At 49.5% G+C, this 57,671-nt stretch carries 48 protein-coding genes (1 of these 48 running past the window's edge); 23 read left to right on the forward strand and 25 right to left on the reverse strand.

The genetic code is table 11. The features are described from left to right. Positions 1–379 precede the first annotated feature (379 nt). The 7 genes from ACFQNF_RS13805 (at position 380) to ACFQNF_RS13835 (ending at position 9,986) form a co-directional block, all read left to right on the forward strand. Complete coding sequence (locus tag ACFQNF_RS13805) at positions 380–2,155, forward strand: zinc-ribbon domain-containing protein (RefSeq protein WP_380188523.1); 1,776 nt, start codon at positions 380–382, stop codon at positions 2,153–2,155. Between the two features lie 129 nt (positions 2,156–2,284). Continuing rightward, positions 2,285–4,942 carry a type VI secretion system tip protein TssI/VgrG gene (tssI, locus tag ACFQNF_RS13810; RefSeq protein ID WP_380188524.1) on the forward strand — a complete coding sequence of 886 codons (2,658 nt, stop codon included), beginning with the start codon at positions 2,285–2,287 and terminating at the stop codon, positions 4,940–4,942. Beyond that, complete coding sequence (locus tag ACFQNF_RS13815) at positions 4,939–5,712, forward strand: DUF4123 domain-containing protein (RefSeq protein WP_380188525.1); 774 nt, start codon at positions 4,939–4,941, stop codon at positions 5,710–5,712. The genes tssI and ACFQNF_RS13815 overlap by 4 nt, the downstream gene beginning before the upstream one ends. A gap of 200 nt (positions 5,713–5,912) precedes the next feature. After that, entirely contained in the window at positions 5,913–6,641 is a 729-nt protein-coding gene (locus ACFQNF_RS13820) for a DUF3304 domain-containing protein (protein WP_380188526.1), read from the forward strand. A gap of 2 nt (positions 6,642–6,643) precedes the next feature. Beyond that, a complete protein-coding gene (locus ACFQNF_RS13825; RefSeq protein WP_380188527.1) occupies positions 6,644–7,102 on the forward strand; it encodes a hypothetical protein in 459 nt (152 codons plus the stop codon). Between the two features lie 2 nt (positions 7,103–7,104). Next, positions 7,105–7,839: a DUF3304 domain-containing protein gene (locus tag ACFQNF_RS13830; RefSeq protein ID WP_380188528.1), complete on the forward strand. Its 735-nt coding sequence runs from the start codon at positions 7,105–7,107 to the stop codon at positions 7,837–7,839. Beyond that, positions 7,839–9,986, forward strand: coding sequence for a phospholipase effector Tle1 domain-containing protein (locus ACFQNF_RS13835; protein WP_380188529.1), 2,148 nt, complete (start codon positions 7,839–7,841; stop codon positions 9,984–9,986). Before ACFQNF_RS13830 ends, ACFQNF_RS13835 begins: the two co-directional genes overlap by 1 nt. A gap of 93 nt (positions 9,987–10,079) precedes the next feature. On the opposite strand, the gene ACFQNF_RS13840 is transcribed toward ACFQNF_RS13835, so the two are convergent. The 4 genes from ACFQNF_RS13840 to ACFQNF_RS13855 all read right to left on the reverse strand — a co-directional run bounded on the left by ACFQNF_RS13840 (position 10,080) and on the right by ACFQNF_RS13855 (position 15,325). Continuing rightward, positions 10,080–11,540, reverse strand: coding sequence for an NAD(P)H-hydrate dehydratase (locus tag ACFQNF_RS13840; RefSeq protein WP_380188530.1), 1,461 nt, complete (start codon positions 11,538–11,540; stop codon positions 10,080–10,082). Beyond that, a complete protein-coding gene (locus tag ACFQNF_RS13845; RefSeq protein WP_380188531.1) occupies positions 11,537–12,280 on the reverse strand; it encodes a flagellar brake protein in 744 nt (247 codons plus the stop codon). The genes ACFQNF_RS13840 and ACFQNF_RS13845 overlap by 4 nt, the downstream gene beginning before the upstream one ends. A gap of 121 nt (positions 12,281–12,401) precedes the next feature. Continuing rightward, a complete protein-coding gene (locus tag ACFQNF_RS13850; protein ID WP_380188532.1) occupies positions 12,402–13,007 on the reverse strand; it encodes a hypothetical protein in 606 nt (201 codons plus the stop codon). 14 nt (positions 13,008–13,021) lie between these two features. Then, positions 13,022–15,325 carry a penicillin-binding protein 1A gene (locus tag ACFQNF_RS13855; RefSeq protein WP_380188533.1) on the reverse strand — a complete coding sequence of 768 codons (2,304 nt, stop codon included), beginning with the start codon at positions 15,323–15,325 and terminating at the stop codon, positions 13,022–13,024. 228 nt (positions 15,326–15,553) lie between these two features. Between ACFQNF_RS13855 and ACFQNF_RS13860 the strand changes: the two genes are divergently transcribed. The 7 genes from ACFQNF_RS13860 (at position 15,554) to aroB (ending at position 22,440) form a co-directional block, all read left to right on the forward strand. Next, positions 15,554–16,627 (forward strand): pilus assembly protein PilM, encoded by a 1,074-nt coding sequence (locus ACFQNF_RS13860; RefSeq protein ID WP_046351752.1) that lies wholly within the window; start codon positions 15,554–15,556, stop codon positions 16,625–16,627. After that, a complete protein-coding gene (locus ACFQNF_RS13865) occupies positions 16,624–17,220 on the forward strand; it encodes a PilN domain-containing protein (RefSeq protein WP_380188534.1) in 597 nt (198 codons plus the stop codon). Before ACFQNF_RS13860 ends, ACFQNF_RS13865 begins: the two co-directional genes overlap by 4 nt. A 1-nt stretch (position 17,221) precedes the next feature. After that, positions 17,222–17,854, forward strand: coding sequence for a type IV pilus inner membrane component PilO (locus tag ACFQNF_RS13870; RefSeq protein WP_380188535.1), 633 nt, complete (start codon positions 17,222–17,224; stop codon positions 17,852–17,854). After that, positions 17,851–18,396, forward strand: a complete 546-nt coding sequence (locus tag ACFQNF_RS13875; protein ID WP_380188536.1) for a pilus assembly protein PilP — start codon at positions 17,851–17,853, stop codon at positions 18,394–18,396. Before ACFQNF_RS13870 ends, ACFQNF_RS13875 begins: the two co-directional genes overlap by 4 nt. Next, positions 18,393–20,501: a type IV pilus secretin PilQ gene (gene pilQ, locus ACFQNF_RS13880; protein WP_380188537.1), complete on the forward strand. Its 2,109-nt coding sequence runs from the start codon at positions 18,393–18,395 to the stop codon at positions 20,499–20,501. Before ACFQNF_RS13875 ends, pilQ begins: the two co-directional genes overlap by 4 nt. A 238-nt stretch (positions 20,502–20,739) precedes the next feature. After that, on the forward strand, positions 20,740–21,264 hold the full coding sequence (locus tag ACFQNF_RS13885; protein ID WP_082752855.1) for a shikimate kinase: 525 nt from the start codon (positions 20,740–20,742) through the stop codon (positions 21,262–21,264). Between the two features lie 90 nt (positions 21,265–21,354). Then, positions 21,355–22,440, forward strand: a complete 1,086-nt coding sequence (aroB, locus tag ACFQNF_RS13890) for a 3-dehydroquinate synthase (protein ID WP_380188538.1) — start codon at positions 21,355–21,357, stop codon at positions 22,438–22,440. A 38-nt stretch (positions 22,441–22,478) separates the two neighbouring features. Here the strand turns inward: aroB and ACFQNF_RS13895 are convergent, their stop codons facing one another. Then, positions 22,479–23,699, reverse strand: coding sequence for a YihY family inner membrane protein (locus ACFQNF_RS13895; RefSeq protein WP_380188539.1), 1,221 nt, complete (start codon positions 23,697–23,699; stop codon positions 22,479–22,481). Positions 23,700–23,762: 63 nt separating this feature from the next. On the opposite strand from ACFQNF_RS13895, the gene wrbA reads away from it, so the two are divergent. After that, on the forward strand, positions 23,763–24,359 hold the full coding sequence (gene wrbA / locus ACFQNF_RS13900) for an NAD(P)H:quinone oxidoreductase (protein ID WP_380188540.1): 597 nt from the start codon (positions 23,763–23,765) through the stop codon (positions 24,357–24,359). Beyond that, positions 24,356–24,727: a DUF2069 domain-containing protein gene (locus ACFQNF_RS13905; protein ID WP_380188541.1), complete on the forward strand. Its 372-nt coding sequence runs from the start codon at positions 24,356–24,358 to the stop codon at positions 24,725–24,727. The genes wrbA and ACFQNF_RS13905 overlap by 4 nt, the downstream gene beginning before the upstream one ends. Positions 24,728–24,932: 205 nt before the next feature. Here ACFQNF_RS13905 and ACFQNF_RS13910 read toward each other — a convergent pair whose 3' ends face one another. Continuing rightward, complete coding sequence (locus tag ACFQNF_RS13910) at positions 24,933–26,717, reverse strand: 2-isopropylmalate synthase (RefSeq protein WP_380188542.1); 1,785 nt, start codon at positions 26,715–26,717, stop codon at positions 24,933–24,935. A gap of 391 nt (positions 26,718–27,108) precedes the next feature. Then, positions 27,109–27,885, reverse strand: coding sequence for a CDP-diacylglycerol--serine O-phosphatidyltransferase (gene pssA / locus ACFQNF_RS13915; protein ID WP_380188543.1), 777 nt, complete (start codon positions 27,883–27,885; stop codon positions 27,109–27,111). Positions 27,886–27,995: 110 nt separating this feature from the next. On the opposite strand from pssA, the gene asd reads away from it, so the two are divergent. The 3 genes from asd (at position 27,996) to ACFQNF_RS13930 (ending at position 30,189) form a co-directional block, all read left to right on the forward strand. Next, positions 27,996–28,835, forward strand: a complete 840-nt coding sequence (gene asd / locus ACFQNF_RS13920; RefSeq protein ID WP_380188544.1) for an archaetidylserine decarboxylase — start codon at positions 27,996–27,998, stop codon at positions 28,833–28,835. Between the two features lie 192 nt (positions 28,836–29,027). Continuing rightward, the gene (locus ACFQNF_RS13925; protein ID WP_380188545.1) at positions 29,028–29,657 is read left to right on the forward strand and encodes a hypothetical protein; all 630 of its coding nucleotides are present in this window, start codon (positions 29,028–29,030) and stop codon (positions 29,655–29,657) included. 94 nt (positions 29,658–29,751) lie between these two features. Then, entirely contained in the window at positions 29,752–30,189 is a 438-nt protein-coding gene (locus ACFQNF_RS13930; protein WP_380188546.1) for a hypothetical protein, read from the forward strand. Between the two features lie 195 nt (positions 30,190–30,384). Here ACFQNF_RS13930 and ACFQNF_RS13935 read toward each other — a convergent pair whose 3' ends face one another. The 4 genes from ACFQNF_RS13935 to ilvB are packed head-to-tail and all read right to left on the reverse strand — an operon-like array spanning position 30,385 to position 34,345. Then, positions 30,385–30,942: a GNAT family N-acetyltransferase gene (locus ACFQNF_RS13935; protein WP_380188547.1), complete on the reverse strand. Its 558-nt coding sequence runs from the start codon at positions 30,940–30,942 to the stop codon at positions 30,385–30,387. A gap of 56 nt (positions 30,943–30,998) precedes the next feature. Next, entirely contained in the window at positions 30,999–32,015 is a 1,017-nt protein-coding gene (ilvC, locus tag ACFQNF_RS13940; RefSeq protein ID WP_046351916.1) for a ketol-acid reductoisomerase, read from the reverse strand. 59 nt (positions 32,016–32,074) lie between these two features. Continuing rightward, positions 32,075–32,566, reverse strand: coding sequence for an acetolactate synthase small subunit (gene ilvN, locus ACFQNF_RS13945; protein WP_046351917.1), 492 nt, complete (start codon positions 32,564–32,566; stop codon positions 32,075–32,077). 12 nt (positions 32,567–32,578) lie between these two features. Continuing rightward, on the reverse strand, positions 32,579–34,345 hold the full coding sequence (ilvB, locus tag ACFQNF_RS13950) for a biosynthetic-type acetolactate synthase large subunit (RefSeq protein WP_380188548.1): 1,767 nt from the start codon (positions 34,343–34,345) through the stop codon (positions 32,579–32,581). A gap of 485 nt (positions 34,346–34,830) precedes the next feature. Between ilvB and ACFQNF_RS13955 the strand changes: the two genes are divergently transcribed. Beyond that, a complete protein-coding gene (locus tag ACFQNF_RS13955; RefSeq protein ID WP_380188549.1) occupies positions 34,831–35,355 on the forward strand; it encodes an RDD family protein in 525 nt (174 codons plus the stop codon). 266 nt (positions 35,356–35,621) lie between these two features. Here the strand turns inward: ACFQNF_RS13955 and lnt are convergent, their stop codons facing one another. The 11 genes from lnt to ACFQNF_RS14010 all read right to left on the reverse strand — a co-directional run bounded on the left by lnt (position 35,622) and on the right by ACFQNF_RS14010 (position 48,832). After that, positions 35,622–37,094, reverse strand: coding sequence for an apolipoprotein N-acyltransferase (lnt, locus tag ACFQNF_RS13960; protein WP_380188550.1), 1,473 nt, complete (start codon positions 37,092–37,094; stop codon positions 35,622–35,624). Between the two features lie 333 nt (positions 37,095–37,427). Then, on the reverse strand, positions 37,428–38,231 hold the full coding sequence (locus tag ACFQNF_RS13965) for an HlyC/CorC family transporter (protein WP_465262216.1): 804 nt from the start codon (positions 38,229–38,231) through the stop codon (positions 37,428–37,430). A gap of 237 nt (positions 38,232–38,468) precedes the next feature. After that, on the reverse strand, positions 38,469–38,939 hold the full coding sequence (gene ybeY / locus ACFQNF_RS13970) for an rRNA maturation RNase YbeY (protein WP_380188552.1): 471 nt from the start codon (positions 38,937–38,939) through the stop codon (positions 38,469–38,471). Between the two features lie 104 nt (positions 38,940–39,043). Then, positions 39,044–39,874, reverse strand: a complete 831-nt coding sequence (locus ACFQNF_RS13975) for a hypothetical protein (RefSeq protein WP_380188553.1) — start codon at positions 39,872–39,874, stop codon at positions 39,044–39,046. A 611-nt stretch (positions 39,875–40,485) separates the two neighbouring features. Continuing rightward, a complete protein-coding gene (locus ACFQNF_RS13980; RefSeq protein WP_380188554.1) occupies positions 40,486–41,463 on the reverse strand; it encodes a PhoH family protein in 978 nt (325 codons plus the stop codon). A 155-nt stretch (positions 41,464–41,618) separates the two neighbouring features. Then, complete coding sequence (locus ACFQNF_RS13985; protein WP_380188555.1) at positions 41,619–42,236, reverse strand: UPF0149 family protein; 618 nt, start codon at positions 42,234–42,236, stop codon at positions 41,619–41,621. A 372-nt stretch (positions 42,237–42,608) separates the two neighbouring features. Beyond that, positions 42,609–43,952: a tRNA (N6-isopentenyl adenosine(37)-C2)-methylthiotransferase MiaB gene (gene miaB / locus ACFQNF_RS13990; protein WP_380188556.1), complete on the reverse strand. Its 1,344-nt coding sequence runs from the start codon at positions 43,950–43,952 to the stop codon at positions 42,609–42,611. A gap of 308 nt (positions 43,953–44,260) precedes the next feature. After that, positions 44,261–44,587, reverse strand: coding sequence for a hypothetical protein (locus ACFQNF_RS13995; protein ID WP_380188557.1), 327 nt, complete (start codon positions 44,585–44,587; stop codon positions 44,261–44,263). 395 nt (positions 44,588–44,982) lie between these two features. Next, a complete protein-coding gene (locus ACFQNF_RS14000; protein ID WP_380188558.1) occupies positions 44,983–46,128 on the reverse strand; it encodes a glycerate kinase in 1,146 nt (381 codons plus the stop codon). A 12-nt stretch (positions 46,129–46,140) separates the two neighbouring features. Beyond that, entirely contained in the window at positions 46,141–47,397 is a 1,257-nt protein-coding gene (locus tag ACFQNF_RS14005; protein ID WP_380188559.1) for a GntP family permease, read from the reverse strand. Between the two features lie 289 nt (positions 47,398–47,686). Next, positions 47,687–48,832 carry a sugar diacid recognition domain-containing protein gene (locus tag ACFQNF_RS14010; RefSeq protein ID WP_380188560.1) on the reverse strand — a complete coding sequence of 382 codons (1,146 nt, stop codon included), beginning with the start codon at positions 48,830–48,832 and terminating at the stop codon, positions 47,687–47,689. Positions 48,833–49,119: 287 nt separating this feature from the next. On the opposite strand from ACFQNF_RS14010, the gene macA reads away from it, so the two are divergent. Genes macA through ACFQNF_RS14025 form a run of 3 tightly spaced genes read left to right on the forward strand, consistent with a single transcriptional unit; the run spans position 49,120 to position 53,641 of the window. Next, positions 49,120–50,319: a macrolide transporter subunit MacA gene (gene macA, locus ACFQNF_RS14015; RefSeq protein WP_380188561.1), complete on the forward strand. Its 1,200-nt coding sequence runs from the start codon at positions 49,120–49,122 to the stop codon at positions 50,317–50,319. A gap of 2 nt (positions 50,320–50,321) precedes the next feature. After that, positions 50,322–52,274 (forward strand): macrolide ABC transporter ATP-binding protein/permease MacB, encoded by a 1,953-nt coding sequence (gene macB / locus ACFQNF_RS14020; protein ID WP_380188562.1) that lies wholly within the window; start codon positions 50,322–50,324, stop codon positions 52,272–52,274. A gap of 2 nt (positions 52,275–52,276) precedes the next feature. Beyond that, the gene (locus ACFQNF_RS14025) at positions 52,277–53,641 is read left to right on the forward strand and encodes an efflux transporter outer membrane subunit (protein ID WP_380188563.1); all 1,365 of its coding nucleotides are present in this window, start codon (positions 52,277–52,279) and stop codon (positions 53,639–53,641) included. Between the two features lie 239 nt (positions 53,642–53,880). Here ACFQNF_RS14025 and ACFQNF_RS14030 read toward each other — a convergent pair whose 3' ends face one another. From ACFQNF_RS14030 to ACFQNF_RS14040, 3 genes are all read right to left on the reverse strand, one after another. Continuing rightward, a complete protein-coding gene (locus ACFQNF_RS14030; protein WP_380188564.1) occupies positions 53,881–55,584 on the reverse strand; it encodes a methyl-accepting chemotaxis protein in 1,704 nt (567 codons plus the stop codon). A 436-nt stretch (positions 55,585–56,020) separates the two neighbouring features. Next, positions 56,021–57,250, reverse strand: a complete 1,230-nt coding sequence (locus tag ACFQNF_RS14035; RefSeq protein ID WP_380188565.1) for a TIGR03862 family flavoprotein — start codon at positions 57,248–57,250, stop codon at positions 56,021–56,023. A gap of 198 nt (positions 57,251–57,448) precedes the next feature. Beyond that, positions 57,449–57,671 carry the end of a flagellin N-terminal helical domain-containing protein gene (locus ACFQNF_RS14040; RefSeq protein ID WP_380188566.1) on the reverse strand. It continues 1,625 nt past the right edge of the window, so only the last 223 of its 1,848 coding nucleotides appear in the window; its start codon lies beyond the right edge, outside the window; it ends in the stop codon at positions 57,449–57,451.

The following is a 57,671-nucleotide window of genomic DNA, read 5'->3' on the forward strand; positions in this document are numbered from 1 at the left end:
TTTGATTTATGCGCCCTTATTCCCCGCATGCTGCATGCCTTACTCATTGCTAAGCCTTGCCCGCGAGGGCGATTAACTGAGTAAGAGACATAATCAGGTACTATTTTATATGGCGCTAATTACAGGCAAGATCAATAAATTAGAATGCATTTTATTGTTGTAAGTATTAAGTGGTGATGTGGTGCAATTAATTAAAGTTTGGTGCAATGTTATTGCATTATCCTCCTAACTCATTGATTTTTATGAATCCCAGTGATCTGTTTGCCTCATTTGCTGCTGCTTTTGATCAGGGGAGTTGTCTTATCTCACTTCAGCTTGGTGATGGTGCAGCACGGAGCGATCAGCTATTAACGCTTCATTGTGAGTTTTGATTACAAAAATGCAAAAAACAAAAATAGAATTAAATCCTTTGCAACAACAGACAATCTTGGCTCAGCTCAACGCAGTGGCTATGGCGCGTGGTGGAATTTGCTTAACAGAGCAATATAAAAACAGTGACACGATCATGGCTTGGCAATGCAGGGAAGGGCATAAGTGGCAAGCGAAAAGCTTTGATATTAAAGCGGGTGATTGGTGCCCTGTTTGTTATAAAGCAGACCGAGCCATTGCCATGACTGCATTGGCCACCAAGCATGGCGGTGAGTGCAAATCGAGCTATGTGGATGAAGCAACGTTTCTGGATTGGCGCTGTGCCGAGGGCCACTGCTGGAGCTCATTACCCCGTATGGTAGAAAAAGGGGTGTGGTGTCAGCATTGTGCATTGCAGAAAACGAACAATAAAATTGAAGTCCTGCATCAAATAGCCCAAAAGCTCGGTGAAGTTTGCTTATCGCATCGCTTTGTTAACGACAGGACCCGACTATTGTGGCGATGCAAAAATGGCCACAGTAAAGCAGCCGTCTATGCCAATGTGCTTAAGGGTCATAGCTGCATGCTATGTGATAGGCAGGACAGAAAAGATCGGCTGTTTGCTAGGCTAGTGGATTTGGCAAAGGAGCTGGGTGGGGATTGCCTGTCTGATAGGTATGAAAACTTGAAGGAAGATTTTCGTTGGCGCTGCGGGGAGGGGCATGAATGGGTGGCAACGGGGGCTTCAATCAAAAAGGGGCAATGGTGTGCTTTATGTGCTGGCTATACCTTGATTGAGGAGAAAGGAGGAAAGGCTGTTTTAAGCTCCCTCACTCGTAATGAGCGGCAGAAGTGGCTACACAAATTGCAAGCAATGGCAATAGAGCGGGGAGGTGCTTGCCTGAGCACCGACTATGTAAATAACGGTGCTCACCTTGCATGGAAGTGTGCTAATGGGCATGAATGGATGTCGAGTTCAGCGAATATCTTAGGGGGGGGGTGGTGCCCACATTGCCTTAGGACGAGCACAGAGGATGCGCAGGCATTGGCTGTAGAACGGGGTGGAGAATGCTTGTCGAAGTTTGTTGATCGTTTTACCCCTCTGCGTTGGCGCTGTGCTGAAGGGCATGAATGGAAAACGAACTATGCTGTGGTTGCTCAGGGGGCTTGGTGTCCGGCGTGCGCCCTAAAGAATAAAAGGCTGGGTATCGAGGTTATGCATGTTTTAGCGGCCAAGTATGGGGGAAAGTGCTTATCGCAGCGCTATACCAATAATTCAGTAAAGCTAAGATGGCAATGTAAAAAGGGGCATCGTTGGGAGGCTGCGCCTGTGCAGGTGCAAACTGGGTTCTGGTGCATAGTGTGTAATAAAATAGAAAGAAAAGCACAAGCGCTCAAGCGCTTAAAGGCGTTTGCCATCGCAAAAGGGGGCAAGTGCTTATCAACAAGCTATGTATCAGGTCAAGCCCCTATCGAATGGCGCTGTGCTAAGGGGCATCAATGGACTTCTAATGCGATTGCGGTGAATAAATACTGGTGTCCGGTTTGCTCGGGATCTCGTCTGACGATAGACAGCGCCCATGAGCAGGCTGCACACAGGGCTGGCAAGTGCCTGAGTACAGAATATATAGACAGTCATCATAAATTATCATGGCAGTGCGAATTTGGGCATACTTGGAGTGCGTCGCTGGCGTCGATTAAGCATGGCAAGACTTGGTGCCCAGAGTGCCATATTGTCGCCATGCTTAAATCACGCGCAGATAAGCGAAAAAAGAAGAAAAATAGGCGTGTCTCGATACTCCTTTAAGGGGAGTGGGTTTGTTTGTGTCAATAGTGTGATATGCTTATGCGTAATGTAAAGATGTGATAAATATATTGTTATATTTTAGTGATCTTTGTGTAATATATACGCCATTATCACAATGGCTGCCTCTGAATGAATCCTCAAGATCTCCTTGCCTCATTCGCGGCAGCTTTTGTTCAAAGTAATCGCCTTATCTCTCTTCTGCTTGGTGATGGCGCAGCTTGGGGCGAACCGCTACTCCCCCAGCACGTAACAGGCAGCGAGGGGATTAATCGGGTTTATTGCTATCAGATCAAATGTCTTTCCCCTTCTGGTGATTTAGAGCTTAAATCGCTATTAGGCTTGCCGGTGGTCTTGTCTATTGCAGATGCCAAGGGCGATTCGATCGAGCGTTGCGGGGTAATTAGTCAGGTACAGCTTTTAGGCTCAGATGGCGGCTTTGCTAAGTATTCGCTCACCGTAGAGCCGCCTTTTGCACTGCTCAGATATCGCCGCACTTCTCGCATATTCCAAGATTTAACCATTGTCGAAATGGTGAAGCAGATCTTGGCCGAGCATCAGGCCAAAAATCCGGTGTTTGCCGCGGTGCAAACCGTTGATTTCAAATTATCCGGCGAATATCCACCGCGCTCTTATTGCGTGCAATACCGAGAAGACGATCTTGCCTTTGTGTGCAGGCAGCTCAAAGAATGCGGCCTTTCTTGGCGTTTTGAGCATCTGGCTGGAGACAACCCACAAGTTCAACTTGTCGTTTTTGATGATGTATTTTCGATTCCCGAAGCTTTAGACCCCATCGCTCGCTTTCACCGCGCCTCGGCCACAGAAGAAAGTGATTCACTCACGACATGGCAGACGCAGCGGCAAGTTGGAAGTAGCTCGGTGGCTTTGGCTAGCTTCGATTACAAAGCCAGCAGTACCAATCATAGCCAGAGCGATAGCGCGGTTGATCAAGGCGATGGCGGCCAGCAAATCCAATCCAGCCTCGAATATTACGACCCACAAGCGCATTACTACGCCAGCGATTTAGACCAGCTGAACCACGATGCCAAGCTGCGCCAAGATGCTTTTGATGGGCAAAAGAAATCATTTACCGGCTCAGGTACTTTACGCAGCCTGCAAGCAGGCCAGTGGTTTAGATTAGAAGATCACCCTGCTCATGAATGGGATAGCGCAGAGCAAAGGGAATTCGCTGTTACCGAGCTTAACTTCACCGCAAATAATAATTTGCCAGTGGATCTTACTCAGCAACTTAGCCTTATTGCGCCCAGCTTACTCGTAGGAGCGGCTTTAGCCGCGAATAATCCCCCTTACCAAGTCCACTTCACCGCCCAAAGGCGCGGCCAGCCCCTGCTCAGCCATCTGGATCAGCAAGAATTTACTAAGCCCACCAGCCTAGGTCTGCAAACCGCCACCGTGGTTGGCCCCGCTGGTGCAGAAGTCCATACCGATGAGCTAGGCCGGATTAAGCTCCAAATGCACTGGACTAGAAGTGCTGAGCACCCTGAGTTTGGCGCAAACCTAGATGACAAGTCTTCTTGCTGGATACGTGTCGCCTATCCATCAGCAGGCTCAGGTTTCGGTCATCAATTTATCCCTAGGGTGGGGATGGAGGTGACTGTAAGCTTTATAGAGGGAGACATCGACCGCCCCATCGTCACCGGTGTTGTCTATAACGGCAGCCATTCAGTACCCGCGTTTAGCGGTGCTGGTGCCTTGCCCGCCAATAAAACGCTATCAGGCATCAAAACCAAAGAACATGAAGGCGGCCAGTATGGCGAGCTGCTGTTTGATGACAGCAAGGGTGAAGTCCGCACTAAATTATCCAGCGAGCACGGCAAAACCCAGCTTAACCTTGGCTATCTAATCCACCCAAGAACTGATGGAAAAGGTGAGCCGCGTGGCGAAGGCTTTGAGCTGCGCACTGATAAACAAGGCGCAATCCGCGCCAATGGCCTGCTGATCAGCACCGAAGCCAAAAACGGCGCAAGCGGTCAGCAGCTCGATCACAGCCCCGCCCAAAGCCAGCTCGAATCGGCCTTGGCGTTGGCGCAAAGCCTAGGCGAAACGGCGACCAACCAGCTAGCCGACAGCATCGAAACCGGCGAAGGCGATAAAACCGTCAAGCCAGACAACAGCGCAGGCAGCAAGGCCAGCACCGGTCATCTTTACCACCATGTGCACGCTAGCAAAAGCCTTGAAGCAGGCAGCAATACCGACAAAGACGGCAAGAGCAAATCCCAAGACCAAGCAGGCCAACAAAAAATCATTCTGTTACACGGTGAGGACGGCGTAGCCATCACCAGCCCACAAAGCCAAACCATCGCAGCTGGCACCAATCTAGATTTGATCGCCCAAAGAGACACAAATCAAACCTCCGGCCGCCGCTGGATACACAACGTAGGCCAACATATCAGCCTATTTGTAGCGGGGGTAAAAGATAAAGTTGCACTGAAAATCATCGCAGCCAAAGGCAAAATCCAGCTGCAAGCGCAGAGCGACGATATTGAAATTACCGGCGATAAAGACCTAAAAGTGACGGCTTGCAAGGGGCTGCTCAGTGTTTCGGCTAAAGATGAAATCTTAGTCACGGCAGGTGGCGGCTATATCCGGCTAAAGGGTGGCGATATCGAGATTCATTGCCCAGGGACGGTGACGATTAAGGGCGCGAATCATGATGTGAGCGGGCCTGCGCAAATGATGCCGCCTTTGCCGCAGTTTCCTAATTCAATTTGCAAATCCTGCATGCTAAAAGCAAAAGATGCGGGTAGCCCTTTTGCGAGCAAAACATGATGATTGATCTTTATCCGCAACAAACGGCCCAAGTTTTGATGCAGTGGCTAGAGCTGAGCTTAAATCCTGAAAATCACCTTTATGCATTATTGGATCACAGCTTTGATCCAAAACTACTTCGTAAAATGAAGGATCGCATTAGCTATACGGCTTTGTATCAGGATCAAGGAGGGGATGTGGAAATCTCGCCCTTGCTCTGCATGCTGGATACGCAAAGCGAGCTGCAGGCACAGATTGAGCTTTTACTGCAGATCACTGCAGGGCAGCCCATGTTGAGTTTCTGGCTTAGCCCGCTCGATAGAGAGGCCATTTTTAGCCATTTTGCCAACTATTTTGATGTCACTCTTTTACCTGAAAAAATAAGCATGGTTTTGCGTTATGCAGATACACGCATTTTGCCCAACCTGCTTTCTACTTTTAACCCAGAGCAAAGTGCCATGTTTTTACGCCCCTTTGTGCAGCTGGCTTATTTTGATCGCGCAGCTAAGCCGGTGTTTGTGAGCGGCCTTCATCAGCAGCAGATTGCGGATACGCCGCTGATATTAAATGAAGTTCAATTTAATCAAATGATGGATCACTCCCTGCCTGATCAGGTATTGCAGCAGATTTATCGCGATAAACTACAGGCGCTACTTCCCGAACAAGCGTCGCTGGCTTATGCCTGGGTAAGCAATGAGTGTGTGGCTGCACAGGCAGAAGGCTTGTGTGAGTTCGCCGAAGTAACATCCTATTGCACGGCGCGTTTACAAGAGAGCAGGCCTTTGTCTTAAAAAAACAAGGCATATCTAAGGCTGGTTTTGGAAATGCAGAAATCAAATGAAGCGTGTTTTTAAGCTCTGAATAAATCGGCATACCCAAAGCTTTTAGTCGGGAATTTATTGTAAATACTGGATTTTCATCTGTGAGGGAGTGCCGAAATGATGCGCAGATTGGTCCTCTAATAAGCTGAGTGCGGCAATAGGAAATAACCGTGTTTAAAAAGTATCTATGCATCTTGTTTGTGCCTTTATTATTTGCCTGCCAGAAAGAGATTTCATCTGATGAAGGAGCGCTAGCAGCGGCCAGTAAAGTGCCTGCTGATAGCGTGACGGTGTCGGTGGATCAGGTGAATTACAACGCCGATTTAGAGATTAAATACACGGCCTTTGATGTGTCTGGCGGCAGCCCCAAAGAAGCGGTTGCCGGTGGGATTGTTGTGCCGCTGGCGGCAGGCGGGGCAAAAAGCTGCTGCGTGAATCTGCCTAAAGTCTGGCGGCCGGGGATTAAAATCAAGGTGGAGTGGCAGGAGGCAGATAAGGAAATTCGCCCTGAAATCTACCGGCAAACACTGGAATTACCCCGCTATCAAAAGCCAGGTGATGTGTATCTGGTGTTTTACCCCGGGCATCAGCTGGAAGTGATTGCCTCGCCCGTGGAGCCATCGCACCCAGATTGGCCTGGAAAAATCAAAGCGCCTCCGCTGGAAGCTTGCATGCAAAAAAACACCAAGAAATTTTGTATGCAGTCGTTGCCGAAGTATCGATGGGGAACTCCAGACTGGATGGCGAGTGGTATGAGGGAGTCATGCCAAATAAGTAGCATCCAAACATCATCAGATCCCGCTGGCAATCAAGCTTCGTGCGAAAAGATGCATGAAGAATGTTTGAATAAATGGAAGGTAACAGACAAAAGAATGTGTTCTTTTGACTATAAGGATTAAAAATGTCATCTCGATTCGCGGAATTATTGGAACGAACAGACTATCTGGCGCTAGAAAACAAGGAGCGGCACATATTAAATATAAACTTAGACACCCACTCCTGCCTCACCTGCGAAGAAGACATTTTTCTCGGCTTTTTTTTCGATGGAACGAATAACAATAAATATCGGGATACACCTGAATACTGCCATAGCAATGTAGCCCGTTTATACGAGGCTTATCCGGGCAAGGGCACGGTGTCGCAGCTGGCTTTAACCAGCGGCGCAGCCAAAGCAGATGAGCCTTATCTAAAAGGGCCGGGAACGGATCCGTATTTGTATCGTAAAACCTATATTCCTGGCGTGGGTACGCCGTTTAAAAAGCTGGGGGATAGCGGTGAAGATATGAGGCTTCATTTGCTCAGCACCAAGCCACGGCTTACCTCAATATTCAATATGAGTGATGCAGCACAAAGGAAATAACCGTGTTTAAAAAGTATCTATGTATTTTGTTCGTGCCTTTATTATTTGCCTGCCAGAAAGAGGTTTCATCTGATGATGAAGCGCTAGCCGCGGCCAGTAAAGTGCCAGCCGATAGCGTGACGGTGTCGGTAGATCAGGTGAATTACAACGCCGATTTAGAAATTAAATACACGGCCTTTGATGTGTCTGGTGGCAACCCCAAAGAAGCCGTTGCCGGAGGGATTGTTGTGCCGCTGGCGGCGGGCGGGGCCAAAAGCTGCTGCGTGAATCTGCCTAAAGTCTGGCGGCCGGGGATTAAAATCAAGGTGGAGTGGCAGGAGGCAGATAAGGAAATTCGCCCTGAAATCTACCGGCAAACATTGGAATTACCCCGCTATCAAAAGCCTGGCGATGTGTATCTGGTGTTTTACCCCGAGCATCAGCTGGAAGTGCTTGCCTCGCCTGTGGAGCCTTCCCACCTGGATTGGCCTGGAAAAATCAAAGCGCCTCCGCTGGAAGCTTGCATGCAAAAAAACACCAAGAAATTTTGTATGCAATCGTTGCCGAAGTATGCCCCAAATTCTCAGCAACAAATTGCCGCTGAAATTCGCAGCAACTGCCAAAAGGAAAGTATAAAGTCTGATGGAGACGCATCTGGATGGGATAAAAAAGGCTGCGAAGAAATGAAATTATTCTGCAAAAAAGAAATGAACGTTGATAAACGAATGTGTGAACTTGACTATAAGGGGGATGAATAATGACTGCTCGTTTTGCAGAGGCATGCCGCCCAGAGCCCCTTAAGTTAGATAAAAATGAAACTGTTATTTCTGCTCGAAGCGCAGATACCCCTTCCTGCCTCACCTGCGAAGAAGACATTTTTCTCGGCTTTTTTTTCGATGGCACCAATAACAATAAATATCGGGATACGCCTGAATATTGCCATAGCAATGTGGCCCGTTTGTACGAGGCTTATCCGGGCAAGGGCACGATGTCGCAGCTGGCTTTAATAAGTGGCACAGTCAAAGCGGATGAGCCTTATCTAAAAGGGCCGGGAACGGATCCGTATTTGTATCGTAAAACCTATATTCCCGGCGTGGGTACGCCATTTAAAAAGCTGGGGGATAGCGGTGTAGATAGTGATAAAACAGGTGGGCTGGCGGCTGCCATGCATGCGGAAGTTAGGATGTGCTGGGCTCTGCTGCAAGTGACCAACCATATTTCTGCCGCTTTGCTTGGTGAAAACCTGACTGATCCGCTGGAGAATGACGGCAAGCTTGCGCAAAAGATGTTGGATCGATGGTACGGGGCACAAAAGCCGCTGCCGCCCACGCTGAAAATACGGCCTTATCAGTCAACGCCGGATCAGTGGTCTGAAATACCCAATCCGCAGGCGGATTTTAGCCGGGCGACGGTGCTGGCTAAACGCAGCCAGGCATTGCACGAAAAAATCAAAGTAAGGCTGGCCAATAAGCCTTCATTACGGCGGGTCAGAATTTCGGTGTTTGGCTTTTCTCGCGGAGCGGCAGAGGCCCGTGCGTTTTGCAATTGGCTGCTGAATGCCTACGGCGGCGGGGTAGGCGGTATCGCCCTTAGTATCGATTTTTTGGGCATATTTGATACGGTAGCATCGGTAGGGATTGCCCGAGCTACACCTGGGGCAGATGGTCATTATGCCTGGGCCACCGAGCAGAATTTAAGCGTTTCCTCCAGCATTAAACGTTGTGTACATCTGGTTGCTGCGCACGAGGTGAGGGCTTCGTTTCCGCTGGATTCGGTGGGAAGTGGCAGTCATCTGAAGGAGGTGGTTTACCCAGGAGTGCACTCCGATATTGGTGGCGGTTATTTGCCGGAAGATCAAGGGCGGGCGAGTGGTAAGGGCAGTGCGGGAGATCAGAAAAAAATCTCGCAAATTACGCTAGCGCAAATGTACCGTGAGGCGCTGATGGCGGGCGTGCCGATGACTAATCCAAGCGAGTGGAAAGGCTTTCGGGAGAGCAATTTTAAAATTGACAGCCAAACCATTAAAAAATTTAATGACTATGTACAAGCAACCAGCAAGCTCACCGCCCCAGCGAGCAGCCCGGTTAGTAAAGCCAGCTTGGCTGCGATTGATCCGATGTGGCCTGTTGAGCGCCAGCCTTCGATGCCCCTGCTAAAACTGATGCATCAGCACTATGGCTATTTTTTGCAATGGCGGCGCTCCATTCTGGGGCATGCCCATGAACAGGCCAGCCTGATTGCATCTACTGCCGTTTCTAAGGCACAAGATATTGTTGATTTTAAGGTGACAGATCAGCAGCTTAGGCAGGAGCTGGATTTTTTGCAGGATCAGTCATCTTTTAAGTTTTTAAATTCTGATGATCCGCTGATTGAAAAAATACTTGCAGGAGTAACTGCCGCTAGCAGTGTACTGGTGCCTGCCCCTGCGATCTTAACCCCAACTCTGAGTTTGCTTGCTCGCGGCAAAGTGGTAAATGTGATGAAAGATAAGCAAAAAGAATGGGACGGGGAAATTAAAACATTATGGGCAGGTAGCTGCCCGGCGGCGTGTGTGCCCTTTTTTGAAACATTAATGCATGATTCCAGAGCTTGGTTTAAGCCACTTGGGGGAGAAGCAGCAGACGAGGCTAAAGTAGAAATAGCCAAGCTTCAGCGTGAAAATCATGAGCTAAAGCAAAGGAATGAGGCGATTCTTACTCATCCAGATTTACTGCAGCGTTCGGGCGTTTCGGTCACAGAGGTGCAAAGACTCAAAGAAAAAAACACGGCCAAAATAGAAGAAAATAATAAAATAATCGAAGAATATAAAACAGGTCGCCGCGTTCGGCTTCTTTATGCTGGGCAGGAGCCTTATCGGATGTATGGTTATTTACGCTGGCGTCATGTTTTTGCTATAGCAGGCTAGAAGGGGCTGGTATTTTAATCTCAGCTCAGATTTTGAAGGCTGGTGCGCACCTTGGAGTAAGTGAGGTGGCCGCAAACTGCCTACCTGCAATATCTAACACTTCCCCAAAACCTGATTCAATGCCGCTCTGGCATAGCTAATCGTTTCGCTTGCCGTTAAACCAATTCCATTGGGATGCGCTTTGCGCCAATCGTCCGCGGCGCGGCCGTGTAGCCAGCTGCCGCTTTGTACGGCTTCTAGCGGACTAAGGCCTTGCGCCAGCAGGGCGGCGATGATGCCGGATAACACATCGCCTTGCCCTGCACTGGCAAGGGCTGCATTGCCGCTGGCGTTGATGCTCCAGCTTTGCTCGTTCGCACATACTGAGCCTGCTCCTTTGAGCAGTACGGTGGCTTCATAGCGCTGTGCGAGGGCTTGGGCGGATTCAATTCGATTGGCTTGCACGGCTTGAGTACTGGTGTGCAGCAGCCTTGCTGCTTCGGCAGGGTGGGGAGTGAGAATACTTGCGGCAGTGCGTTGCCGCATTGCGGCGGCTAGCTCTGCAGAGCTTGCCAGTAAATTAAGCGCATCTGCATCCAGCAGTAGGGGTAAGGAGCTGGCGATGCTTTGCCTGAGTAGCTCCAAGGCTTCGGTGCTCTGACCAAGGCCGGGGCCAACAGCAAGCAGGGTGAGTGCGGGGTGTTGCAGGGCTTCATGGGCGCTGTGCAGCATCAGTTCGGGTTGCACAGAGTCTACGCTCAGCGAGGTATCCAGCAAGCCAAGCACAACGCGTCCAGTACCCATATGCAAAGCCGCCCGGCCAGCCAGCAGCGCCGCACCAAGCATGCCCGTTGCACCGCCTATCACACCCACCGTGCCGTAACTGCCTTTATGACTATCTGGCTTGCGCTGAAGTTGCGCAATGCTGGATGGTGCTTGAGTTTGCAAATGGCCATCTGGGGCAAGAAACAGATCGCCCGGTATTTGTAAATCATGCAGGCTGATCTCTCCCGCCAGATCACAGCCTTTTCCGGTAAATAAGCCAGGCTTGTGAGCAATAAAGCTCAGCGTGTGCGTGGCATGAATGGTGGCTGTGGCATCACCGCTATCCGCCATTAATCCGCTGGGAATATCCAAAGCAATCACCGGGCAGGCCAGTGCCTGTAGTTCGGCAATGATTTGCTGGTCTGCATCACCCAGTTGGCGGTTTAAGCCGATGCCGTACAGGCCATCAATGGCTAAATCGGCCTGATTGGGCGTGCTGCTTAGTATTTGCCCGCCGTGCGCCAACCATGCGGCTAATGCTTTTTGGGCGGGCATGGGGCCAGATGGTGCGCTCAGGCGAAGTAAGACGGTTTTGCCAGCAAGATGGAGCAGGGTTGCGGTGACTAAGGCGTCCCCTCCATTATTGCCGGGGCCAGCCAGCACATAAATGGTTTGCGCCTCGGGGTGGTGTTTAATAATCCAGTCGGCACTGCATTGCCCCGCTCTCTGCATGAGTGGCAAGCCCGCTCGCGCAGCTGCAGCTTCAATTTGCTTGAGCTTGTTGCTCAGAAAAAGCGGGGGATTGATCATTCGCGGGAAATTCGCTGGCGTTCAATTTTATTGATAAAACGCTGAATCAGCGTTTGCATTTTTCCGGGCAAATCAAAGAAACGGCAACCGATGCGCTGTGTTTTAACACCATTACGCAGTGTCACATCAATCACAATGCACACTTGCATATCGATTTCGATCACGCCGACATCGAGTAGCTGAATTTGGCAATTGCGCAGGGTATTGCCAACGACCATTTGCAAATCGGGCGATATGCCGAGCAGGCTTAAGCCACCCAAGCTGATATCGGTGACTAATAGTTCTGTCTGCCTGCCATCGCCAAGCGGAATCATACAATCCACTTTTTGCGACATGGGAATATCTAGCCGATAAAAATCGCGTCTTTGCATGCGCAGTGTTTGAACTGGGCCGCTACTGCGGATTGCGGTGCGCCCTTCATAGGCGACCAGCGTGGCATTGGGTAGCTCGAATTGCACTTTAACTTTGTTGACCACGCCAACTAAGAGCATGCGGGCATCTTTGGTTAAGGCCGCATTGATGACAATATCGTTGCTGGCATCAAATAATAATTCATTGTCATTGATGCTAAGCAGGGTGCTGATTGCAAAAGGCTCACGTTTACCAGCAGGGTAGAGACAAATAATCTCACCCTTTTCCAGTAATTGCTTAAGCAAGTACTTGATTTCGATGCTGGCGCTGACGAGATAGGGCCCCGTATCTGATACAAAAACGGGCTCCAGCGTGGGAGGTTGTTGCATTGTGGTAATCAGTAAAAGAAAAGATAAGCCACTTTATATCATTGGCTGAGACTTAATCCTAGCTTGCGTTAATGTGTCGGCAAATGAATTTGAAATAGACCTTGGTGATTGTTTAGCATAATCAACTCCTTGGAATATTGAAGGGGTCATCGGCGATAGAGAGGAGTGCTTCCAGTTCATCCCGCCGCATCCGTTCTTCTTTTTGTCGCTCTGCATCCCTGGGCTTTACGTGCAGGCTGATTTGCGTGTCATCAAACCAAAAAGACAGCGAGGGAGAGTCGGCGAGCTGCCGGCCATTGGCAGCGGGCAGCAGCTCATAATCAATTTGCTGATTAAGCAAAAAAATCTCAGCTGATTTGGGGTCGTCTAAAAATAAAATTAAATTAATATCGGAGTTCGGTCCTGCTACACCAGAGAGTACCGATCCGCTTAAATAGGGATTAAAGTGCGCCAGAATACGCATTACTTTGAGGGCTTTGCGCCTGAGGTTATTCAGGCTATCGCTATGTTCGGGGTGGTAAACTGCCCGGTAGTTAGCCAAGGCGGCTTCTATTTCCTGATTGGAGGGCATCATTCGGCCCTCGCTAATTCCTAATTGTCTGGCTGCTTTTTTCTTAGCCAGTGCAAAATCGTGCAAATGATCTTCGGCAATTAAACGGGCCGCACGCTCGCTAATCTGAGCGCGCAAATGGGATGACTGGCGATCGAGAACATGCGGCTTGCTCATTGACGTAGATCTCCCTAAAAGAGTAGTTCCTTGATCTCATCCAGAGGCTGAGCACTTCCTACTCCGCCTCCCAAGCCTAATTCTGGATTGGTTTGCAAAAATTCGCTGAAGAAATATTCGGTATATGGGCCACGCTCTGTTTGTGTGGTCTGCGGGGTGATGCCTTCTGGTACCGGATAAGCCACATTATCCACGCCTTTAAGCGCTTTACTCATGTAGTTAATCCAGATGGGCAGGGCAGCCACACCACCGTATTCTCTTGCGCCTAAGGAGCGGGGCTGATCAAAGCCCACCCAGGAGATCGCCACAAGACCAGGTTGATAGCCGGCAAACCAAGCGTCATTGGCATCGTTGGTTGTACCGGTTTTACCCGCTAAATCAGTTCTGCCTAAGACATTGGTTTTGGCCCCCGTGCCTTGGGTTGCCACATCGTGCAGCAGGCTATTCATCACAAAGGCGTTTCTGGCATCCAGTGTGCGCTGTGCATTTTCACCGGCAACTTCAGGCTGTGTTTTCGCCAGAACCCGGCCACGGCTGTCTTCGATACGATCTACAAAGTAAGAACGAACCCGATAGCCGGTATTGGCAAATACCGCATAGGCCTCGGCCATTTGCAGTGGTGTAACGCTGCCTGCACCCAAGGCCATGGTCAGATAAGCCGGGTGTTGCTTAGGGTTAAAACCAAAGCGGCTGATATGGGATTGCGCGTAATCCACACCAATGGCTTGCAGTACCCGAATAGTGACCAAGTTTCTGGAGCGCGTTAGAGCATTGCGCACACTCATCATGCCTTCAAACTTACCATCACTATTTTTGGGCTCCCAACTTTGCCCGCCGACTTGCGCCGGATCAATGACGAGCGGTGCATCGTTGATCTGGGTAGCAGGGGTAACACCGCGCTCTAAAGCCGCTGAATAAATAAACGGTTTAAAGCTGGATCCGGGTTGACGCCAAGCCTGTGTAACGTGGTTAAAGCTGCTGCGATTAAAGTCAAAACCACCCGCCAGCGCCTTAATTGCGCCGTTTTGTGGATCTAACGCAACAAATGCACCTTCTACCTGAGGTAGTTGGGTCAGATTCCAGCCTTTTTCTGTTTGCTTAATTCTAACGATTGCGCCGGGACGGATTCGTGTGGCAGGGGCTATTTTTTCTGAAAGCATTGCCTTGGCAAAGCGTAAGCCTTCGCTATTAATTTCGATCTGTTCACCGCCTTTTTTGTAGACCGTGACAGATTGAGTGCTGGCTTTTAAAACAATTGCAGGTTGTAAATCACCCGAATCTTTCTGCTCGCTCAGTGCTTCGTCAAGGAGTTCTTCCTTGCCTGGCAAGATCACTTCAGGGGCGACAAAGCCTTCGGGGCCGCGGTAGCCATGGCGAATATCATAATCTACCAAGCCTTGGCGCAGCGATTGATATGCGCTTTCCTGACTGTCGCTGCGAAGGGTAGTGTAAACTTTGAACCCCTCTGTGTAAGTGGCCTCTTTATACTTTTCCACCATCATTTGCCTGACCATTTCAGCCAGATATTCGGCATGGACAGCGTACTCTTGTTGGGTGCGTTTAAGCACGAGCGGGGCAGTTTTTGCTGTTTCGTAATCGCTATCGTTAATAAACTTTAGCTCGTGCATACGTCGTAAAACGTATTGTTGTCTGAGTTGGGCTCGTTTAGGATTGACGACAGGGTTGTAAGCTGAGGGTGCTTTAGGTAAGCCAGCCAGCATTGCCATCTCTGCGGGGCTGAGTTGTTTTAGCTCTTTGCCGTAGTAGGTTTGTGCCGCGGAAGCAAAACCATAAGCACGTTGACCTAAGTAAATTTGATTAAAGTACAGCTCAAGAATTTGATCTTTAGATAAATTATGTTCGATTTTGAACGAAAGTAATGCCTCGTTAAATTTACGAGTAAACGTTTTTTCGTTAGACAGATAAAAGTTACGGGCAACTTGCATGGTGATTGTGCTGGCGCCGGATTTTGATTGTCCTGATGTGACATTGCTGATCATGGCCCTTAAAACGCCAAGGTAATCAATGCCGCCGTGTTCATAAAAACGTTCGTCTTCGGCAGCCAAAATGGCTTGTTTCATCAGCAAAGGAACTTGTTCTATTGAAGTAAACGCACGGCGTTCTTCTCCGAACTCACCAATCAGAACATTGTCGCTGGTGTAAATACGAAGCGGAATTTTAGGCCGATAGTCAGTGAGTGCTTCTAAGGATGGTAGGCGTGGATAAGTGATTATCAACGCAAATGCACCAAGACCTGCAGCAAGAATCATCAGGCTAATTAGAATGCCGAAAAAAATAAGTAGGAGGCGTTTGCTCATCGCTAAGGGAGGAAAATTGGAAGTGCTGCTAATTTACGCGAATATCAGTAGTTTTGTTTGGCATTTGTTTCCCCTCGCCAAATATTTAAAAAGCACTAATGTTAGTAATGCACTTGTATAACAATAGGAGCCGCTGTTCTTTCTTTACATGGATAAGTCGCGCTGCTACGATCTAAAGTAGATTCGTAACAGTTGTCTTTAAGTATTTTATTTAAAAAGGAAAATGAGTTGAATCTCGATTTCCTCAAGCCCAAAGCACCTGCGCTGATTGGGGTTGATATTAGCTCTTCGTCCGTAAAAATGGTCGAGCTGAGCCTATCAGGAACCACCTACAGCCTTGATCGCTATGTGATTGAGCTCTTGCCAAAAGATGCCGTAACCGACGGTAATATCGCCAATATGGATGTGGTGGTGGAGGCTGTGCGACGAGCATGGCGGCAAATGGGCTCCAAAATCAAGAATGTATCGATTGCTCTGCCTGCGGCAGCCGTGATTACCAAGAAGATTTTGGTGCCATCCGGTCTGACCGAGCGCGAGCTTGAGATGCAGGTTGAAACCGAAGCTAATCAGTACATTCCCTTTTCGCTTGATGAAGTGAATCTCGATTTTCAGGTGCTAGGTGTATCTCCTATCGCGCCTGATGAAGAAGAAGTACTGATTGCAGCGGCCAAAAAAGAGAAGGTTGATGAGCGGGTTGCTGCAATCGAAGCGGCCGGTTTACGTGCTGTAGTACTCGATGTGGAGTCCTATGCCACGCAAGCTGCGTTTGAGCTGATGCAGCCACAATTGCCCAATAATGGTGAGAACCAGATTGTGGCCGTGGTGGACATTGGCGCAACAGCCATGCATATGAACATCTTTAAAGATGGGCAATCAATTTATAGTCGCGATCAGGCGTATGCGGGCAATCAGCTTACGCAGGAAATTCAGCGCAAATTCAATATGTCGAGCGATGAAGCAGAGCAGGCTAAAAAGCACGGTGGCCTCCCGGAAAACTATGAGCCGGAAGTCTTGCAGCCTTTTATTGATACGCTGGCTTTAGAAATCTCGCGCTCTTTGCAGTTTTTCTATACCTCTAGTAACTACAATGCCGTCGACCATATTTTGCTTGCTGGTGGTTGTAGCGCTATTTATGGCTTGGATGATGCTGTTTCCAGCCGTACCAATGTGAGTAGTGCAATGCGCGCTAATCCATTTCAAGGTATGGCTACTGGCAAAGTACGTGGCAAGCAGGTACAGCTTGATGCGCCTTCTCTTTTAATTGCCTGCGGATTGGCGATGCGGAGGTTTGACCCTTCATGATTCGGATTAACCTGCTCCCCCACCGCGAGCAAAAACGTGCTGCGCGCCAGAGTCGCTACTTTGTTTTACTGGGTATGACATGCTTGGCTGCCATCGCCGTGATTGTTATGGGCTATCTTTTCTATAGTGCGCGTATCGAAATACAAAATGAGCGCAATCAATTTTTAACTGATGAAAATATCAAATTAGATCGCGAGATTTCTGAAATTGAGAAATTAAAAGCAGAAAAACAATCTTTATTAGATCGTAAAAAAATTGTTGAACGCTTGCAGTCAGGCCGCTCAGAAACCGTACTTGCCATGGATCAGCTGGTGCGGCAAACCCCAGAAGGGGTTTATTTGAAAGAGGCCAAAGCGCTGAATGATCAGCTTACCTTAATTGGTTATGCACAATCTAATGCACGCGTTTCTACTTTGATGCGTAATTTGAACGATTCAGAAATCTTTGAGCAGCCAGTACTCATTGAGGTAAAGGCGGCTCAGGTGGGTAATCAAAAACTATCAGAATTTATGCTGAACGTTAAAGTGACTCGAGCTTCAGAAGACACGGCCAATGCATCAGGGCCTGCAAAACGTAAACAGCAGGGTGGCTAAAATGACACTCGACGAACTTCGTAATTTAGATCCTAAAGATGTGGGCAATTGGCCCATGCCTGCCCAGATTGGCTTAATTGTCTTGGTGTTTTTCCTGCTGACGTTTGGTGGCTACTTTTATGTTTGGGGCAGCCAGATGGAAGAGCTTGATGCCGGGCGCGCTAAAGAAGAGCAGCTAAAGCAAGATTTTATTGAGAAGAAAAGCAAGGCCGTTAATTTAGAGGCCTATCGCCAGCAATTGCAAGAAATCCAACAGTCTTTTGGTGCTTTGCTGCGGCAACTACCGAATAAATCTGAAATGGAATCCTTGCTTACCGAGATTAATCAGGCAGGTGTTGGCCGGGGCTTGTTTTTTGAGCTATTTAAGCCCGGTACAGAAGTTAAAACATCTGAATTTGCTGAGCTACCGATTGATATTCGCATCTCTGGCAGCTATCACGATTTAGCTGCATTTGTGAGCGATGTGGCTCAACTCTCCCGTATTGTTACTTTGAGTAATCTTCAGCTAGCCACAACTAAAGACCCTGACGTACTTTCTATGCAGGCGGTTGCTAAAACGTATCGCTCGCTTGATGAGGCTGAATTACAAGCTATGCATCAAGCTGCTCTTGACGCTAAGAAGAAACAGAAATGAAAATCCGGCCTGGCTCAATCAAGCTAACTCTGCTTATTAGTATTGCTACATTCTCCTTAACCGCTTGTTTTGGTGAGGAAAATAGCGATTTAAAAAATTGGATGAAAGAAAGTAGCGAAGGCTTGCGCGGTAAAGTTGAAGCATTGCCCGAAGCTAAGCCCTATGTTTCTTTTGAATATAAAGCCTTTGATTTAAGCGACCCATTTCGCGCCGCTAAAATGGAATTAGCTAAAAAAGGTTCGGGAGGCGGGCTTGCCCCGAATACCAACCGTGCTAAAGAAATTTTGGAAAATTATGATTTAGAAAAGCTGCGTATGGTGGGAACGCTTACTCAGGGCAAAACGATGAATGGCTTGATCCATGCACCTGATGGCAATTTATATCGGGTGAAGATTGGTAGTTATATGGGACAAAACTTTGGCATGGTGACTGCGGTGAAGGATACCGAAGTTCAATTAAAAGAAATTGTTGAGGATAGCGGGGGCGATTGGGTAGAGCGCACTACCAGTTTATCCCTTGATGAAGCGGAGCAAAAAAAATGAAAATACTCAATGTCATCATGCCAGCCATCTTGTGTTTGGCTAGTTTTGCCTCATCTGCGGCCAGTAGTATTACGGCGGTGGATATTAGTAATATCTCGGCAGATAAACAGATAATTCGTCTGAGTTTTGCAGGCCCGGCTCCGGTTCCTACCAGCTTTTCTGTTAATACGCCGCCACGCGTTGCTTTTGATTTTGCTGATACAACGAATCAGGCAGGTAAAAGCTCGGTGCAGGTCAATGGCGCTGCACTCAGGCTGATTAGTCTGGCTGAAGGCTCAGGCCGCACTCGCGTTGTTTTGAATATGCAAAAGCAAGCGGCTTATCAAACCAGAACAGAAGGTAATGATTTTTATATTACCGTGGATGGCACCAGCAGTGCGGTGACGGCTCAAGCGCGCAATACGCATTTTGGCGAAAATAAAGCACCGGAAGCCAGCAGCAAAAACAAGCGCGATAGCATTGAAAACATTGACTTTCGCCGAGGTAAGGATGGCGAAGGCAAGGTGGTGATTGATCTTTCAAGCCCTAATGTAGGAATTGATATTCGCCAGCAGGGCAAAATGCTCTTGGTTGATTTTAATAAAGCGGCTCTGCCTAAAAAGCTAGAGCGCCGGATGGATGTCAGCGATTTTGGTACGCCAATTCAAAAGGTTGATTCATATACCCAAGGCGAAACAACCAAAATGATTATCGAGCCCAAAGGCAACTGGGAATACTCGGCTTATCAAACTGAAAATCGCTTTATTATTGAAGTACGTGAAGTCAATGATGAGCGTAATAAGCTAGCGGGAATTAAGCCTGCATTTAAAGGTGAGAAGCTCTCTCTGAATTTTCAGAACGTTGAAATTCGCACTGTTTTACAAGTGATTGCTGAATTTACCGGCCTGAATATCATTACTAGCGATACAGTGACCGGCAATTTAACCTTGCGGCTGAAAGACGTGCCTTGGGATCAGGCGCTGGATATGATTTTGCAAGCGAAGGGCTTGGATCAGCGCAAAAATGGTAGCGTGCTTTGGGTGGCCCCGCGTGAAGAGTTGGCCAGCAAGGAAAAGCAAGAGTTGGAATCCAGAAAGCAAATCGATGAGCTAGAGCCTACGCGTACTGAAGCGTTTCAATTACGCTATCAAAAGGCTGAAGACTTAAAGAAAATGCTGACTGATGATAAGCAGCAGATGCTATCTAAACGCGGCAGCATTGTGATTGATGCCCGAACCAATACTCTGTTTGTACAGGATATCTCCAGCAAATTAGAGCAAATTCGTGCTGTGATCGGCAAGATCGATGTGGCTGTTCGACAAGTACAAATTGAAGCGCGTATTGTTGAAGCCAATGATGGTTTTAGCCGTGAGCTGGGTATGAAGCTGGGTTGGGGCTCTAGAGGTCATTTAGGCAATACGGATTTAGGCTTGGGCAATAATTTGGATAATGCAGGTAAAGGCATTGGTGTTATTCCAAGCACTACGGCAGGAACAACCGCAACAACGCCCGTGAATAATATTCTAACGATGGGCAATAATGTGAACTTGCCAGCGATTGGCTCGGGCGTGGGTGCGCCAGGCACGTTTGCTTTGATTGCGGCTAATGCTAATTGGTTGCTGGGTTTAGAAATCAGTGCTTTGGCTGCGGACAATAAAGGTAAGATTATCTCTAGCCCGCGTCTAGTTACTGCTGACCAAGTAGAAGCTTCTATTGAAAGCGGGGAAGAGATTCCTTATCAAGAAAGCTCACAAAATGGTGCAACAACCATTTCCTTTAAGAAGGCGACACTGTCATTAAAGGTAACACCGCAGATTACGCCTGATGGCAATGTCATCATGAAGCTGAATGTGACTAAAGATAGCCGCGGTACGGTCACTCTGGGTATTCCATCGATCAACACTAAGCAGATTAATACAACTGTTTTGGTTGAAAATGGCGGCACGGTGGTGATTGGTGGTATTTATACTCAAGAAGCGGGCTCGGATATTACTAAAGTACCTTTGCTTGGCGATATTCCTTATCTGGGGCATTTGTTTAAAAACACCTTAGAAAAAGATATCCGTCGTGAGCTGTTGATTTTTATTTCACCTAAAGTCATTCAATCTGACTTGTCACTACGCTAATTTAGATAATTTATAGTCAGAAAAGCGGGGCGCAAATCGCGCCCCGCTCTGCTTTCCGCTACAATGTGGGCGGCCTTACTTTGTTTAAGGCTGTTCTGCTACGGGAAAGCCGGATTTGGCCAAATTTCACGTTGATCATTTGATAGATAACTACTTAGTCGCCTCAAAAAAACATGAAATCTGTTTCAGACTGGACTTCCCCTTGTAACGAATGCTTAAGCCCGACAGGCCGCTAGCCATGAAACTGCCAGGCAATTTTTTTCTGGTCGGCATGATGGGTGCCGGCAAAACCACCGTGGGACGAGCGCTTGCTAAAGTCAGCGGTAAGGTTTTCTATGATACGGATCACGAGATCGAATCACGCACTGGCGCGAAGATTCCTATCATCTTTGAGGTAGAAGGTGAGGCAGGGTTTCGTCGCCGTGAAGTGGCTATGATTAAAGAGCTTTCCGCGCAAAAGAATATTGTGCTGGCAACAGGTGGTGGGGCAGTGTTAAATCCTGCTAATCGCGCGATATTACGACGTGAAGGCTTTGTGATTTATCTGCGCGCCAGCGTGGATGAGCTGTATTTACGTACCTGCCATGATAAAAATCGCCCGCTATTGCAAACCGAAAATCCTAAGCAGCGATTGCAGGAATTCTACGAGATTCGCGATCCTCTTTATTGCGAAGTGGCCGATTTGGTCATCGATACTAGTCGGCAGACAGTCCATTCGCTGTTGCAACTATTAATGAAAGAGCTAGAGTTGCACGCGGATTGATAACGACTTGTACAAGATAAATTTAATGATGCCCGCGCAGGCATAGAAACGCGTGGGCATGCTTGCCCACCCGACAAAAGCTGGAGCGCCATGCAAACCGTTAAACTAGACCTTGCCCACGCCCCTTACGATATCCATATTGCCCGTGATTTATTGACCCAGGTTGAGCTGATTAAGCCTTTATTGCTTCAGCTACGGGTGGTGATTGTCAGTAATACAACGGTCGCTCCGCTCTATTTGAAATCGCTGCAAGAGGCTTTAGAAGCAGCAGATATTCAATGCCACAGCATTATCTTGCCTGATGGCGAAGTATATAAAACCTCCGAAACACTCAACCAAATCTTTGATGCACTGCTTACCGAGCGCTGTGAGCGTAAAACCACGCTGATTGCCTTGGGTGGCGGTGTGATTGGCGATATGACCGGTTTTGCCGCTGCGGTATATCAGCGTGGCGTGCCCTTTATTCAGATCCCGACGACTTTACTGGCGCAAGTTGATTCATCGGTCGGTGGTAAAACGGGGATTAATCATCCCCTAGGCAAAAACATGATCGGTGCGTTTTATCAGCCTAAATTAGTTTTGGCTGATCTGGCAACGCTAGATACCCTGCCCTTGCGTGAGTTATCTGCAGGCATGGCAGAGGTGATTAAATATGGTTTGATTGATGATCTGGCTTTCTTTGAATGGCTGGAAGCGAATATCGAGCGTCTGATGGCGCGTGAAACCGAAGTGCTTGCCTATGCTATTGAGCGCTGCTGCCAAAACAAAGCACGCATTGTGGCCGGGGATGAAAAAGAGCAGGGCCAGCGTGCACTATTAAATCTAGGCCACACTTTTGGCCATGCGATTGAATCAGGCCTTGGCTACGGTGCTTGGCTGCATGGTGAGGCGGTTGCTGCGGGAATGATGCTGGCGGCTTATGCATCGCGCGAGCTGGATCAGATCAGCGATGACGATATTGCCCGGATTGAATCTCTGCTTCAAAAAGCAGGCCTGCCGGTTAAAGCGCCCGTGTTAGGCAATGATCGCTATTTAGATTTAATGGCACAAGATAAAAAAGTAGACGCGGGCAAAATAAAATTTGTGCTGATGCGCTGCCTTGGCGAGTCTTATATGGGCGAGCTGAGTAGAGAAACGATTATTGCAGCTTTGGACGCAGGCTGTAGTCCTGTGTGATTTGAGGGCGGGATTTACCCGCCCTCAATTATTTTTAATCAAGACAATATTGTTTCTGCTTTTTTCTCCGCATATTCCGCCAGCGTCATTTCTAATACACCTTTTAGCTCTTCATGGATGGTACTTAAGCCTGCTTCCAACCTGGCGGAGAGGGGCGTGACCATGGTTTCAAATACATCACGCAATGTGATGCGTTGCAGGCCTACTGCTAATATCCATTCGCCGTCGCGAGTTGATTCCACCCAGTTTTTTAGCGCCATTTCTTCGAGTAAAGAGTAGCTGGCGTCTAAACCTAGCTGTGTTTTACGCCGAAGTTTATCGATATGCAGTATTTCGCCCCGGCTATGCGCTTCGGCTAGAACCAGTAGCAGGCGAATGGCTTGTTCAAGGCGGGTGCCTTGATTCCCTTCCCAGCGCCACGCCGAGGCATGCCAGTAGGAAAGGCAGGCAGAAAGCACCGCTCCGCCTAAAATAATCACCCAGCTTACATATAGCCACATCAAAAAGATGGGGAAGCTGGCGAATGCGCCGTAAATCAGCTTGAACGTACCAAATTGCTGGATATACAGGCCAAATCCACGTTTCATCAGCTCTAAAGCGGCAGCCACAACAAGAGCAGAGATCAGGGCATGGCTGCGCGGTACATAGCAATTGGGGACGGCCAGATAAAGCAGGGTGAGCGAGCCCAGCATCAAGAGCATGGGGCCAAGCTTGAGCAGCATCAGGTTGAGCAGGCTGGCATCGCTATGCAAGCCCGTTTGGGCGTAGAGCCAAGAGGTGAGCGAAATACTGATGCCGATAATCAAGGGCCCCAAGGTGAGTGCTGCCCAATAAATAATCGTTCTTTGCAGGAGTTTTCTGGGGCGTTTGATTCCCCATACTTCGTTAAATGTTTTTTCAATCGTAAAAATCAGCAGTAGCGCCGTCACCAAGAGGCCAATCATCCCCATCGCGGTAAGGCGCTCCGCATTGTCTGAAAATTGCCGCATATATACGCTAATGACTTTGCCCGATGCATCTGGCACTAAATTAGTCAGCAAGAAAATCTTAAATTTGCTGCTGTAGTCGCCAAACATGGGGAAAGCAGAAAATAGCGAGAGCGCAATCGTCAATAGGGGGATCAGTGCCAGCAGCGTGGTGTACGTCAGGCTGCCAGCCGTTTGCAAGCAGCGATCTGCCAGTAGCCTGCGGCCCACAAAACGGCAAAAGCCAAACAGACGTTGCAAAACACCGAGGTTAAATAGAGATCTAAGAGTCACGGTTGTGCGATTAAATGAAGGATGAGCTTTATAATACCGCAGCCCCACTATTTTGGAATTGTCATGCCAGAGATCCTTGTTCTTTATTACAGCACACATGGTGCTACACGCCAGATGGCGCAGCTGATTGCCCGCGGTATTGAATCGGAGGGCGCGACAGCCCGCTTACGCACCGTGCCGCGTATTTCCACGGTTTGCGAGGCGATCGAAGCCAGTGTGCCAGATGCTGGAGCGCCTTATGCGGAGCTTGTGGACTTGCAAGAATGTATTGCCGTGGCGCTGGGCAGCCCTACTCGTTTTGGTAATATGGCCGCGCCCATGAAGTATTTTTGGGATGGCACGGTAGGTGATTGGTTGAAAGGCTCTTTAATCGGCAAGCCAGCTTGTGTGTTTACCAGTACCGGCTCAATGCACGGCGGCAATGAATCTACCTTGCTGACCATGATGTTGCCGCTGCTTCACCACGGCATGTTGATTGTGGGTACGCCGTATTCTGAAACCATGCTGAGCAGTACCAGCAGTGGCGGTACGCCCTATGGCCCTAGTCATGTGGCGGGGAGCGAATCTAATCAACCTTTGTCTGCAGAAGAAAAACAGCTGTGCATTGCTCAAGGTAAACGGCTGGCAAATATTGCATTAAGACTGGCGGCAGCAGAATGAAAAATCAGCGTTTAATTACGTTTTCGCATTGGCTATCTGTAGCTAGTCTTGTGGCGCTGATTGCGCTGTGTATCTCTTGGGAGCTATGGCTTGCACCAGCGAAAGAGGGCGGCTCTTGGCTGGCTTTAAAGGCGGTGCTTTTATTGCCAATGTGGATGGGGGTTTTAAAAGGCCGTCGCTATACTTATCAATGGGGATCGATGTATATCCTGATCTGGTTTGTAGAAGGCGTGATGCGGGCTTGGGGAGATCAGGGCTTGTCGCAAATCTTGGCGGGAGTAGAAGTCGCTCTAGCTACTTTGTGTTTTGCTGGCTTTGTTGCCTTTGCGTGGCTAACGCGCCCTTCATTGGGCAATGCCACGGCATAAATACACAAAGGCCAAAAACCAGAGGCTTAACTTTAGCTCTGGTTTCTGGCCTTTTGTTTTGAGTGTCTGCCCATCACAAGACTCGTGGCCCTGCTGTAGCAGATTAGGGATGGCTTGAGTGAAGCGTCCCTGACGGCTGGGCTGATTGGCCTGCCGTATCTCGGTTTTGTATTGAATTCTTTTTAAGTCAGCGTTTTGCGCAGTATTAAACGGGGCCTTGTGCGTTAATACGCGTTTCTTTGTTGTGCAGCTTATTCAGCGCCGAGATATACGCTTTGGCGCTGGCGGCGATAATGTCGGTGTCTGCACCTTGTCCGTTGACGATGCGTCCCAGTTTTTCTAAACGCACGGTCACTTCACCTTGGCTATCCGTACCTTGGGTAATCGCATTCACCGAATAAAGCTGTAACTCTGCACCGCTATTGGCCATGATTTCGATGGCTTTGAATACCGCATCCACAGGGCCGGAGCCGCTCGATTCTGCGCTTTTTTCTGTGCCGTCTTCGCTCATTACTATATGTGCGGATGGCATTTCACCTGTTTCTGAAACCACTTTTAAGGAAGTGAGTTTAAAGTGCTCTTGCTCAATGACGACCATTTCGTCAGAAACCAGCGCATGTAAGTCTTCATCAAAAATTTCGCGCTTACGATCGGCCAATTCTTTAAAGCGGGCAAAGGCGGCATTGAGTGCTTCTTCGCTGGATAAATCGATGCCCAATTCGTGCAGTTTGGTTTTGAACGCATTGCGGCCAGACAATTTGCCCAAAGTCAGGCGATTGGTGCTCCAGCCTACCGATTCCGCACTCATGATTTCATAGGTTTCGCGGTTTTTAAGCATGCCATCTTGGTGGATGCCGGATTCGTGAGCAAAGGCATTCGCGCCCACAATCGCTTTATTGGGCTGCACTGGGTAGCCGGTAATGGTGGAAACCAGCTTAGAGGTCGGCACAATTTGCACCGGATCAATGCCGGTTTCTAAATTAAACAAATCTTTACGTGTGCGCACCGCCATCACTACTTCTTCTAAGCTGGCGTTACCCGCTCGCTCGCCAAGGCCGTTGATGGTGCATTCAACTTGGCGCGCACCGGCTTGCACTGCTGCCAAAGAGTTCGCCACCGCCATGCCCAAATCGTTATGGCAGTGAGTCGACCAAATCACCTTATTGGAATTCGGTACGCGGGCAATCAATTCACGCATTCGCTCCGCCCATACTGATGGAATGCTGTAGCCCACGGTATCTGGCACATTGATGGTTTTTGCACCGGCCTGAATCACCGCGTCAAAAATACGGATTAAGAAATCCATGTCCGAGCGCACGGCGTCTTCGGCTGAGAACTCCACATCATCAGTGTATTCCAGAGCAATTTTGACGGCCTTTACTGCGGCATCGACCACCTGATCGGGTGTCATGCGCAATTTGTGCTCCATATGAATGGGGCTGGTCGCAATAAAAGTATGGATCCGTCCATGTTTGGCGGGCTTGATGGCTTCACCTGCGGCACGCACATCTTTTTCATTTGCGCGTGCCAAAGAACAGACGGTGGAGTGCTCGATAATGCTGGCAATGGCCTTGATGGCGTCTGCATCGCCGGGGCTGGCTGCGGCAAAGCCTGCTTCGATAATGTCTACGCCGAGTTTTTCTAGCTGGCGGGCAATGCGGATTTTCTCTTCTTTAGTCATCGAAGCGCCGGGGGACTGCTCGCCGTCGCGCAAGGTGGTGTCGAAAATATACAAACGATCGCTCATGCCAGTTCTCTCAGATGTGGGTGCTGTAGCTGAAAAGTAATACTGAATATTGAAGCTTTTGCCTTGATGAGCCGCCAGTTGCGCCAGCTTATTGGTGGCACTGAGCGGAATACTGCCGCGTTCACGCCATTTGTAGATGGCAGCGCGTGAGATGACCTCATCCGGAAACAGATTATTGAGCGCCTCACTTAATACGCTTGGTCCACCAAAATCAGCGATTAGACGTTCAATGTCTAATTCCACGGCTATCTCCTCAAGGTTTATGTACTTAAGGTTAGCCATGGTGCGACAATGTGTCAAATAATTTGTGGGTGTTATTTGTTTTTAGCGAAAAATATGTGGTTTATTGTTGAAAATTAGACTTAATGTCTAATTGTTGAGTGCGGCGGTGTAGGGTGGGCAAGTTTTAATGCCCACGCGGGCAGCACGAAGAGTGTGAGTTGCTATTAAGTAGGGCGTTAATAAAGCCAAGCGTTTTTTGCTTGGCTTTATTACGCCGCATGGTGGCAGGGGAACGCGCGGCGCAATGCGTCTGGATAAAGTCTCAGACTTATTGCTCTCTACGGTTTGTGGCATAAGATCTTAGCTTGATGCCTATAGGCGTGGGCATCGGCTTTCATCTAAGCGTTGATCGTTATGCCTCAGGAAGAGTATCTGTTGAATCTGCAGGCTTTAGTGGCTTAATCCAGCGATAAAGCCAATACACATAACCCGAGATGCCGTAGCCAATAAACACGCAAAACAGCATGAGTGGTGGCTTAGCAACGATCACCAATAAAATCAGTGTGGTAATGAGCAGGGCAAAGAAGGGCACAGTTTTGCGCATATGCAGCTCTTTAAAGCTCCAGAAGCGCACATTAGAAACCATGGATAGCCCTGCGAACAGGGTGAAGACCAAAGCCAGATAGGGCAGTGCGCCGCTGATGGGGGTCAGCTCTTCTGCATATTCATGGCTAATCCACACCAAGCCCGCCACCATGGCCGCAGCAGCAGGCGATGGCAGGCCTTGAAACCAGCGCTTATCAACCACTTCAATATTGGCATTAAAGCGCGCCAGCCTCATTGCTGCGCCTGCACAATAGATAAATGCGGTGATCCAACCTAGCTTGCCAAAATCGCGCAACATCCATTCATAGGCGACCAGTGCCGGTGCCACACCAAAGCTCACCATATCGGACAGCGAATCAAACTGCGCACCAAATTCAGATTGCGTATGGGTTAGGCGGGCAACTCGTCCATCCAAGCCATCGAGCACCATAGCAATAAAAATAGCGACTGCGGCCTGATCAAAATTCTTATTCATCGCCTGCACAATGGCGTAAAAGCCAGCAAATAGCGCGGCAAGGGTGAATAGATTGGGCAGCAAATAGATGCCCTGACGGCGGAAGTTGATCGGGCGTTTAGCTTGCATAAATCCAGCCTTGAGACATATTGAGTTTGAATTGTAGCTGACACAGTAGCGGGTCGATAGTTCATGCGCCGTGTATAATCTGCGCTTTGATTTATGCTGGGGATACGCCTGTGTCAGAGCGCCTGTTCGTTCTATTGCAACACGTCCTACCTAAACTTGCACTCACGGCTTTGGCTGGGGCAGGTGCAAATTTAAAAGCGGGGGGTCTTAGCCAGTGGGTAATTCGTTGGTTTATTGGCAAATATAAAGTCAATATGAGCGAAGCCGCAGATGCCGATCCTGCCGCATTTGCCACCTTTAATGAATTCTTTACCCGTGCTTTAAAGCCCGGTGCACGCCCTATTCACGCCGCGCGTTTTGTCTGCCCGGTAGATGGCAAAATAAGCCAGCTTGGGCCGATTAAACTAGAGCAAATTTTCCAAGCCAAGGGTAAGGAATTTAGTGCAACGGCGCTGCTTGGTGGCGATAGTGCGTTGGCTAAGCCCTTTATCAATGGCAGCTTTGCCAATATCTACCTTAGCCCGCGTGATTACCACCGCATCCACATGCCTTGTGATGGCCGACTGACGCAAATGATTTACGTGCCGGGTGAGTTGTTCTCGGTAAACCCAGTGACCGCCCGTGGCGTAGATGGCTTATTCGCCCGCAATGAGCGCGTGGTCTGCATGTTTGAATCTGACTTTGGCCCCTTCGCCTTGGTACTGGTAGGGGCGACCATCGTCGGCAGCATGGCGACGGTTTGGCATGGCATTGTTAATCCGCCAAGAAGCAAGACCGTCAGAAAATGGGATTATGCTGGCCAGGATATCCAGCTGAAAAAAGGCGAAGAAATGGGCCGCTTCCTGCTTGGCTCCACCGTAGTGATGCTGTTCCCTGAAGGCACTTGCCAGCTCAATGCCGATTGGGCTGCAGAAAAAGCGGTGCAGATGGGGGAGAAGATGGGAGATTGATGCTTGCACTAGAAATAACAAACCCGCCTCGATGGCGGGTTTGTCTTGTATTAGGTGACCACCACGGATGGTGGTCAGAACTAACCTAGTGTCATTACCAGTATGGTGGCTGGAAGAGGACTTAGCCTAGGGCTGCATGCGTAGTATATCATTGAGATAGCTAATTATTCAAACATCACAAGATGATAAGCGATGAACTGGAGTGAATTAGAGCGTCATTTCTCAGCGGCAAGATTGGGCCGATATTACCGATTTTTTGGTCAAGATGCTGATAAAGCCGCTGAAGCTTATGCCCATAATTTACTTTTAGCCGAGGCGATGATACCTATGCTGAATGTGCTTGAGATTGCGCTAAGAAATGGCATCAATACCCGATTAAGCAAGCACTATGGTCGTATTGATTGGTGGGAAGCTTGGCTTGGAGCTGCGGAGTTTAATTGGCAGAATAAAGAAATTGCGAATACAAAGGCTAAATTAGCTAGAAAGAAGGACGTGCTTTCTGCCGATAAAATCGTCGCTGAATTAACGTTTGGTTTTTGGACCTCATTATTTAATACGACATTTCAAGCTATCCTCTGGAAAGATTTGCGTTTGGTGTTTCCTTGTTGCCCAAAGTCGATCCGTCAGCGTCACACTATTTCGTCCGCACTTAACCAAGCTCGAGATCTTAGGAATCGTGTATTTCATCATGAGCCACTTTTGTGGCTTGCCCCTGCACTCATTGAGCAGTACACCGCGAGTGAAGAGATTATTAGCTGGCTTGACCCTCAGCTCAGCGCTTGGGGCTGGCTAAACACGACCGAATGCGCATGGTGTGGTTAAGTGGTCCGCTTTATGGGTGAAACATGTGGGGAATTGTTGAATTAATATGTCCGTAAATTTTAAGTTATTGATTTATTTTAACTAGGGTTTTGTCATGAGTACTGATTGCTTAGAAAAGCCAAAAAAAGTTTTGAAACTGGAATGGCTGTGGTTTTTATTATTTGCTCCTCCGTTGGGTGGGGTTGTTTTTCTATTTATAATGAATGTTCATAAAATATTTGATGGGACCGGTTTTGGAGGATCATCTCTGCCACGGGAGGAGGCTACTTCTATAGCTTATGTCTATTTGGGCATATTGATGATGTTTTATTTTCTGGGGGGATTACCAGCTCTTCTTACGGGCATACTGGCAACCCGTTTACGCAAAGTTAAGGTAATTATCTATGTGCTTGCCCTTGGTTTTGCTGGAAGTATATTTGCTGTGGTTTGTGGCTTCTGGATTACAGACTTTCAGGGGGTGAAATTGACTATGATGACTGGTGCCATTACATCAGTTGTGATTTCGATATTTTTACGCTGGTATACCCGTTAATTTATGGGTATTTTTTTAGTTTAAGTATCTTGCGAATAATATAAAGTGTATTCCTCTGCTTTATTTATTCTGGCTTTAATTTGAAAAATAATTACTATTTCTATATTTTTTAGTAAGCCGCTTGGACTGGAGTAGAGTCTTATCAGTCCAGCGATATCATCGTTATGGAGTACTTTGTTGATAAAAATGCCTAAGTTATCGCACTGTTTGATTTATTTTCTGCCACTCCCCCCTTAAAATCCCTCTGCAAACCTTATCTTCTGGCTTGCCCCATTTAATCGCGTGTTGCCGTAATACACCTTCCTGCGTAAATCCTAGTTTTTCCATAACACGTCCGGATGCCGGGTTTCTGGCGAGGTGTTCGGCGTGGATGCGTGTGAGTTTTAGCTCGGTAAAGCCAAATTCTAGGATTGCGTGACCCGCCTCGCTGGCATAGCCCTTGCCCCAGAAGGGTCTGCCTATCCAGTAGCCTAGCTCGGCTCGGTGCTCGGGCAGGATGGCAAATAGGCTGATGGCACCTAGCAAGGCTCTATCTTCTTTGCGGCGTATGGCGAGGGCTAGCGTTTGTTGTACCAGCCACAGGCTGGCGGAGGATGCGATCCAGCTTTCGGCGGCGCCATCGGGGTAGGGGTGAGGAATGGTGGCGGTGGTATCGGCAATGGTAAAGTCACCAGCGAGCTTTTGCACTGCTGGCGCGTCGTCAAAGCTAAAGGGGCTGAGGGTGAGGCGAGGGGTTTCAAGTGTGGGCATCATTGTTCCAAAAAAAAGCCAGCTCGAAAGCTGGCTTTTGCGTCTTAAATCAAGGCCAATTAGTTCTTGGTTTGGTCAACAATCTTGTTCGCTTGAATCCAAGGCATCATGGCGCGCAGTTTGTTACCGACTACTTCAATGCCGTGCGCTGCGTTATTGCGGCGGTAAGCGGTCATGGATGGGTAGTTGGTTGCACCTTCAACGATGAATTTCTTCGCGTATTCGCCGTTTTGAATGTCTTTCAGTGCTTGGCGCATGGCTTTGCGGGATTCTTCGTTGATGACCTTAGGGCCAGTCACGTATTCGCCGTATTCTGCGTTGTTCGAGATCGAGTAGTTCATATTGGCGATACCGCCTTCGAACATCAGATCAACGATCAATTTCAGCTCGTGCAAGCACTCGAAGTAAGCCATTTCTGGCTCGTAGCCAGCTTCAACCAGTGTTTCAAAACCCATTTTAACCAGCTCAACCGCACCGCCACACAATACCGCTTGCTCACCAAATAAATCGGTTTCGGTTTCGTCTTTGAATGTGGTTTCGATAATCCCTGTGCGACCGCCACCCACGCCTGAAGCGTAAGACATCGCGATATCGCGGGCTTTGCCCGATGCGTCTTGGTAAATAGCGATCAAATCAGGTACGCCGCCGCCACGAACGAATTCGGAACGTACAGTATGGCCCGGTGCTTTTGGCGCGATCATGATCACGTCAAGGTCTTTGCGTGGCACAACTTGGTTGTAATGAATCGCAAAACCGTGAGCAAAAGCCAATGTTGCACCTTGCTTGATGTTCGGCTCGATTTCGTCTTTGTATAATTTTGACTGGAATTCATCGGGGGTCAGAATCATCACTACATCGGCAGAGGCAACAGCAGTCGCTACGTCAGTTACTTTTAAGCCATGTGCTTCAGCTTTAGCAACAGTTGCCGAGCCTTTACGTAGGCCAACCACGATATCAACGCCAGATTCTTGCAAGTTGCAAGCGTGGGCATGGCCTTGCGAGCCGTAACCGATGATGGCTACTTTTTTGGATTTGATGATGGAAAGATCACAGTCTTTATCGTAAAAAACTTTCATGGCTGAATTCCTGTCTAGGTGTTTGATTTTGATCTGAGAATGGCAACGGCCACACTCAATTAAACTTTTAAAATACGCTCGCCGCGACCGATGCCAGAGGCGCCGGTGCGTACGGTTTCCAGAATGGCGGCTGGATCAAGTGCCTTGATAAAGGCATCCAGCTTTTCGCCTGTTCCGGTTAGCTCTACGGTATAGGCTTTTTCTGTGACGTCGATAATGCGGCCACGGAAAATATCCGCCATCCGCTTCATCTCGTCTCTTTCCTTGCCGGTTGCCCGTACTTTAATCAACATCAGTTCACGCTCGATGTGATCAGCCTCGTTCAGGTCGATCACTTTCACCACTTCGACCAGCTTGTTGAGCTGTTTGGTGATTTGTTCGATGACGTCTTCAGAGCCATGGGTGACGATGGTCATCCGGCTCATCGTTGTGTCTTCAGTGGTTTGCACTGTTAACGAGTCGATGTTGTAGCCACGCGCTGAAAACAAGCCAGTCACACGGGATAGTGCACCTGCTTCGTTTTCGATCAGTACTGAAAGAATATGTCGCATTTTTATCTCCTCTCAGCACAGATTGCCGTAATCACGGTTATTTTCAAAGGGCACCAATTGCATATCACGCATATGCGGTGGTAAATCCATCTGGCTCAGGCCTTTCCCGTTTTGAATCATAGGGAAAACGTTGACTTCACGGTCAGTAATAAAGTCCATAAACACGAGGCGATCTTTTAGCTTGTCGCTAAATGCTTCGCGTAGTGCAGGCTCTACATCCGAAGGTTTTTCGATTTTCATACCAACGTGGCCATAGGCTTCGGCTAGTTTTACAAAGTCAGGCAGCGCATCCATATAGGACTCGGAATAGCGATTGCCGTAAAAGAACTGCTGCCACTGACGAACCATGCCTAGATAGCGGTTGTTCAGATTAATAATCTTGGTCGGAATATGGTATTGCTTACAGGTTGAAAGCTCTTGGATATTCATCTGGATCGAGCCTTCGCCGGTAATACAAGCGACGATCGCATCTGGGTTCGCCAGTTGAGCGCCCATCGCTGCAGGCAGGCCAAAGCCCATAGTGCCCAGCCCACCCGAGTTAATCCACTGACGTGGGCGTTTAAATGGGTAGTATTGTGCGGCAAACATCTGGTGCTGGCCCACGTCGGAAGTAATGATGGCGTCGCCACCGGTGACTTCCCACAGCTTTTGCACCACAAATTGCGGCTTGATGACGAGATCAGATTGCTCGTACCAAAGGCTTTGCGGCTTGCGCCATTCTTCGATCTGCTTCCACCAAGCGGCCAGAGCATCGGCCTGTGGCTTGATACCAGTTTCTTTCAAGATGGCGATCAGGTCGATCAATACATGTTTTACATCGCCAACGATAGGCACATCGACTTTTACGCGCTTGGCAATCGACGATGGGTCGATATCGATATGCACAATCTTTTTAGTTTGCGAAAGGAAGTGCTCTGGCGAGGAAATAACGCGGTCGTCAAAGCGTGCGCCAATCGCAATGATGACATCGCTGTACTGCATGGCCATATTGGCTTCATATGTGCCGTGCATGCCTAGCATGCCAACAAAGTGCGGGTCTGTACCATCTAGCGCACCTAGGCCCATCAGGGTGTTCGTGCATGGCAGATTGAGCAATTTAGCAAGCTCTGTCACCTCGGCACTGGCGTTGCTTAAGATGGCTCCACCGCCCACATACAGAAACGGGCGCTTGGCTTCACCAAGTAACTGCGCCGCTTTTTTAATCTGGCCAGGATGCCCTTTGGTAGGTGGGGAGTAGCTGCGAATCGCTACCGATGCTGGGTAGTTAAACTCAGTTTTATTCGCTGCAATATCCTTAGGCACATCGATCACTACGGGGCCAGGGCGGCCTGTGGTGGCGAGGTGAAAGGCTTTTTTAATGGTGGGTGCTAGATCACGAATGTCTTTTACCAAGAAGTTGTGTTTTACGATTGGGCGTGAGCAGCCAACCATATCTACTTCTTGGAAAGCATCTAGGCCAATCGCATCAGTTGCAACTTGGCCGGAAAACACCACCATAGGAATCGAATCCATATAGGCGGTGGCAATCCCGGTAATCGCATTGGTGGCACCTGGGCCGGATGTAACCAGCGCTACGCCCACCTTTTTACTAGAGCGGGAGTAAGCATCGGCAGCATGTACGGCGGCTTGTTCATGGCGAACCAGCACATGCTTAAAATAATCTTGTTTGAAGATTGCATCGTAAATAGATAAAACTGCGCCGCCAGGGTAGCCGAAAATAAATTCAACCCCTTCTTCTTGCAAGCAGCGCGTAATGATCTCTGCGCCCGAAATTTCCATGGGTATTCCCTAGGTCAGAACGATAGATAAATGGATGGAGCCGGTATAAGGCCATCCATTTGCAAATGATTTACCGGATCTTCCGCCGCTATAAACAGGTTTGTGACCCGTTTTGACGACCAGTGTGTGTCCGCTGGCGGTGATCTTTCGGCGCAGGCTGACTATGTAGAGTGCCGCCTGCATTGTTGGCTGGATATTGCCCTAGAAAGTTACCGCACTGCGGTATAAATGGCAAGTTCTTCTGGTTATTAACTTATTGACTTTGTTAGTATCGCAATCTTGCTTTTATTAAGTGTGAAAATAGATTCTAGTTCTATCAACTCATTTTATGAGTGTGCCTAAGCAATATATTTATAGTATGAAATCTTATGGATTGTTTGGCGTAAGTTAAATGTTTCGTATGTTTTAAAAAAACACATCTATTCAAATATGAGCGTTGGTTTATCTTGGCTCATAAAAATAACCATGCACCACAAGGATTTTTCGTGAAGATTACAAAGGGGCCGGCCGGCTGGTGGCGACGCATGTTCGCTTTTTTATACGAGCTTTTGCTTTTGATTGCCGTGGTTTTGCTGGCGGGAGGTTTGTCTCAAGGTGTGTTTCAACTGCTAACAGGCTTGCCTGTGACTGCACTGCCTGATCATCTTTTGGCAAGTGCGCTCCATTTTACTTGGGTGATGTCGGTGGCTTTTGTGTATTTCGCGTGGTGCTGGCGCGGCGGGCAAACGCTGGCAATGCGTACTTGGCATATTTGTGTGGTGAAAAACGATGGCAGCCCGCTAGGCTGGCGTGAAGTAGGCATTCGTTTTGCCGTCGTTGTGCTTTGTACCCTGCCTTGCGCCCCCTTTTGGATCTTTGCTCGCCACCATGCCGATTTACGCATCGTGGCTTGGCTGTTAACAGGCTTATTCTTTGTGCCTTTTTTATGGGCCTTGCTGGATAAAGAACGCCGGTTTTTGCATGACAGGCTGGCGGGAACGCAGCTATTGATTGCAGCGTCTAAGATTTAACCGTGTAGGGTGGGCAAGTTTTTATGCCCAGGGGATAGCGAGGAGTGGGCGCGAACGTCGTTATGCCTATATGCGCCAAATAGGACCTTTGTCATGGCGCATGTTTACAGGGATCGGGTTATTCGTAGGGCGGGTGAAACCCGCCGCTTTTGTAGCATTTCACGCCAAAGTCTGGCGGGTTTCACCCGCCCTACAAAAAATGCACCGAACGTCATTGGCTTAAAGCTTAAATTGATGCGTATAAGGATGACAATCAGTGCGCCTGTCTAGCGCCGCCTTAGCAAGCCCAATCCGAGTAATAAGGCCCCCAAAGCAATCAGCAGCGGGTAATCCCCTCCCCAAGCATAGGGCGGCATGCCTATGCGGTTTTGCGCGGTGCCTTCCAAAATGCCCGCTGTTCTTTCCGGCAAGACGCCTTTAAACCGACCCTTCTCATCAATAATCGCCGTCACCCCAGTATTGGTGGCCCGCAGCATATAGCGGCCGGTTTCTAATGCTCGGGTTTGGCTCATTTGAGCGTGTTGCGCTGCGGCCCAGGAGCCGTCAAACCATGCAAGGTTGGATAGATTAACCAGCATGGTGGCTTCGGGCAGGGCGTTGATGATCTCCCGGCCAAACACGTCTTCGTAGCAGATATTGGCGGCAATTTGGCCGGAAGCCAGAGAGAACGGGGCTTGCTTCACTGCGCCTCGGCTAAAGCCGGAGAGTGGCATATCCATAAACTGATAGATCCAGTTAAATAGCCACGGCAGTGGAATAAACTCGCCAAAGGGCACGAGGTGCTGTTTTTTATACAGCGGTAATGCTGGGTCAGACATCACCGTGACGGCGTTGTAATACTCCGCCTCATGCTTGCCTAAAATCGGAATGCCAAGGATTAAATCTGCTTTGCGCGGTGCTACCGCATCACGCAGCATTTGTGGATACCAATCTGGTACATCGCTGATAAAAGAAGGAATGGCCGTTTCGGGCAAGATCACCAATTGGCCGCGTGTTTTTTGCGTTAGCTCCAAATAGCTTTTCAGGCTATCTAAGTAAAAAGCACTGTCCCATTTGATCGCTTGCGAAATATTGCCTTGTACCAAGCTCACCCGCACCGGCGCGCCTACCTTTTTTGTCCATTCCAGCTGGTTCAATCCCCAGCCAGCCAGCCAGATGCTTGCCACAATGCCCCAGCCCTTCAGCCACTTAGGCTTGCTGACAATCAGTGCAATACTCAGGCACAGCAGCCAGCCGATCAGATATACGCCGCCGATGGGCGCGTAGCCTGCAAGCGGCGTCATCGGGCTTTGCGAATAGCCGACGCTCGCCCAGGGGAAGCCTGTAAACAGCCAGCCACGTAGCCATTCCGTCAGAATAAATACTGTGGGCAGGAGCAAAACGCGTAGTGAATCAGGGCAGGGCAGTTTTAGTGTTAGCCAGCCAGCCAATGCGGGAAACAGCGCCATATAAGCGGCTAACACTAGAATCCCAGCCGCAGCCATAGGCGCAGGCATGCCGCCGAAGGTATTTAGGCTGATAAAAATCCAATGGATATTGGCAAGAAAAAATCCCAACCCAAAACTAAAACCACGCCACCCAGCTGCTTTAGGGGAAGGAGATTTTTGGATAGCAAAGGTGAGTGCGGCTAATGACAACCACATGAGGGGGAGTAAATACAGCGGGGCAAAAGAAAAGACACTGATCGCGCCAAACAGGGCTAGCAGGAGATGAGGCAGGAGGAGTTTAAATTTTTGCATCTGCAACACGGCTTGTGAGCGTTCCTGTTTGGGGTGGGGGTGTTTCAAGGCATCAGTATCTACACACATTAGGTGGCATTTCAGTGCTATAGCTTCCCCCTTTATCAAAGGGGGATTGAGGGGGATTTGCTTTGGTGTAGCTTTGTTTGGTGCCTTTTGATCAAAATATGCAATTCTAAATCCCCCCTAGCCCCCCTTTTTCAAAGGGGGGAACAAGTACAAAGACTTGTGTAGTTACTATATGGTTTCAAGGAGAGTAAAACATGGTGCCTTAGGGCAGGTGCAACCCGCGTATTTTTCAGCATGGCTCGCGGGTTTTACCCGCCCTACGTCTTATTCTTCAGCAGGTGTATCTGCTAATTTCTCTATCAATACAGAATAAATCCGGCGGCTGTCTGCGCGCAGGATCTGGAAGCGATAGCCGTCGAAAGCCACAATCTCGCCGCGTTTTGGCAGATGGCCAAAGTGCTGAGTGATTAAGCCTGCCACGGTATCAAATTCTTGATCAGAGAACACGGAGCCGATTTCTTCGTTTAAATCGTCAATCTCGGTGAGGCCTTTTACGCGCCAATTGCCACGTCGATCTGGAATGATATTGTCTTCGGCTTCGTCGTAATCGAATTCGTCTTCGATATCGCCAACAATTTGCTCCATCACGTCTTCAATCGTCACCAAGCCCGCTACGCCGCCATATTCATCGACCACAATCGCCATATGATTACGATTATTACGGAAGTCTTTAAGCAACACATTCAGGCGTTTGGCTTCTGGGATATACACCGCAGGGCGCAGCATATCGCGCACGTCAAATTCCTCATCGCTGGCGTAATAGCGCAGCAGGTCTTTGGCTAGCAACACACCAAGCACTTTGTCTTTGCTGCCATCGACCACAGGAAAGCGCGAGTGGGCGGTTTCGATCACATAGGGAATAAATTTGGCGGGCGCATCATTGATATCGATGATGTCCATTTGGCTGCGAGGTACCATCACATCGCGCACCTGCATATCACCTACATTGAGCACGCCTTCGATCATACCTAAGGCATCAGCATCCAGCAGCTGGCGCTCAAAAGCAGAGTGGAGAATTTCTACAAGCTGGCCTCGATCTTCAGGCTCTCGTAATAAAAAGTGGGTCAAGCGTTCAAGCCATGATGACTTGGGGGAGTTCGAGTTCGGAGATACCGAAGGGGAATCATCCATTGTGGCGTAAAGATCCAATGATAAAGATGCCCGAATGATACCGGAAGATCGTGCTTTTTGGGTTACAGCGGTGTTGGTGATATTGGGATTGTTGTAGTGAGGCTCTTGCGTACACTCTTTTGGCAAGGGAAGGCGTGTACTTTCGCTTGGTAAACAAGCCTCCCTTTGTAAGCTTTACTTCTCTTCCGAATATGGATCGCTAATGCCTAAGCTTGCCAATAGCTGGGTTTCCAGCGTTTCCATGGCGATGGCCTCATCTTCTTCAAGATGATCATAGCCTTGCAAGTGCAGCACGCCGTGAATGGTGAGATGGGCATAGTGATCGATCAGGCTGATGTTTTGCTCCAGCGCTTCTTTTTCTACCACCTGCGCACAGAACACAATATCGCCAAGCAGCGGCAGGCCAGCAATATCGGGCATGTCTTCATCAAAGGTAAAAGTCAGCACATTGGTGGCGTAATCTTTGCCACGGTAATCGCGGTTTAGTTGCTGGCCTTCTTCTGTGTCGACAATTCTGAATGTGATTTCTGCTGTGGCCACATCAGGCAGCAGCGCGGCCTCCGCCCAAGCTTGGAATTGTTCTGTGCTAGGTAGGCCGGTGGCGGCGCTTTCTATTTGATGGCAGATTTCTAAACGTTGGTTCATAAGTGATCTTTGTAAATGTTGTTGCTTAAATATTTGGCGATGCTGGTTTGATTCGGATTTGTGAACAGCGGAAATCGGCTGATCCTGTTGCTTATTATTTCAGATCAGCCTTCGGGCAACACGATTTTACGGGTGGCACAACTTACGTATAGAGCCTCGGCTCCCTTGCCTGCAAAACCTTCTGTCGACAACTCGCCATTTTTGCGCAAACGGGCCACGCCACCATTTTTTTGCGGCTTGGATTTTTTGACCGCGGCTGTCAACGTCGTCTTGTCTGCGTCTACCAGCATGGCTAGAAAAGGTGTTTCACTTTCAAACAATATCGCAGATTGCACCGGCAAGCCTTGGAAGGTATAGCCCGCTGCTACTTTTAGTTCTTTGCCCCAAACCTGATTTAGCGGCAAATTGGCCATCTGTGCCAACCATTTGGCCACCCCAGCATCGTTAAATTCCACGCTTTGGCAATTGAGGGCTTTTGCTAAATCAGGATTGAGGAAATGTTTGGCGCTGGCTGCAGGCATTGATGTGGCGCTGCCATTGCCACTTTTATATTGATAGTGACCATTGAACATTACATCGCCCCATTTGCCTGCGCAACCCTCTACCCGCATCAATAAGCCATCTTTGGCCGGGCTCAAGTTCATCTGACAATTACCTTCACTGAAATGCCAGCCATCACTCACAACTTTGAGTTTGCCTTCGCCTGATCCAGAACGGCTACTGGTTTCGGCTGACTTGCCTAGAACTTCTAGCGAAAACTGGCCATTTTCTGAAATGACTAGGGTGCGCTCAAACAGCTTGTTGTTGGCATTGTATTGCCCCGCTTTGGGCAAGGCTGTGTTGTCGGCCCAAGCGGGCAAGCTCAGGGCTAGGCTGGCAAGAACGGCTAGTGAAAGTTGGCGAGGGGTGGCATGGTGCTGCTTAAACTTTTGCATTAGAAATATTCTCCAAATTAGGTTTTTGTTTAAATATTCTTGAGCGCGCAGTTTTACTCAACTCAAGCTGATTCCGAGAACGCGACGTTTTGCTTCGGATCAAGGTTTGCAAGGTCAGAGAGGGGGGATTGATCAGATTGTCTACAAGCTGACAAGAAACTTTGATCTTCTGTATTTAACAGCAAATCATCCTGTCATATTGTCTTGCTGTGCTTGTATCAAGCTAATTGTTGTAATTTATGCTTAATTTCCGCTATTTTGCCCAAGGTAATGCGTTATTAGGGTGGGCTAGCGGCTGATCGTGCTAAGTACTTGTAAGTATCGAATGGTCTTGTGGCGCGTGAAACCCCATCCTATCAACTTAAGTGAAATGTTTTTTGTAGGGCGGGTGCAACCCGTGAGCGATGCTGAAAAATACGCGGGTTGCACCCGCCCTACGATGATTCAATGCTTGTCATTGCGGGCGTGCCATGGCTTATTGCTAAGTTGATAATGCGCTAAGACGACGCGCATGGCATTGGCGTATTTACGCCAAAGGTTTTCTCCGTGTTCTACTTTTAAACTTAGTGTTCTCTGTGTCTACAGATCTTAGGTTTTGAGAAAACCAGATGCTATCTTTTGCGTGTTGCCGATGCCGCTTCACGTTCTTGTGTTTTCTTTGCGTAGGCGTTGACGATTTTTTGCACTAGCGGATGGCGAACCACGTCTTCGCTGGTGAAATGGTGCAGGGCGATGCCTTTGATATCGACGAGTACCTCTTGTGCGTCGTTCAAGCCTGATTTTTGATGCTTGGGCAGATCGATTTGCGTTGGGTCCCCGGTGACAACGGCCTTAGAGCCAAAGCCGATGCGGGTTAGAAACATCATCATTTGTTCTGGCGAGCTGTTTTGTGCTTCGTCCAGAATAATAAAGCTGTTGTTTAAGGTTCTGCCACGCATAAAGGCCAGCGGGGCGACTTCGATAATGCCTTTTTCAAACAGCTTGGTGACTTTATCAAAGCCCATTAAGTCATACAGTGCATCGTAGAGCGGCCGCAGATAAGGGTCGATTTTCTGTACTAAATCGCCAGGCAAAAAGCCGAGTTTTTCACCTGCTTCTACGGCGGGGCGAACCAAGACCAAGCGTTTAACCAGATCGCGCTCTAAAGAATCAACTGCACAGGCTACGGCCAGATAAGTTTTGCCTGTGCCTGCTGGGCCAATGCCAAAAGTAATATCGTGATCTTGAATTGCTTTGATATAGACAGTTTGGCGGGGCGTTCTGCCGCGCAAATCATGGCGCTTGGTGCGCAGCGGCGTGGTGTTTTCTTCGACATAAGCTGGTGCTGTGTTTTGCGTGTGTTCGATAATCGATAGCTGTAAATCATCCCGCTCTAGCGGCTGTTCGGCCATGGCGTAAAAGTGCTCCAGCAGGGTAATGCCTTGCTGCAAATTTTTGGCGCTGCCGCTCACACGAAACTGCTCATTGCGCCTGACGATGGTGATATCGAGCGCGGTTTCGATTTGCTTTAAGTTTTCGTCAAGAGCGCCACAAAGATTGGCAAGGCGACGATTATCAACAGGCGTGAAATGGATGATTTGGCTATTCAAAAGAGACTCTCAAAAGGACACAAATCTACAGAGACCAGTGAGAACACAGAGCACACAGAGAAAAACTTGAAAATCTAAGGGTTTCTCTGTGTGCTCCGCTTTTTTAGCTCTGTGTCTACAGATTTTAGGTTTTTATCTTGGAATCAGAACAAGGTTTAGTGCATATGCTTTGGCACTTCGCGGCGTTCTAGCCAGAAGGTGCGGATTTCCGGGATGATATCGACCAAGGACGCGGCGACTTCGTGCTCGAATTCGGCCATATCTTGTCCGTCGCTTTCCAGATTGGCACGGCCTTCGTCGTCGGCGCAAACCAGAATCGGGTAGACAAGCTGGGCGTATTCTTCGTCGTCCATCATTTCTTGCCAAGCATCTGGGTTCATCGATGTACCCAGCGTAAAGCCATAGCACCATTGCTGCGAGATATCTTGGCCGCTCTCTTCGTCCACATACACAATCGGGCTAAATGCGTTTTCAGCGTCAGCCAGCTCGTCCATCAGCTGGTTATATAGACGCAGAATCAGGCCTTCTATTTTCTCTTGCTCGGCTACAGAAGCAAATTTCGGGCGTTCGCCATTTTCGCCCCAAACTTGAGCAAACCATTTATCTGCAGCGATTTCTTCTGGGCCAATCAGTTGCGCAGTTAAAAAACCATGCAGCATAGATAAATCCATTGCTTGTTCCGGGGCCGCATCAGATTCTAAAAAATCGGCCAATAGGTCGAGGTCGTCGTCGCTTAGTACGGCAAAAAGTTCAGCATCTTTTGGCGATAGCATGGTGTTTTCCTTGGGTAATGCGTATTAGGGTAAGGCTTGTAGGACTACATCCTAATACTTTTGGCGGGCGCGTTGATGACACGCGGTAATTAATATCTGAAAAGTCATTGTAGGGCGGGTGAAGCCCAACCCTATCAAATTAAAGTCAAAAGTGGTCAAAGTCTGGTTTTGTATAGGGTGTGTAAGTGGTTTGTCTTGCGCACCGTTTTGCATAATTACAAGTATTAAATCATCGTAGGGCGGGTGAAACCCGCGTATTTTTCAGCATGGCTCGTGGGTTTTACTCGCCCTACGAAATACATTTCATCTAAGTTGATAGGATTGGGGTGAAACCCGCCGTATGTTTAAATAAGAAAAAATGGCGGGCAGGGCTTACTTCACAACAATCTCGCCCTTCAGACTATGCGGAAAGGTTTCAGTAATCAGCACTTCTACAAACTGATTGATCAGGCGTGGATTGCCGGCGAAGTTGACGATGCGGTTGTTATCCGTGCGGCCTGCTAGCTCTTGCAGCTCAGGATTTTTACGCGCCATGCCTTCTACCAGCACGCGTTGTACGCTGCCGATCATGTTTTTGTTTACGTTTAGCGCCAGCTCGTCGATACGCGTTTGCAGGCGTCTGAGGCGAGTGAGTTTTAGCTCTTCAGGCACATCGTCCGGTAAATCGGCAGCAGGCGTGCCGGGGCGACGGCTGTAAACAAAGCTGAACGAGGCATCAAAGCCCACATCGTTAATCAGCTTCATGGTGCGTTCAAAATCGTCTTCGGTTTCGCCAGGAAAACCCACAATAAAGTCAGAGCTAAGGCAAATATCGGGGCGGGCATCTTTAAGTTTGCGCACCAGCGATTTGAATTCCAGCGTGGTGTAACCGCGTTTCATATTCACCAGTACGCGGTCCGATCCAGCTTGCACCGGCAAATGTAGGTGTGAGACGAGTTTGGGCAGGGTGCGATAGCAATCCACAATTCGCTGCGTCATTTCACGCGGATGGCTAGTGGTATAGCGCATGCGCTCGATGCCGGGAATCTCGTGCACGTATTCGAGTAAGGTAGCAAAGTCGGCAATTTCGCCGTCTTCCCCTTCTTCAACAGCCCCGCGATAGGCGTTGACGTTTTGCCCCAGCAGGGTGATTTCTTTAACACCTTGCGCGGCAAGGCCAGCTACTTCGGCCAGCACTTCTTCAAACGGGCGGCTAAATTCGGTGCCGCGTGTATAAGGCACCACGCAGAACGAGCAATACTTGCTGCAACCTTCCATGATCGATACAAAAGCCGTGGCACCTTCGACGCGCGCTGGGGGCATATTGTCGAATTTTTCGATCTCAGGGAAAGAAATATCCACCTGAGAAATACCGCTGCTGCGGCGCTGAGCGATTAGCTCAGGCAGGCGGTGCAGAGTTTGCGGGCCAAATACCATATCTACATAGGGCGCACGTTTTACAATGGCCGCGCCTTCTTGCGAGGCCACACAGCCACCTACACCAATCAATAGATTAGGATTTTTAAGCTTGAGCTCTCGCACACGGCCAAGATCTGAGAAGACTTTTTCCTGCGCTTTTTCGCGCACGCTACAGGTGTTAAACAAAATCACATCGGCTTCTTCGACATTGTCGGTCTGAGTTAAGCCTTCGGATGCGTGCAGTACGTCAGCCATTTTGTCCGAATCGTATTCGTTCATCTGGCAACCGAAGGTCTTAATAAATACTTTCTTACTCATTATTGCGTGCTCTGCGTGTTAAGTTTTACATCAAGTTCACTGATACGAATCGTATTCTTTAGTGCTTTTTTGATTTTGTAGGTTGGGTTAGCTGGTTTATCCGCCGATTAGGGGGGGTATATCGCGTAACCCAACATTTAGGAGCAAAAGAATGTTGGGTTACGCGATATATCGCTGAACGAGGTAAACCTCGCACGCAGACCGCTAACCCAACCTACAAATTCCCTGTAAATTGATAGAACTGGGGCGAAACCCATGCACTTCTCCGTATTGCTCGCGGGTTTCACCCGCCCTACGAGTCATGCCAGTTATTCTGTAATGATCGCTTTCGGACGCGCTTTTAAAGTGGCTACTTCATCATTGCTTAGCAGCCAAATTCGCCAGATATTGCCGGAAGTGGCTTCGAACTGATACCAGATCGATGCTTTTTGTGGGGTTTGATTTTGCATAATCAAGGCATTATTGATGCCGTAGATTCTAAGTCCCGGTGCGGTGCGGTAGAGCTTGCCATCAATTTTGACTTCAGGCAGTGCAGCGGCTTCTAGATCTCCCAACAGGCCTTGGTTGGGTAGGCTACGAGCGGCATAACTATGGCTGCTGATTGCAAGCGCTAGCCAAAACAAGAACTTAGGCATGGGGATTCTCGCCAGTAAAAGCTGCAATGCTAACAAGCTAGCGGGCGTATTGAAAGCGCAGACTGATTTACGTGGGTGTGAAAACTGGATTTTTGTGCTGATTAAGGGTTTTTTGATAGTAATGACAAGAGATGTTACGCGGCAAAACCCAAATCTTGAAATATCAAATTCATTAAAAACATGGTGTTTCTACTGTAATGCCGTTCACTTAAGGTATTGGTTTTGCTTCCCCCTTAGAAAAAGGGGGATTGAGGGGGATTTGCCTTGAGTTTTTTGCTTATTTTAAGCCCAACATCAACTGCAAATCCCCCCTAGCCCCCCTTTACAAAGGGGGGAACTCAAACAAAACCGCTTAAGTGAACGGCATTAGTGTTTCTACTGGGTGTTGGTGGTGATCACTTAGGTAAACTTTGCGCCAGCTTAATGATGGCTGCGATGTTTCTGGCACAGAGCCTTACATTTTCTGCGGCATCAGCCAGTGCTTCTTCAATCGATACTGCGCGGTTAAGCACGCTGAATACGGCCTCAATGCCCTGCTGATGCACCACGCCTACATCGGGGCTGAGGCAGCCTGCAATTCCGATAACGGGGATATTAAATACCTTGGCCATTTGTGCCACGCCCATCGGCGTTTTGCCGTGGATAGTTTGGCTATCCATGCGGCCCTCGCCAGTAATCACTAAATCGGCGCCTTGCAACAGAGCGGCAAATTGCACGGATTCCAGTACGATTTCTACGCCGGGGCGCAGGCTGGCATTTAAAAAAGCCAGAGCCGCCGCGCCCATTCCACCTGCCGCACCAGCGCCCTTGGCGTGTGCCACTTCAATGCCTAAGTCCTGATTGATTTGCTTGGCGTAATGGGCAAGACCAGCATCGAGCAGGGCGACCATTTCAGGCGTGGCGCCTTTTTGCGGGCCAAAGATGGCGGCTGCACCTTGCTCGCCAATGAGCGGGTTATCTACATCGCAAGCCACTTCAAATTTGCAATCCTCAATGCGTTTATCAATGGCGCTAAGGTCAATGTGTGCGAGTTGGGTCAGATCTGCGCCGCCAAAAGCCAGCGGTTTACCTGCCGTGTTTAAAAATCGCCCGCCTAAAGCCTGGATCATGCCCACGCCGCCATCGACCGTCGCGCTGCCACCTATGCCCAGAATAATATGCCTTGCTCCATGGTCTAGCGCCGCCAGAATTAGTTCGCCGGTGCCGTAGCTGGTGGTGAGCAAGGGGTTGCGTAATGCGGGTGGCACGAGGCTTAAGCCGCTGGCCGCCGCCATTTCGATAATCGCCGTATGGCCGTCGCCAGATAGGCCAAAGAATGCCGGCACGCATTCACCCAGCGGGCCGGTGACGGTGTGCAGAATAATCCGCCCACCCGTGGCAGCGACCATCGCTTCCACCGTGCCTTCGCCGCCATCAGCCACCGGCACTTTTATATATTGCGCATCGGGCAGTACTTCTTTGAAACCCGCTTCAATTTGCGTGGCTACTTCAAGCGCGGAGAGGCTTTCTTTGTAGGAGTCGGGGGCAATTACGATTTTCATGATCAGTAAACCTTAAAATTTAAACACACCAAAAATCAGCGTAGAGACAATCGTAATCGACAAACCAACCGCTGTTTCGTAAGGAATGACTTTCAGCCGCTCGGTGATGCTCATATTGACCGCACCGCCCGTGGCGTGGAAGAAACTACCGTGTGGCATATGATCAAACACGGTAGAGCCTGCATGGATCATGGCGGCGCCGGCAAGGGCAGGTACGGCTAGCTCGAGCAGGGTGCTGTTGAATACTTGCGACGCAACCACAGTGCCTGCGGTGGTGGAGGCGGTGGCCAGCGACATCAGCGCACCAGATATCGGGGCCAGCATATAGGCAGGCAGGCCCGAGCTTTGCAGCGCCTCGATCAGCACCGTTTTAAGGCTGGACGCGCCGATAATCCCTGCCAAAGTACCGGTGCCCAGCAGCATAATCGCAACCGGAGCCATGCGGCCCAAGCCCGCTACGGCAAATTGATTGCTGTCTTTAAAGCGACCCATCGCCAGCGCACCGAGTAAGCCGCCGAGGGGTAGGGCGAGCAGAGGGTCGATCACTATGCCAAAGATAGGTCGAAGCGAGAGCAAAATAATCGCCACTAGTGGAGCAACAATGGCTGTGGCAAACGAAGGCAAGGTCTTGCGATCAAAAGCGACCACTTCGGCAGCCTCTACTTTGCTGCCTTTATTGACCAGCTTTTTAGCAATGAAATAGGCGACCACAAGGCCAACCAAGCCTGGCACTATCCCCGCTGCCATCACCGAGGTCAGCGGCACATGAAAAGCATCGGCCGCCGCAATCGCATTTGGGTTGGGCGACATCACATTGCCTGCTTTGCCGCCGCCTATCATCGCCAGTAAAATCGCCATTTTGGATAGATCGGCCTGCCGCGCAATCGCGAGGGCAATTGGGGCCACGGTAATCACCGCCACATCAATAAACACGCCAACGGCAGTTAAAATCATGGTGGCGATCGCTAAGGCCAAGAGCGCGCGGGTTTCGCCTACTTTTTTGACGATGGTATCGGCAATACTGGCCGCAGCGCCCGATTCGATCAGCACCCCCGCCAATACCCCTGCAGCCAGAATCCGCATGACGGCAGGGATAATTCCTTTTGCGCCGCCCATCATTAAATTGACGGTGCTGGATAAATCCACTCCCCCAACAATCCCGCCAACCAAAGCGCCGACAATCATGCCGTAGGCGGGGGGCACTTTTCGTAAAATCAGAAAAATGGCAACAACGAGCGCACTGAGCGCGCCTAAAGTGCTGACTTCCATCGCTTGAAACTCCTGTTCAGGCTGGGTATTGCGGATAGTGGATGTTGAACAGGATAAACGCTTGTCTATGTCATATCTTCGTGCGGATGCCTATAAATTAACGAGGTAATTGCGTTGTTTTAAGTGCTTTATCACAACGAATGGTTTTGTCCGAAATAACTTCCCTGTTTTCGTCATTCCCGCGAAGGCGGGAATCCAGTAGCACTGGGCTGGATCCCCGATAAAATCACTCGGGGATGACGGCTTTCAAACTCGGGAAGTCATTTCGAGCCGTAGTAAAATGCCGGCTTCAGCCTATTTGCAAAGCGGCATAGAGTAAAAATCGCTCGTCCGTTTTGTTGAGATTCAGGCCGGTAATGGCCTCAATCCGGCTTAGGCGGTAATCCAGCGTGTTGCGATGAATATGCAAAAACTGCGCTGTTTCTACGGGGCGGGTATCGCAGGCAAACCATGCCTGCAATGTTTTACGCAGCTGGCCATTGCTATCTTGGCGCTCAAGGTTTTTAAGCGGGATACGCAGCTGCGCGGCTTGCCAGCCTGAATTTAACCCGGCCAGCAGCACCGGTAAGCTTAAATCCTGATAAAAAAAGCAGGCCTGCTCCGGCTTGCGTGTTTTGCCTATTTGCAAAGTGGTGATCGCGCTTTGATAAGACAGGGCCACGGCATTGGCGGCGCTAAAATATTGCCCTAGCGCAATGCGTACCCCTAGCCTACTTTTGCTGGCGACCCGTGTAAGTAAATCGTGTACGCGCAGCCGGTGCTCTTGCGGATTCCAGCGGCCTTGATGATCTAGCGCTGGTTTGAGCACTACTAATTCGGTTAAAGAAACGGTGGCAACCAAGTTATCGCGCTCTGGCGTGCTCAGCAGGGTTTGCAGCTCTTGTAACTCAGCCAATGCCGCATCAATACCCAGCGTGCCGCTGTCTACTTCAATCACCGCCACCACGCGCGGGCGCTGGATATCTACGCCCAACTTCTGCGCCCAAGCTTCCAGGTCTGAATGCGGCGCGGCTTCGCCTTTGATTAGCTGCAAAACCAGCTCTTCGCGGTAGCGGGTGTCACGCCCTAGTGCCTGAATCAGCCTTGCTTGCTCTAAGCTCATTTCAGCCGTCATCCGCACCAGCTCGCCATAGTGGCGCACCGCATCGGGCTGGCCGGTGATACCGACCACGCCCACAATTTGCCCAGCAAGGCGCAAAGGTAAATTCACCCCGGGACGCACGCCATGCAACTGCTGCGCCATTGCATCGTCAATTTCTACCGTGCGCTGCTGAGATAACACCAGCAAAGCGCCTTCATGCTGCTCGCCCAGCCGCTCTGCATCGCCACTGCCAATCATCGTGCCCGAGGCATCGATTACATTTACGTTGCTACCGATAATCGCCATGGTGCGATTGACGATTTCTTGCGCAAGAGCGGCATTGAGTAGAGACATAGAGGGCCTAGAGGTAAGGGGTTTACACGGTGATGCCAAATAAATCTTTCATGGCGCTTTGTCCTGCACGGCTGATTTGCAGGCGGCGGCTATCTAAATCTTGTTCTACCCAGCCGCGTTTTTTTGCCAACTGCAGATTATCGCCTGCGCGTGGCAGCGGTGACGCGGGATTATGGCTTGAGTGCGCGCGATCAGGCCAGCTTGATCTTGCACGGCTGAATGGAGGTGTTTTGTCGTGAAAGTATGTAGCCGTGCTACTTTTTTACGACAAAGAATGATTGCATCGAATGTTATGCTTGCCGTCTTGTTTTATCTACTTGCTGGAAGAAAACGCGATGGCTTGGAAGTTTAAACGTTGGTCTTGGTTGCGGATTGCAATGGTTTTGCTGCTGCTGGCTTTGCTGGGCTGGGGAGTAAAAGCGATTTTCTTTCCAAGTAAGGCCGCTCCTCAGTACACCACGGCGAAGGTTGCAAAAGCTGATTTAGAAAGCGCGGTGCTGGCGACGGGCACTTTGCAGGCTTTTCGTAAAGTGGACGTGGGTGCGCAGGTTTCCGGACAGTTGCAAAAGCTGGACGTTGAGCTGGGGGACAGGGTAAAGAAAGGTCAACTGCTGGCAACGATTGATCCAGAGCTGGCGCAAAACGAAGCGCTCAATGCAGAGGCTTCTTTGGAAGGATTGCTCGCGCAGAGGCAATCGACGCTGCTGCAATTAGAGCAGGCCAAAATAGATTTGGCCCGCCAGCACGCCATGCTGAGCCGAGAAGCCACATCCAAGCAGGCGGTAGAAGATGCGAGCTTAAAGCAAAGAACGCTGCAATCAGATTTGGCACAGCGCGATGCCGATATCAAAAAAGCCAAGCTCACGCTTGATTCATTTAAAACCCGCCTTGGTTACACCCGTATTCTTGCTCCGATTGATGGCGAAGTAGCGGCGATTACTACGCTAGAGGGCCAGACCGTGATTGCGGCCCAGCAAGCGCCTAATCTTTTAACCTTGGCCGATTTAGACACCATTACCGTTAAAGCACAGATTTCTGAGGCGGATGTGATGAAAGTCCACGCCGGCCAAGCGGTGTATTTCACCACCTTGGGGCAGCCGGATAAGCGTTATTACGGAAAGCTGCGTGCGATTCAGCCAACCCCAGAGAAAGTAAATAATGCGATTTTTTATAATGCTCTGTTTGAAGTGCCCAATCCAACGCACGCGCTACGTCAGGATATGACGGCGCAGGTGGCGATTGTGCTGGAGCACGCAAAAAGTGTTTTAAGTATTCCCACCATTGCCTTAGGGGCCAAGGCTAAAGATGGCCGCTATACCGTGCGGGTGGTGGGTGTGGATGGCATTGCGGTCGATAGACAGGTCAAAACTGGCCTAAACAATAATGTGCAGGTGCAAGTGCTCGATGGCTTAAAAGAAGGCGATCTGGTGGTTACAGGCGATGCGGCCTTGGGCAAATCAGAAGCGTCTGTAACAGTTGGAGGCTAGCCGTGCGTAAGCCTCTTTTAGAGCTCGCCAATATTGTGCGCAGCTTTCCGGCTGGTGATGATGTGGCCGTGGTGCTGGATCAGGTGAATCTGTGTATTCATGCCGGTGAAATGGTGGCGATTGTGGGCGCTTCCGGCTCGGGAAAATCCACCTTAATGAATATCTTAGGCTGCTTGGATAAGCCGACTTCGGGCACTTATCTGGTGAATGGCCGTGATGTATCTGGCCTTGATAGTGACGAGCTGGCAGGGCTGCGGCGGGATCGTTTTGGTTTTATTTTTCAGCGCTACCATTTATTGCCGCATTTATCGGCGCAAGGCAATGTGGAAATGCCCGCGGTTTATTCGGGGCTGGCTAAGGATGCGCGGCAGGATAGAGCCAAAGCGTTGCTTAGCCGCCTTGGTTTGAGCGATAAATTTGAGCACCGCCCCAGCCAGCTGTCCGGTGGTCAGCAGCAGCGGGTAAGTATTGCCCGCGCTTTGATGAATGGCGGCGAAGTGATTCTGGCCGACGAGCCAACCGGCGCGCTCGATAGCCATAGCGGCGAAGAAGTGATGAATATCCTGCGCGAGCTGCACGCGCAGGGCCACACCGTGATTATTGTTACCCACGATCATAAAGTAGCCGATTGCGCCGAGCGCATTGTAGAGATTAGCGATGGCCGCATTATTAGCGATCGCAGTAAGCCGGTTGAAGTATTGGTGGAAGGCAAAATTGCGCCGCACGGGCGGGAAGTTAAGTCACTGCGAGTGATCTTTGATCGCTTCGGTGCCGCTTTAAATATGGCTTGGCGGGCAATGTCGGCAAACCGGATGCGTACCTTGCTTACTATGCTGGGCGTGGTGATTGGCATTACTTCTGTGGTGTCGATTGTGGCGATTGGCGAGGGGGCTAAGCGCAAGATTCTGCAAAATATTGGTGAAATTGGCAGCAATACGATGAATATTTTCCCCGGTAAAGACTGGGGAGACGATAGGGCGGGCAGTTTGCGCTCCTTGCTGCCGGGGGATATTACCGCGTTGCAAGCCATGCCTTTTATTGATAGCGTAACCCCAAGCACCAGTGCCAGTTTGCGCTTGCGCCATCGCGCCTTGGATATCGGGGCCAGCGTGAGTGGGGTGGGCGAGTATTATTTTCGGGTCAGTGGCTTGAAGCCTGCGCTGGGGCGGTTTTTTAATAGTGAGGATGTGGCCGCCCAATCGCAGCTGGTGGTGATCGATCACAATACCCAGCGTAAATTATTCCCCAATGCGGCAGACCCGCTGGGGCAGGTGATTTTAGTGGGAAATCTACCGGCCACCGTGATTGGTGTGGCGGCAGAAAATAAGAGTGGCTTTGGCGGCGGCGGGCAATCTTTGCAAGTCTGGCTGCCATTTACCACTACGGCTAATCGCCTGTTTGGCCAGCAATATTTTAACAATATCACCGTGCGGGTAAAGGACGGCCAATCGTCTGCCGCCGCCGAGCAGAGCATAGAAAAGCTGCTCACTTTGCGTCATGGCAGCAAGGATTTCTTTATCTACAACATGGATAGCATCGTTAAAAAAATCGAGCAAACCAGCCAGATGCTGGCGCTGTTGCTATCGATGATTGCGCTGATTTCCCTTGTGGTGGGCGGGATTGGCGTGATGAATATTATGTTGGTGTCGGTTACTGAGCGAACGCGTGAAATTGGCATTCGTATGGCGGTGGGTGCGCGGCAAAGTGATGTGATGCAGCAGTTTCTGACTGAATCTGTGCTGGTTTGCTTGATTGGCGGCGTGATTGGCGTGCTGCTCTCCTTGGGTATTGGCGCTTTAGTGCAGTTTTTTGTGCCCGATTGGCAAATGATTTTCTCTCTAGGATCCTTTATCGCCGCCTTTATCTGCTCGACCCTGATTGGTGTGTTCTTTGGCTTTTTGCCCGCCCGCAATGCTGCGCGTTTAGACCCGATTGAAGCCTTGGCGCGAGAATAAAAATGAAAAGTAAATTAATCCTATCTGCTATGTTTTCAACGGTTTTTCTAAGCGCTTGTGGCTCCTTGCTGAGTCCCAGCCCCAATGCACCTTTACCCGCCGTGCCAGCCCAATGGGCTGAGCAAAATCAGTCGGCTAGCGTGCATCAGGGCGCGTGGTGGCTGGCGTTTCATGATGCAGCGCTGACTCAACTAATCGACGATGCTTTGCAAAGCAATGCTGATTTATCTGTGGCTGCCATCAGGCTACGCCGTGCGCATCTTAGAGAGGGAGTCAGCGAACACGCGGCTTTGCCGGTCTTGGGTGGCGTTGGCGGGGCGAGTGTGAATCGCAGCTTTGATCCGGTGGTTAATCGCCAGAGCTACAACCTATCGGCCACGGCCAGCTATGAGTTTGATCTGTGGGGGCGTTTGGCGAGTGACAGAGCGGCTGCCAGAGAAGAGCGGATTGCTACTGAGGCCGACAGGCAGGCGCTTAAATTATCGATCTCTACATCGGTAGCGAGCCAATATTGGACGATCGCTTTATTGGATCAGAAGCTCGCGGCTAGCACACTTAATTTGCAGCAGCTAAGGCAGGTGTTGGCGATTGCTCAGGCTAAAAATCAGGCCGGGGCATTGGCAAAAAGTGAAGCGCTGAGTGCCGAGCAAAGCTTGCTGAGTGAAGAAGCGAATCACACTCAGCTTTTGCAGCAAAGGAAAGCTGCATTCTATAGCCTGAGTTTATTGTTTGATCGGCCACCGCAGAGCTTTACCTTGGCAGGGGCCAGCTTGCCACAGGGCGATTTACCAGCGATTGCGGCAGGTTTACCCAGCGAAGTGCTCGGCCGCCGCCCCGATTTGCAAGCGATGGAGGCCAGATTAAGGGCGAGCTTGGCGCAAATTGATGTGGCTAGAGCGGCGTTTTACCCCAGCTTTTCGCTCACCACCAGCCTAGGTAGCAGCAGCTCGGCCTTAGCCGAGCTATTTCAGAACCCAATCGCATCTGCTGGGCTGAATTTGGCGCTGCCTTTTTTAGATTGGGAAAAGCATCAGCTGAATCTGGATATTAGCCGCACACAGTATGAAGAATCGCTCACTACCTTTAGGCAGGGTCTTTATAAAGCGTTGGCCGAAACCGAACAGGCGCTGGATGCCAAAGTCCGCCTCGGTGAGCAAAATCAGCAGTTGGCTCAATCATTGCAATTGGCGGCGAAGCTGGATGGTATCGCCCAAGCTCGTTTTGAGGCTGGGGCCACAGATATTCAGCCTTGGCTAGACGCCGCTGCTCGTCGCCGTAGCGCCCAAACTAGTCTGCTACAAAATAATTTCGATCAGGCGAGTAATTTGCTGGCGATTTATAAGGCTTTGGGTGGGGCGGTGGAGTAGCAATCCTATCAACTTAAGTAAAACCAAAGGGAAATGATGCTTTTGTAGGTTGGGTTAGCGGGGGTGTTCGCCGATTTTGGGCGGGCAACCCTGCGTAATCCAACACTTAGGTGCCAAAGAATGTTGGGTTACGCGATATATCGCTGAACGAGGTAAACCTCGCACGCAGACTGCTAACCCAACCTACGAATTCACCTTAAGTTGATAAGATTGGGTTATAGGGGAGAGTTCTTTTAGCATTAAACCAAATGAAATTGCTGCATTTCTACAGAGAGTGCTTTGGATAGCTCTCGCAGGCGGCGGGCGTTGCCAGCTGCTTTTTCTACTGCACTGCTGCTGGCAGAGGCGAGCTGTGAAACGCGGTCGATATTATCGACCACCTTATTTGCCTCTTGTGATTGCCGGTGCAGCGAACTGCTGATATCACTGATCACATCTCCCATTGCTCCTGCATCGATACGTATGGTTTCAATGGCTGTGCCTGCGCGGCTGGCTAGCTCAACGCCTATTTCTACTTTGTTCACGCCATTATTCATATGTACTGCCGTGTATTCGGTGCCTTCCTGAATTTTGCGCACCTTTTCGGTAATTTCTTGGGTGGAGCTGGCGGTACGCTCAGCGAGTTTTCGCACCTCATCGGCGACGACGGCAAAGCCTCGCCCTTGTTCGCCAGCCCTTGCTGCCTCGATGGCGGCATTTAAGGCGAGCAAATTGGTTTGATCGGCAATGTCTCTGATGACTTGCACAATCACAGAGATTTGCTGGGCATGGCCAGTGAGCATCGCTACGCTGCCAGAGGCTTCCTGCACGGTGGCGGCGATGGTTTTGATGCTGTCTACCGTTTCACGGATAACCTGATCGCCACGAGTCAGGGTATGGCTAGAAGACTTGGTCATATCGCTGGCATTGTTGGCGCTGCTTGATATTTGATTAATGCTGGCCACGAGCTGCTGTACGGTTTCACGCATGGCGAGCATCGAGTCGGATTGATTTTTAACCAAATCTTCGGCTTCATCGGAAGCATTGCCAATCGCATCTGCGCCCCGTTCTATTTCCTGGGCGGCATGTGAAACTTGTTGCATGATGCGGCTAAGTTTGATTTGCATATCGCCCATCAGCGCCAGAAAACTATCGGGAATACGGCCGCTCATTTCTATGCGATGAGCAAAATCTCCGGCAGCCATATAGGAAATATGTTGTCTGGCTTCTTCTACTGTGCCGCCTATCGTATTGCGCAAGGCTACAAAGGTGCGCCACAGCATAAACAGAGTGGCCAGGCCGACTAAAATAAAGGTGATTTTGGCGATGCTCGCTAGCTGATTGGCATCAAGCACAGCTTTTTCGGTACGTGCCTCAAGCAGGGTATAAAACTCATCAATGGGCTGCATGATTTTGGCTTTATTGGTGTGGTAGGTCTTGTCGTGCATCATGGCCCGCGCCTTGGCGTAGCCTTCTTCAGAGCCTTCCCCTGTTTTTTTGACTAAGCCCATCGCTTCTACTTCGGTATTCACTAGGCCATCGGAGTTTTTCTTGGCTTCAGTGAGCTTGCCAAACTCCTCATCGGTAAAGCCCAGCTCTTTCATCATTTCTAATAGAGGGCGTTTTACGGCGGAGTCTGCTCTTGGTGCGGTCCCTGTGGCGGCTACAAAGTCCCAGTAGATACGGTTGTAGTTTCCTGGTCGTGCTTTTTCGCCATTACGAATCGCCAAAATATCCATATATTGCTTTTCATAAGCAGGATCGCGCGACACTACATAGGTGCGGGCCAAGCGGGTTAAATCGTCGGAAGATTGGCGCAGCTCATCGGCGAGCAAATAGGACTGATAGCGCTGCAAATTAGCTTCATCCACCCTGAGATGCAGGCTGACATACACGGCAAATAAGATAACTAGCGTGATCAAACAGCCGATAGACGCCATCAGGTTTTTTTGGAAGGAAGACATTGCACACCACCATTGTGATTACTGTTCATATTTACTATGGATGAGCAGGCGTCACAAAGATGCCAAGCATCTATCTTTGCTGACAGTAGGTCAATAAACGGTGGCTTAGAAGTGGATTATTTTTTGTAGGAAGCTGTGTTTGTTTGCAGTAATGCCGCATCAATACGCTGTATTTTTTACTTACACGGAGTTTTATGTGTAAGCAGAGTTTGACTTTTACAGCGGGTGCATCGCCCTGTCTTGAAAAAAACTAGCTAAGGTAGGGGGAGTTTTGCTATAGATGGGCTGGTTTTTTCTGAAAATAGAGTGTTGCTAGGTGTTTTAGTGAGGGACTTGGCCCGAGCGCTGATTAAAACGCTTTCTAACTTTATTGGTGGGTGATGAAATCTTACGTTAAACCACGCTATACCTTCATAGCATGGCTTAAGCGTAAATCTTAGCGCACGTTTAACCACTCTAAAGCGCCTAAACCAGCTTGCCTACCGCTGGCAAGACAGGCGGTAATAAGATAACCCCCGGTTGGCGCTTCCCAATCCAGCATTTCACCTGCGCAAAATACACCGGGGATTTTTTCCAGCATCAGTGCTGGGCTCATTGCCTCAAAGCACACGCCGCCTGCGCTGCTGATGGCTTCATCTATTGGGCGTGCGGCGAGTAGTTTGAGTGGCAGGCCTTTAATGGCTGCGGCAAGCTTATTCATATCGTTAAAATCATTCCGTGAAATTTCTTCACGCAGCAGGCCCGCTTTCACACCCTCAATGCCTAATTTGCGGCGCAAATGGCTGGCCATGGAGTCGGCTCCGCGTGGGCGTTTTAGGTCTTCTAAAACACGTTCTAGTGATTTGCCTGGGGCCAGATCCAGCAGAATATCGGCACTGCCATTGGCTTTGATTTCATCACGGATGGCAGCTGAAAAAGTGTAAATCAAGCTGCCTTCCACGCCGCCCTTAGTCAGCACAAATTCACCTTGTTTACGCACGCCTTTAAATTCAATGGCCACGGCTTTCAGTGGTGAGCCGGCAAAGCGCTCGCTTAGGTGATCGCTCCAGCCAATATCAAAGCCGCAATTAGCAGCGCTTAAAGGCTCGATGACGACGCCCTTTTCTGCCAGCAGTGGTTGCCACAGGCCATCAGACCCTAGCTTGGCCCAGCTTGCGCCACCCAAAGCCAGAATGGTGGCGTTGCTGCTGTGGCTGATTTCGCCATCTGGCGTTGCAAAGCGCATTTGCCCGGCTTTATTCCAGCCCAGCCAGCGATGGCGTACATGAATGCGCACGCCGCTGCTACGTAATCTGGAAATCCACGCGCGTAATAGGGGGGCTGCTTTCATTTCTTTTGGAAACACCCGGCCTGAGCTGCCTACAAAGGTTTCAACACCCAGCCCATGCACCCATTCTTGCAAGGCTTCGTTACCAAAGGCTGCCAGTAAAGGCTGCAACTCGCTACTGCGCTTGCCATAGCGCGCTAAAAATGGCGCGGCAGCTTCGGAGTGAGTGATATTCAAGCCGCCCACACCGGCTAGTAAAAATTTACGTCCTACCGATGGCATCGCATCAAAAAGATCTACGTCTACCCCGCCTTGGTTAAGAATCTCGGCGGCCATCAGGCCTGCAGGGCCACCACCAATAATGGCGACAGATTTGCGGGGAGTAGAAATAGTGGTCATGGCGAGCCTTACGGTAAAAGCGCCCAAAGATTAAGGGCGGGCAGAGCGGAGTAGGGAGAGCGATACAGATGTTTAAAAGCGATTGCTTCAGACTTATTGCATTGCATGAATTTGCTGCATTTTAGCAGATTAGCGCTGTGTATATGGCGGGTATAGTGAGTATTGCGTGTTGCGGCAGGGCTGGCTTAGGCTTGTGAATTAAAGCGCGCCTTTCAATAGTGCCATCACCATATAGGGTGTGGTATTGGCTTGGGCCAGCATGGCCGTGCCTGCCTGCTGCAAAATGCGGGCACGGGTGATGCTTCCGGTTTCGGCTGCAAAATCAGCATCCCGGATGCGGCTGCGCGAGGTGCTTAGGTTTTCTAGCGAGTTTTGCATGCTCGATACCGCCCACATAAAGCGATTTTGGTAAGCCCCTAAG

The organism is Iodobacter arcticus, assembly GCF_042664895.1.
GTDB classification, from domain to species: domain Bacteria; phylum Pseudomonadota; class Gammaproteobacteria; order Burkholderiales; family Chitinibacteraceae; genus Iodobacter; species Iodobacter arcticus.

Coding starts and splice junctions, on each gene's coding strand:
- ACFQNF_RS13805 (WP_380188523.1), top strand. CDS start 380: ATGCAAAAAACAAAAATAGAATTAAATCCTTTGCAACAACAGACAATC.
- tssI (WP_380188524.1), top strand. CDS start 2,285: ATGAATCCTCAAGATCTCCTTGCCTCATTCGCGGCAGCTTTTGTTCAA.
- ACFQNF_RS13815 (WP_380188525.1), top strand. CDS start 4,939: ATGATGATTGATCTTTATCCGCAACAAACGGCCCAAGTTTTGATGCAG.
- ACFQNF_RS13825 (WP_380188527.1), top strand. CDS start 6,644: ATGTCATCTCGATTCGCGGAATTATTGGAACGAACAGACTATCTGGCG.
- ACFQNF_RS13835 (WP_380188529.1), top strand. CDS start 7,839: ATGACTGCTCGTTTTGCAGAGGCATGCCGCCCAGAGCCCCTTAAGTTA.
- ACFQNF_RS13840 (WP_380188530.1), bottom strand. CDS start 11,540: ATGATCAATCCCCCGCTTTTTCTGAGCAACAAGCTCAAGCAAATTGAA.
- ACFQNF_RS13845 (WP_380188531.1), bottom strand. CDS start 12,280: ATGCAACAACCTCCCACGCTGGAGCCCGTTTTTGTATCAGATACGGGG.
- ACFQNF_RS13850 (WP_380188532.1), bottom strand. CDS start 13,007: ATGAGCAAGCCGCATGTTCTCGATCGCCAGTCATCCCATTTGCGCGCT.
- ACFQNF_RS13855 (WP_380188533.1), bottom strand. CDS start 15,325: ATGAGCAAACGCCTCCTACTTATTTTTTTCGGCATTCTAATTAGCCTG.
- ACFQNF_RS13865 (WP_380188534.1), top strand. CDS start 16,624: ATGATTCGGATTAACCTGCTCCCCCACCGCGAGCAAAAACGTGCTGCG.
- ACFQNF_RS13870 (WP_380188535.1), top strand. CDS start 17,222: ATGACACTCGACGAACTTCGTAATTTAGATCCTAAAGATGTGGGCAAT.
- ACFQNF_RS13875 (WP_380188536.1), top strand. CDS start 17,851: ATGAAAATCCGGCCTGGCTCAATCAAGCTAACTCTGCTTATTAGTATT.
- pilQ (WP_380188537.1), top strand. CDS start 18,393: ATGAAAATACTCAATGTCATCATGCCAGCCATCTTGTGTTTGGCTAGT.
- ACFQNF_RS13885 (WP_082752855.1), top strand. CDS start 20,740: ATGAAACTGCCAGGCAATTTTTTTCTGGTCGGCATGATGGGTGCCGGC.
- aroB (WP_380188538.1), top strand. CDS start 21,355: ATGCAAACCGTTAAACTAGACCTTGCCCACGCCCCTTACGATATCCAT.
- wrbA (WP_380188540.1), top strand. CDS start 23,763: ATGCCAGAGATCCTTGTTCTTTATTACAGCACACATGGTGCTACACGC.
- ACFQNF_RS13905 (WP_380188541.1), top strand. CDS start 24,356: ATGAAAAATCAGCGTTTAATTACGTTTTCGCATTGGCTATCTGTAGCT.
- pssA (WP_380188543.1), bottom strand. CDS start 27,885: ATGCAAGCTAAACGCCCGATCAACTTCCGCCGTCAGGGCATCTATTTG.
- ACFQNF_RS13925 (WP_380188545.1), top strand. CDS start 29,028: ATGAACTGGAGTGAATTAGAGCGTCATTTCTCAGCGGCAAGATTGGGC.
- ACFQNF_RS13930 (WP_380188546.1), top strand. CDS start 29,752: ATGAGTACTGATTGCTTAGAAAAGCCAAAAAAAGTTTTGAAACTGGAA.
- ACFQNF_RS13935 (WP_380188547.1), bottom strand. CDS start 30,942: ATGATGCCCACACTTGAAACCCCTCGCCTCACCCTCAGCCCCTTTAGC.
- ilvC (WP_046351916.1), bottom strand. CDS start 32,015: ATGAAAGTTTTTTACGATAAAGACTGTGATCTTTCCATCATCAAATCC.
- ilvN (WP_046351917.1), bottom strand. CDS start 32,566: ATGCGACATATTCTTTCAGTACTGATCGAAAACGAAGCAGGTGCACTA.
- ilvB (WP_380188548.1), bottom strand. CDS start 34,345: ATGGAAATTTCGGGCGCAGAGATCATTACGCGCTGCTTGCAAGAAGAA.
- lnt (WP_380188550.1), bottom strand. CDS start 37,094: ATGCAAAAATTTAAACTCCTCCTGCCTCATCTCCTGCTAGCCCTGTTT.
- ybeY (WP_380188552.1), bottom strand. CDS start 38,939: ATGAACCAACGTTTAGAAATCTGCCATCAAATAGAAAGCGCCGCCACC.
- ACFQNF_RS13975 (WP_380188553.1), bottom strand. CDS start 39,874: ATGCAAAAGTTTAAGCAGCACCATGCCACCCCTCGCCAACTTTCACTA.
- ACFQNF_RS13985 (WP_380188555.1), bottom strand. CDS start 42,236: ATGCTATCGCCAAAAGATGCTGAACTTTTTGCCGTACTAAGCGACGAC.
- miaB (WP_380188556.1), bottom strand. CDS start 43,952: ATGAGTAAGAAAGTATTTATTAAGACCTTCGGTTGCCAGATGAACGAA.
- ACFQNF_RS13995 (WP_380188557.1), bottom strand. CDS start 44,587: ATGCCTAAGTTCTTGTTTTGGCTAGCGCTTGCAATCAGCAGCCATAGT.
- ACFQNF_RS14000 (WP_380188558.1), bottom strand. CDS start 46,128: ATGAAAATCGTAATTGCCCCCGACTCCTACAAAGAAAGCCTCTCCGCG.
- ACFQNF_RS14005 (WP_380188559.1), bottom strand. CDS start 47,397: ATGGAAGTCAGCACTTTAGGCGCGCTCAGTGCGCTCGTTGTTGCCATT.
- ACFQNF_RS14010 (WP_380188560.1), bottom strand. CDS start 48,832: ATGTCTCTACTCAATGCCGCTCTTGCGCAAGAAATCGTCAATCGCACC.
- macA (WP_380188561.1), top strand. CDS start 49,120: ATGTTATGCTTGCCGTCTTGTTTTATCTACTTGCTGGAAGAAAACGCG.
- ACFQNF_RS14025 (WP_380188563.1), top strand. CDS start 52,277: ATGAAAAGTAAATTAATCCTATCTGCTATGTTTTCAACGGTTTTTCTA.
- ACFQNF_RS14030 (WP_380188564.1), bottom strand. CDS start 55,584: ATGTCTTCCTTCCAAAAAAACCTGATGGCGTCTATCGGCTGTTTGATC.
- ACFQNF_RS14035 (WP_380188565.1), bottom strand. CDS start 57,250: ATGACCACTATTTCTACTCCCCGCAAATCTGTCGCCATTATTGGTGGT.